The sequence below is a fragment of the Acinetobacter sp. G18 genome (assembly GCF_052660225.1).
Genome location: NZ_CP109658.1, coordinates 3,287,278 through 3,344,948, shown reverse-complemented (window position 1 = coordinate 3,344,948; position 57,671 = coordinate 3,287,278). Strand labels below are relative to the sequence as shown.

Genomic DNA, 57,671 nt, shown 5'->3' with positions numbered 1-57,671 from the left:
ACTACGTTTCATTGGTACTTCTGATATCGCATTGCTTATTGCCGTACTGGTCAGCTTTATTACCTTTGGTACGATGCAGGGCTTTAACCGTGAGCAAATTGAAAAATTCTGTGGCGGCTGTTTAGCTTCTATTGCGGGGATTATGTTGATTGTAGGTGCAGGTGGCGGTTTTGGTGGCATTTTGCGTGACACCGGTATTTCTGATGAGATTGTATCTACAGCCTTAAAGGCAAATTTATCGCCATTATTATTGGGCTGGTTTGTCGCAGCATTGATTCGTTTGGCTACGGGTTCTGCAACGGTTGCTATGGCTACCGCTTGTAGCATTGTTGCTCCAATTGCAGCTACGGCTGGCGTTGCTGTTAGGCCGGAACTCTTAGTCCTTGCGACGGGCTCGGGTTCATTGGTGTTCTCACATGTAAATGACGCAGGATTTTGGCTAATCAAAGAATATTTTGGTATGACAGTAGGGCAGACACTCAAAACTTGGTCAGTATTAGAAACGATCATTTCGGTGTTGGGTTTATCTTTCACGCTACTGCTTAGCACTATTTTATAATTAAAGGTGAGTAATCCATGATTGTGATTGCAATGGGTGTCTGTGGAACAGGTAAAACCCTAATCGGTGAGTTGTTATCAGAGCGTTTGGCTTGTGAGTTCCTCGATGGCGATACGCTTCATTCGGCTGCAAATAAAAGCAAGATGAGCCAAGGCATTCCTTTAACTGATGAAGACCGTTTGCCGTGGTTACAAGCTATTCGTCAGGCAATTGAAGAAAAACAACAAGCAGGTGAAACGGCTGTATTTACTTGTTCTTCACTAAAACGAGTCTATCGCGATATTCTACGTGGTCATGACCAGAACATTAAGTTTGTATACTTAAAAGGTTCTTATGAGTTGTTGCAGCAACGACTTGCTGAGCGATCGGGTCATTTCTTTGATCCTTCATTGTTACAAACTCAGCTAGATACACTAGAAGAACCTGATGTGAATGAAGCAATTGCTATTGATATTGCGCTCACACCAGAACAGATCATTGAACAAGTCATGCAGAAACTAGGGGTAACTGACAGCGTGTGTCGCGGTTAACCTCGGTTAGAAACCCACATTTTAATGGCTCTATAGCCTAAGGCCCAAGCAAGGTGAATACCGGTAACGGTACTGGTATTTACACCAACTAGACCTCTTCATAACGGGCTAGGTTTACATTTATAAATAATTGGAGATAAGAATAATGAACCATTCAAATAATTTACAACATAAATTTCCCCCAGTAGATAGTATTCCTGACAGCGTACGTCTGCCATCTCAGATTCATCAGCGTATCTCGTTAGTGGATGGTGAGTTGAAGTTATGGGCTGGTTCAACCAAGAAGACATTCTCTCCAATCTGGATTCAGCAGCCTGACGGTAGCTTGCAGCAAGTTGAGCTTGGTAGTTATCCAGTCATGGGTGAGAAAGAAAGTGACGAAGCGTTAGAAGCGGCAGTACGCGCCTACAATAATGGTCGTGGTGAATGGCCAATGATGAAAGTGGGTGAGCGCATCGCTTGTATGCAAAATTTCATTCAGCGTATGGTGGAACAGAGAGACCTCATTGTTAAACTAATCATGTGGGAAATTGGTAAGAGCTTGGCAGACTCCGAGAAAGAGTTCGACCGTACTGTCACCTATATGCGTCAAACGATTGATGCCCTGAAAGATCTGGATAATGCCAACTCCCGCTTTGTAATTGCTGAAGGTACGATTGGTCAAATCCGTCGTACTCCACTAGGTGTCGTGTTGTGTATGGGACCATACAACTACCCGCTGAACGAAACCTTTGCTACCTTGATTCCGGCCATGCTGATGGGTAATACCATCATTTTTAAACCACCTCAATTTGGTACCTTATTGTTTGAACCGCTGTTGGAAGCGTTCCGTGATTCATTCCCTAAAGGTGTGATCAATACGATTTATGCACCAGGCTCTCTAGTGGTGCCACATCTGTTGGCATCTGGAAAAATTAATGTATTGGCATTGATTGGTTCTAGTAAAGTGGCCGATCACTTGAAAAAACAACATCCTAAATCTCACCGTCTGCGTGCGATTCTGGGACTGGATGCAAAGAACGCAGCCATTATTTTGCCAGATGCTGATTTGGATTTGACAGTGAAAGAGTGCCTGTTAGGAGCATTGTCGTTTAACGGTCAGCGTTGTACTGCGCTCAAAATGCTGATGGTACATCGGTCAATAGCTGACGAATTTGTTAAGCGTTTAACGGCTGAACTGGCTAAACTAAAAGTGGGTATGCCTTGGGAGAAGGGTGTATTTATTACTCCGTTGCCAGGTATGCACCGTACAACCTATATGACTGAAGTCATTGAAGATGCCGTGGCAAAAGGAGCTAAAGTCGTTAATCCGGAAGGTGGCGAATTCTGCAAAACCATGTTTTATCCAGCCGTAGTTTATCCGGTGACAGAGGGTATGAGACTCTATCGCGAAGAACAGTTTGGTCCAGTGGTGCCTGTCTCTGTTTATGATGACATTGAAACTGTGCTGGAATATGTTACGACTTCTGACCATGGTCAGCAGGTGAGTATTTTTGGTAGCGATGCTGAGCAAATTGGTCATTTAGTCGATACACTGGTACATCAAGTTTGTCGTGTAAATATCAACTGTCAGTGTCAGCGTGGTCCAGATGTATTTCCATTCGGTGGCCGTAAAGATTCTGCCGAAGGTACGCTGTCTGTGCATGATGCGTTACGTGCATTCTCTATCCGCGCTATGATTGCTGCTAAACAGACCGATGATAGTAAAGGCATGCTGGCCTCTATGGTGTCTGAGCACTATTCTAAATTTGTGAATACCGACTTTATTTTCTAATGAACATATGATTAAAAAAACCAGCCTTTGAGCTGGTTTTTTACAGTTGCTAATAATTTGAATAATAAAAAATGCCTGACATTAATCAGGCGTTTTTTGCAAGAATAGATTGATTATTGACGAATTTGACCGTCACCTAACACAATCCATTTTTGAGAAGTTAAGCCTTCTAAACCAACTGGACCACGTGCATGAATTTTATCTGTTGAGATACCAATTTCAGCACCTAAACCATATTCAAAGCCATCAGCGAAACGAGTTGAAGCATTAATCACGACTGAACTTGAATCTACACGAGCCAAGAACTGACGAGCCAAAGTATAGTTTTCAGTCACAATTGCATCGGTGTGATGTGAACCATATTTGTTGATATGGTCAATTGCTTCATCAATACCACTAACCACTTTAACGGCAAGAATTGGTCCTAAATATTCGGTATACCAATCTTCTTCTGTCGCAGGTTTTACAGAGGCACCCAAAATACGACGTGTTTCTGGACAGCCACGGAGTTCGACTTGTTTTTCAGCATACAGTTCAGCAATACGTGGTAAGAAAACGTCTGCAATTTTTTCATCAACAAGCAGTGTTTCCATCGCATTACAAACGCCGTAACGATGTGTTTTGGCATTTAAAGTAATCGGTAATGCTTTTTGCAAGTCTGCTTGAGCTTCTACAAACACATGACAGTTACCATCAAGATGCTTAATGACAGGAATACGAGCTTCATTGGTTACACGTTCAATTAGGCTTTTGCCACCACGTGGAACAATTACATCTACATATTCAGCCATGGTAATGAGGTGACCAACCGCTGCACGGTCAGAGGTTTCAATCACTTGTACTGAATGCTCAGGTAAACCAGCAACTTTTAAACCATGCTTAATCGCTTCTGCGATTGCTTTGTTTGACTCAAGTGCTTCTGAACCACCACGTAAAATAATGGCATTGCCCGATTTAATTGCTAAAGATGCAGCTTCAAGTGTTACGTTTGGGCGTGATTCGTAAATCATACCTACTACGCCTAGAGGCACACGCATTTTTCCAATTTGAATACCTGTGGGGCGATATGCAAGATCCGTAATTTCCCCAATTGGATCGACAAGCGCGATCACATCTTTTAAACCTTGCAACATCCCTTTAAAGCGTGCGGGCGTAAGCTCAAGACGATCAAGTAAGGCACTATCAAGCTTGTTGTTACGGCCTTTTTCCATGTCGAGTTGATTCGCCGCTAAGATTGCTGCCTGATTATTTTCTAAAGCAGTATAAATAGCAGAGAGTGCATGATTTTTAAGCGAAGTTGAAGCACTTGTTAATACACGTGAAGCTTCACGTGCTTGTTGCCCAACTTTTTGCATGTATTGTTCAATTGAATCTTGCATAGCAGTTTTTAATCATTTACCAATGACTACGATAGTAGCAGTCAAATGCGGAACAATGAATGGCTTTTTTTCAAAAATGTGATCGCTATAAAGAAACATTTAAATATTTTGAAAACTATTAGCGGCTTAAACAAGATGAGCGGTCATTTCAGCGATTGCGTATATTTCAGACAATTGTTTAGAATGGAATTGTGCAATACAAACTAATACAAATTTTAAAGATTTGTGCATAAAAGATTACATGTTCAAGAAGGAACTCTTGCAGCATAAAAAAATTACAGCAAGGAGGAAGCAAGGATATGAATTCCATTATTCAAATGGATTCGGAGATAAACCAAGCTTATGCCGGTTTTGGGTTTTTCGATATCTACAATAGAGATAGTTTTAAACAGCCAGCTCGTACTACATGGATTGACGGCTGGAAAATTGAGTACATGGCGATTGCAGATCCAAAAACTATTCACAAAACACCCATCGTGATTGTTGGCGGCGCTTTTCAAAATTTTAACTCTTATAAATATTGTGTTGAGCAACTGTTTGAAAGTGGTCCAGTCATTCTAATTGACTTGCCATCAATGGGCGCAAATCAACAAATTACCAATCGGGATACTGGAATTTCTGCTGGAACGTTAGAACTACCTGATTTATCAGAAATGTTAGGTCGCTGGTTAGATATTGTTGGAATTCAAAAAGTTTCTGTAATGGGAATGTCGTTGGGTTCAGTCGTTGCTTCTTGTTTTGCCTATCACCGTCCAGATTTGATGGATCGTATGATTTTAATGGGTGTCATGCAAAAGACCCGTAAAAGTTGGCGGATGATTTTGGAAGAATCACTCAAACTCATGCAAGAAAATCGCATGGAAGAGTTCGGGCAAGCGGTCATTTTATATTTGGTCAATCATGCCAAGTTAGATAAAACCCGTATGTCTCCGACAGCTAAAAAACTTTTTTTTAGGCAAATGGCTGAGTTCACAGGTACCGAGCGCGAACGTTATGACATTAACTGTAATCGTCTTCTACGGTTAACAGATGTGCCAATTCCAGAATGTAAAACACTGGTTGCAGCGGGGCAGTATGACAGTTTTACTCTGCCTCATGAAAATGCGAACTTTGCTTTGCAATGTCCTGATATGGAGTTTGCACTCATTGCGAATGCCGATCATGTACCACAGCTCCAGCGTCGTAAAGAAACCATGAGTTTATTTACTTCATTCTTAAAAGGTGAATCTATCCAAAATCTGGATGGCATTATTCCAATGACGCGCGAACAAATGCAAAGCATGGAGCGTCGAGGTGAAGAAAGGATTTCAGTCCTCCAACCTAAAACGAAACTGAGCCACCGTGAATGTAAAACAGAAGTGCCAGTAACGATTGCAGATGTCACTTTCTTTGGAATGTACTTAAAGTTAGATGATGTAACACAGCTCGACTTTGTAAATGAACACCCACGGGATCTGGCTCTGCATCTAGAAGATGAAGAAGGCCCTTTCTCGATTGAATGTTTAATCTTTGAAGCTACTGAACAAGGAATACGTGCTTTATTTAAACATGGCAGTTTTGAGCTTGCTGATCGTTTAAGTCGTTTTATTGCTCGCCAAAAGCTAGCCGCATAAATTTTAATTTTTCATAAAATGGAAGTCTCAAAATTATGAGACTTCCATTTTTTTATTTTAATTGAGCATGAATAGTCCAAACTAAATCACCTAAATGCTCTTCATTGCTCTCTTTAGAAATTTCCCCAAAGAATATTTGTGGTTGCTCAATACTCACCTGACTAAATCCTGCATCTTCAAAAAAGTTTTTCACCTCACGTGGCGTTTTAAAGTGAAAACTAAAAGAGCTTCGAGACATGAGTTTAAGTAATTTACTACTGTTCCAGATAATGCTGGCGAGTTTATTTTTAACGGGTTCAGGGTAGAGATCGGTTAAGTAATGGAACTTTTTAAAAGAATTTCCGTAGTGAGCAATCGACTGGATCAGTTGTTTTAATAAGTCTTTATCAAAATAGTTAATCAAACCTTCACTAATCACAACAAGTGGGCGGTTAGGATTAAACACTTCAAAGGCTTGTGCAAAAGTATCTGTAAATAAATCGACTGATAAAACCTCAGGTGCATTTTTTTCAATTTGTTGTAATGCATTTTGTTTGGTTTGTGCCATATCGGGTAAATCAAGCTCTCGATAGGTAATCGAAGGGTAATGCTGTCTAAACCACCAGCCACGTGGAGACAGGCCACATGCTATTTCTAGAACTTGTAAATCAGGACTTTCTTGAATGAGTTGTTCTAAGTGATGATCAAGCATGGTGTGGCGTTGTTTGAGTGTCGTGCGCATGCTACCGCCCACATATTTCTCTGCCCATGATTCTATTGGATGAACCAAATATGCTAGTGATTTGCCTTTACTCGTAGCCAGTGCTTCGTGTGAGATCCCCATTTGATACCAGATATAACCGGTATAGTGGGCTGTAAAAGAGATGTGGCGGTGTTTTGAAAGGTGTTGTGTCATTCGTCCTGAACTCGATTTATTGTTTTTGTGTGATCTTAATTGCCTAGGCGTTTATAGGACCTTGCATTTAAATTATGTCATTTAAGCTGACACACATCACGGCAGAGTTTTACTGTGTAAATGTTTCATTTCGGCAGTAACCTTCGGTTCGACCTACTTTTGTTTTGGCAAAAGTAGGCAAAACCATTGTCATCTACAAAACCTGTTATCTGTATCCATCTATCTTAATATATTGCAAATACAAGACTTATTTAAAACTACGCAGGTTGTAGATGACACTTTCACGTATCCATATTATGGATTAGTGCTTAGTTAATTCCTCATTAAATTTAGAATGAATTTTTAAACTCTTCAATGGCTGTTTTGACATCTTGCCATTCATTTCCAATCGATAAAGTTTCACCAATCTGAATTTGTGGAATTTGGCCACGCATACGTTCAAGGCGTTCTTGATTTGGTAGCTCTAAGTGAGCAATACCTTCAAGAGCTGTACATGCGGCACTACGGTCATTACACACCAGCCCCATATCACAGCCAGCTGCGAGAGCTGCTTGAATACGCGCATCTGCACCACCTGCTACACAAGCAGCCTGCATGCTTAAGTCATCAGAGAAAAGTACGCCATTAAAATTCAAACGATTACGAAGCACTTCTTGAATCCAGAAAGGTGAGAAACCTGCCGGATTTGGGTCAACCTGATCATAAATCACATGTGCAGGCATGAGCGCATCAAGCTCAGGCATAAGCTTAATGAAGCTTTGCATGTCATGGTTATAAATTTCATCATAGCTACGGCTATCAATTGCAGCTGCGACATGAGAGTCTGCTTTGACCGAACCGTGACCTGGAAAGTGTTTGCCGGTATTTGCCATTCCAGCTTTTTTCATACCGCGCATAAATGCGCCAGCAAGCGGAGCGATATCTTCAATATTTTTAGAGAATCCACGGTCACCAATCACATCGCTAATTGCATTAAGGTCTAAAACTGGTGCAAAACTAAAATCGATCCCCACAGCTAAGACTTCTGTTGCCATTAACCAGCCACACTGTTCTGCCAGTTCAAGAGCCTTTTGTGGTTGAGTAATATAGAGTTCGCCAAAGCGACCCATTGCTGGCAATAGAGTAAAGCCAGATTTTAAACGTTGAACTCGACCACCTTCTTGGTCGACAGCAATTAAAATATCTGGGCGAACTTGGCGCATATGGTCGGTTAAAGCACGGACTTGTTGTGGTGATTCAATATTTCGTGCAAATAAAATCATGCCACCGACTTGCGGAGCTTGTAATAGTTCAATATCTTCTTTAGTAAGTTCTGTGCCGGCAATGTCCAGCATCAACGCGCCAATCATATTGGTTCCATTTGAATTTTGATTGAAAAACAATAAGCGAATTTTGCAATGATTTGCTACATTTTGTCAGTACAGAATATGATAAAACTACACGGTATAAACAATTTAGTTGGTTAAGATGTTGAATCTGCTTAGTTCATATCGAAAACAGAGCGTGTAAGATACGAACACCCAAGGAAGTATTAAGAATTTATGAAACTTCAAACTATAGCTTGTGCAGTAGCAATCGCGACTGGCGGTTTATTCTTCTCTCATACGATGAACGAAGCAAGAGCAGCAACGAATACTGCTGCTGTTTCTCAATCGATCCAGCCAACGCAAGAGCAGGCCTTGGTGGCTCGTCAACTGGCAACTTTAGTTGATCGCCAACATTATTTAAATATGCGACTAGATGCGAATACATCTAATCGTATTCTCGATATGTACTTAGACAGTCTTGATCCAGACCACTCATTATTTTTAGACGCTGAAGTTCAAAATTATAAAAAACTCTATGGTTCAAATTTTGGTGCTTCATTAAAAGCGGGGAACTTAACTGGACCGTTTGCAATTCACCAGCAATATCGTGAACGCTTAAAACAATTTTACGAGTTCATGTTGGCTGAGTTGAAACAACAACAGAACTTAAAGCAGCCAAATAGCTATATAGAAGTAGATCGCGAAAAAGCGCCGTATTTTAAAACAACGGCTGAGCAGCAAAATCACTGGCGTAAAATGCTGGTTTCACAGTTAATTAATTTAACCATTAGCCGTGAAGAAGAGCAGGCAAAACAAAAGGCACTTAAAGAAAACCCGTCACTTGCTGATGGTCAAGACTTAAAAGGCCCAGAGGATTTAACGCCAGCTCAGACTTTGACTAAGCGTTATACACGTCAGCTTGAAAGAATTAGTCGTGTGAAAAGCGATGATGTTTTAGATAAAACATTAAATGCAATGTTAGCGACTTATGATCCGCACAGTAACTATTATCCGCCAATTGATGCGATTGAACTGAATCGCCAAACCACTTTGCAGCTTGAAGGGATTGGGGTATCGATTCGTCCAGAGCGTGGCAATGAAGATTACACCAAGATTGAAACCATTGTAGAAGGTGGTCCTGCAAGTAAGTCTGGCCAAGTGAAATCGGGAGATCGAATCGTTGGTGTCGCTCAAGAGGGCGGGAAAATGATCGATGTGGTGGGTTGGACAAGTTCGGAAATTGTTGGGCTTATTCGGGGTAAACGTGGCACTAAAGTCACGCTAAAACTTCTTGGTGCTGGTGCATCAATGAGTCAGGCACGTAATGTGACTTTAGTCCGTGACGTTATTCAAGAAGAAGATGCAGGTGTTCGTTCACGTACAGTTGAAGTGACACGCGATGGTAAAAAGCATGTATTAGGTGTGATTGAAATTCCATCGTTCTATTTTGACTATCGTTCACGTCGCGCTGGTCAGCAATATCGTTCAGTTTCTGAAGATACTGCAAATGCTTTTGAGGCATTAAAAGCGAAGAAAGTAGAAGGTATCATTATTGACTTGCGTAATGACCCAGGCGGTTCATTAGAAGAAGTTGCACGTATGCTTGGACAAGTGATTAAGTCAGGTCCTGTTGTGCAAATTCGTGATGGCAACGGCAATGTAAGTGTATTTGAAGACAACGATGGCGGTCAGCAACTCTATACAGGCCCGCTTGCTGTATTGGTGAACTTGGCATCTGCTTCAGCAAGTGAGATTTACTCTGCGGCAATTCAAGACTATGAACGTGGCATTATCATTGGTAGTACAACCACAGGTAAAGGTACAGCTCAGGTTCAACTTGATACTTTGGCATACGGCCAAGCGACCTTAACTCAGCGTAAATTCTACCGTGTTACAGGTGGTAGTACGCAAAACAAAGGTGTAGTGCCAGATATTAAGCTTGTCGATATCTATAACGAAGAGTTTGGTGAGCGTAAATCGAAGAATGCTTTGAAGTGGGATACGATCCCGACTGCACCATTTAAACGAGAAGGTTCTGTTCAACCATATGTTGCGAAGTTGTCTCAATTCTCTGAACAACGTGTTGCTGCCGATCCTCAGTTTAAATATTTAAATAAGCGTACGGCAATCGCGAAGGTTACGAGTGACCAGAAACAGGTTGTGCTTGATATTGATAAGCGCCGTGCAGAGCTTTTGAGTTTAGAAAAGCAAACGTTAGATGCTGAAAATGAACGTCGTGCAGCAACAGGTCAAAAGCCTTTTGCAAACTGGGAAAGCTACCAAGCTTCATTAGATGCGTTAGCTGAATCTCGTGCCAAAATGAAAGCTAACCAACGTCCTGCGTTGCCAGAAGAAGAAACATTTGTGAATGAAGCGGCAAATGTACTTATGGATTATGCAAAATTGCAAAACCGTTAAGTTCTTTTGTCTGTTTTACGAAAAAGCACGCTGTTCTCAGCGTGCTTTTTTAATTTTTTATGTCAGTAAACTGTCATGCATTTATCATCAAAGTGTCAAGAAAGCTGCTTAATCTTTAAGCATGAAAATAAATACATTGATGGATGGCGCTATGCAAGGCTCATACGCGACAGCACTATTAAAACAACAGCAACTCCCTGAAAGCTTCCAATTCTATTTTAAACAAAAACAGCAGTTGTCTAATACTCAGGAATTGCACCAACTCCACGGGTTGGTTCGTCCTCGTTTGAAAATTGCGATTGTGACAGAGACATGGCCACCAGAGATTAATGGTGTAGCACTCTCGTTATTACAGTTATGTCAAGGTCTACAAAAACAAGGGCATAAAATTTTACTGGTTCGACCAGAACAAAAAGCCAAGTGTCATGATTTTTTGCCAGAGCAAGAATGTCTGGTTATGTCACAAGCCATACCAAAATATCCAACTTTGCAATTTGGCTGGCCTCAATATTTAAAAGTTTCAAAAGCTTTTGAAAAGTTTGTCCCTGATGTTGTACACATTGTGACGGAAGGGCCTTTGGGCTTAACTGCCATGCAAGCTGCCAAGGCAAAAGATATTCCAGTTTCTAGTGGCTTCCATTCACCATTTCAAGATTTTAGTCGATTCTTTGATTTGGCTTTCTTGGTTAAGCCAATCCAAAAATACCTTTGCTGGTTTCATAACAATACTCAAGTGACCTGTGTGCCGAGTAAAGATACAGAGGAAGCCTTACGTGGTTTTGGTATTACCTGCCCACTTATTGTGGTTGGACGAGGGGTTGATACCACGCGCTTTTCACCAAAGCATCGCTTAGAAAGCCTACGCCAGCAATGGGGTGTCGATGCCGATACTCGTGTCATGCTGTATGTGGGACGTTTGTCGCCGGAAAAAGAAGTACAATTGATTGTTGAAAGTTATGCAGCCATGCAAAACATGTCGCAACATAAAACTAAACTGGTGGTAGTAGGAGATGGCCCAGATCTTGCTCGATTAAAAGCACTGTCAGAAGCGAGAAATGTTGTTTTTACCGGTAGTTTGCGTGGGCAAGAGTTGGCGGCTGCCTATGCAAGCGCAGATGTATTTGTGTTTGCGAGTCAAGTTGAAACGTTTGGTAACGTAGTTTTAGAGGCAATGGCAAGCGGTTTGCCTGTTATCGCGTATGATTATGCATGTGCACATCAATATTTAGTCCATAACGTAAGTGGCTGGTTAAGTCCACTTGGACAGAAAGACCATTTTATACAACAAATTTATCAACTCCCTCCAGTACAACAACTTAGAGAAATGGGCATACAAGCCTGTCGTAAAGTACAGCAAAGCGGTTGGCAACTTCCGGTACAGCAATTAGAACAGGCATTTTATCAGGTAGTGAAGGAATCCTCGGTGGACTTCACCTAAGTATCCTAAAATAGGAGAACGACCATGAAATTAAAGAATGCAAAAATAAAAATACTCGATCTAGATTTGAGAGGCTGTTTATATCTCAATCATTTTTCTCACTCACAACGCGTGGCTTTATTCTTCAAAATTATTAGCCGTGCGGGCGATGGGCCATTTTGGTACCTCATGCTAGCAATTGTATGGGGAATGCATGGCATTACCTACAGTTTGCAAATTATCTATTTGTTAATTGGCGGCTCAATAGGAACGGCAATTTATAAATTTCTAAAACATAAAACGACGCGTCCACGTCCTTATCAAGTACATCAGGTGATTGTGCTTGGTGAAAGACCACTTGATCACTTTAGTTTTCCATCAGGTCATACGTTGCATGCAGTGATGGTGACAATTGTGTTGGGGTATATCCAACCTGTGTTGCTAGCCGCTATGTTACCGTTCATGGTACTTGTTGCTTTGTCTCGTATGGTGCTTGGACTTCATTATCCAAGTGATGTGATTGTGGGTGCGCTTATTGGTGCGGCAGTAGCAAGTCTGATTATTTTTGTCGCGCCATTATTGGGCATTGCTTTATAACGAACAGTAATTTTTATCAGCTTAAGCTATCGATTACGTTTGTGGATTTGCTAAAGTACACAGTTCGTGATTTAGCAGATTAAACAGATAGGAGCCGCTATGGGCTTACGTTGGACAGATACGATTGATATTGCCATTGAATTGTCAGAAGCACATCCAGAAGTTGATCCGCAATGGATCCGTTTTACCGATTTACATGCATGGGTATGTGCATTACCAGACTTCAGTGATGACCCAAATAAATCAACCGAAGGATTGCTAGAAGGTATCCAAATGGCCTGGATAGACGAAGTTCGCTAAAAACAGTAGAAAAAATCGCAACTTTTACACATTCAAAGCTGATTATTGCCTATGACATCGGTATAATGCTGCAAATTTTTTAAAGTTTAAATCTTAAAATAAAGGAGCCACTCATGGCTATTGAACGTACTTTGTCTATCGTAAAGCCTGATGCTGTGTCTAAAAACCACATCGGTGAAATTTTTGCTCGTTTCGAAAAAGCGGGTTTAAAAATTGTTGCGACTAAAATGAAACACCTTTCTCAAGCTGATGCTGAAGGTTTCTATGCAGAGCACAAAGAACGCGGTTTCTTTGGTGACTTAGTTGCATTCATGACTTCTGGTCCAGTTGTAGTATCTGTTCTTGAAGGTGAAAACGCAGTTCTTGCTCACCGTGAAATTTTAGGTGCTACAAACCCTAAAGAAGCGGCTCCTGGTACTATCCGTGCTGATTTCGCTGTAAGCATCGACGAAAACGCTGCTCACGGTTCTGACTCAGTTGCTTCTGCAGAGCGTGAAATTGCTTACTTCTTTGCTGACAACGAGATCTGCCCACGCACTCGTTAATCGAAAGCATTCAAACCAGATAAGTGGTATACTACTTATCTGGTTTTTTTATTCTCTCAAGAGCATATTGTCTGATTCTTGAACAATATCTTCTGTTTTTGACATGGTTTAGGTAAATACACATGAGTTCTGCAGTGGTCGTTTCATCTGAAAATCTTGATGGACAGCAGCAATCTTCGTCCACGCCAGCATCGCCTGCTGCCGAAAAAGTGAATTTACTCGGCATGTCACGCGCGCAATTAGAAAAATTCTTCGAAGATATTGGTGAGAAAAAGTTTCGTGCCGGACAGGTTATGAAATGGATTCATCAGTACTTTGTTACTGATTTTGCTGAAATGACCAATATTTCAGGAAAGTTGCGCGCAAAACTGGAACAGATTTGTGAGATTAAAGCTCCTGAGGTTGTTCACCGTCACTATTCAAAAGATGGCACACGTAAATGGGTGTTTCGTGTAGGTGAGGGCGCGGGTTCATTAGTTGAAACTGTATTAATTCCTGCCGAAGATAAAACAGGTTTGCGCAAAACTTTGTGTATTTCATCACAAGTAGGCTGCGCATTGGACTGCTCATTTTGTTCAACAGGTAAGCAAGGTTTCCAGCGTGATTTAACGCCAGATGAAATTATTGGGCAACTTTGGATGGCAAACTATTCTTATATGGAAGAAGTGCCTGTTGCTGAACGTGAGCGTTCAGTGACCAATGTCGTAATGATGGGTATGGGTGAGCCATTGCTCAACTATGACGCCGTATTAAGCTCAATGCACATTATGCTTGATGACTTTGCTTATGGCATGTCAAAACGTCGTGTGACTTTATCAACGTCAGGTGTTGTACCAAAAATTGACCAACTTGCGAAAGATATTGATGTTGCTTTGGCAATTTCTTTACATGCGCCAAACGATGAACTACGTAATGAATTAGTGCCTATTAATAAAAAATATCCATTGGCTCAATTGATTGCAGCATGTCAGCGTTATATTGCCAAAGATGGTAATGAAAGTGCGCGTAAACATGTGACTATCGAATATGTCATGTTGGAAGGTGTGAATGACCAACCTGAACATGCACAGCAAATGATTAAATTATTAAAAAATTTACCAAGTAAAATTAACTTGATTCCGTTTAATCCGTTCCCGCACGCGCCATATGGTCGCTCAAGTCGAAATCGTATTATCTCGTTCCAAAAAACTTTGTCTGATGCCGGATTTGTGTGTACGATTCGTCAAACACGTGGTGATGATATTGACGCTGCATGTGGACAGTTAGTGGGTCAAGTAGCTGATAGAACCCGCCGTGCTGAACAGTGGCAGAAAAAAGTGACACAGCGTCAAGAGATTTTACGTACACAAGGATAAAGTTGAGGGAAGACTTTGAGTACTCCGAAGTTAAAGATCATGTTATGTATGGGGGTTGCAGTTGCATTTCTGGCAAGTGGTTGTCAGACGTCGCCAACACTAAAAAAGGACCCAGAAAAAGCAGTTAAGGTGCGTACGCAGCTTGCTGCAGAATACATTCGTTCTGGTGACTTGGACTCAGCAAAACGTTCCCTCGACCAAGCTCTAAGTATCGAGAGTCGTGACGCAACGGCAAATATGATGATGGGTATTTTATTGCAACAAGAAGGCAGTAAACCCAATTTAGAAAAAGCAGAACATTATTTTAAACGTGCAATTTCTTCTGAGCCAGATAATGCTCAGGCGCGTAATAATTATGGTACGTATTTATACCAAATGGAACGTTATAATGATGCTGTCGAGCAGTTCCGTATTGCTGGTGCAACATTAGGTTATGACCAACGTTACCAAGCCTTAGAAAATCTGGGGCGGATTTATTTAAAATTAGGTGATATTGCGAGTGCTGAAAAAACATTCAAACAAGCGCTCCTTGCTAACCGTGACTCTTATATTTCAATGTTAGAGTTAGCAGAAATTTTTTATTTGCAGCAGCAGATTCCGGCTGCTACACAAATGTATGAGCAATATGTTCGTACAGTGGGGCAGAAAAATCAGGGTGCTCGTGCACTTTGGATTGGTTTAAGAGTGGCTCGAGCCAATGCGGATAAAATGGGAATGCAAGTTTTAGTAAATCAATTACGTGCTTTATTCCCGGAAAGTCCAGAATATCAACGTTATTTGCAATTACAGTATAGTACTGAGGCCGTATGGAAATAAATCCTAATTCACAGCAGCCAACTGGCTCAAGCTTACCGACTTCTGCTTTAGGAAATATTCAACGTCCTGGTGAGTATTTACGTCAAATTCGTGTTTCTCAGAAAAAAGAATTAGAGCAAGTATCTTCAGACTTAAATATGCCGTTGAAAACGCTAAGTGCGTTAGAGCAAGACGATTATAAATCTTTGCCAGAAGCAACTTTTATCAAAGGTTATTATCGTTCTTATGCAAAATATTTAAATGCTGATGCAACTGCAATTATTCAGCGTTTTGATGAGATTTATGCAAATGATACAGGCCTTTTGCCAAATCATGCTTTAAACAACTCACCAATTAAAATCATGGGTAAATTACCGGGTTCTAATAGTGATCGTAATAAAAAATGGTTAAAGCGTGCATTGCTTGCGATTTTGATTATTGCTGTAGTGTCATTGATCGTGATGGGCGTTCAAAAATGGACTTCAAACAAAGGTGAGACTGAGGTGCCAAAAGCAAATCAGTCTAATGTTGAAGTTTTACCTATGAAAGGAAATGGCTCTGCAACAGCGGGCGATCAATTGGTGTTAAACTTTAACCGTCCAACTTCTGTTCATATTGTAGATGCAACAGGTAAGGTTTTAGCGACAGGTCGTCAGGCATCGACTTTAACCTTAAATGGAGAGTCTCCATTCCAGATTCGTCTTGATGATGCAACAGCTGTGTCATTAAGTCTAAACCAAGAACAGATTTCATTGTCTCCATATACGGTAAACGGTAAAGCTGAATTCCGTTTATCCCGCTAATACCATGAGTTGAGCGATACAATGATAGAGAACCCAATTAAACGTCGACCAACACGTAAAATTCGTGTTGGTTCGGTCTATGTCGGTGGCGATGCACCTATTAGTGTGCAAAGTATGACAAATACCGAAACTTGCGATGTCGATGCAACAGTGGCTCAGATTGAGCGTTGTGTTGACGCAGGTGCAGATATTATGCGTGTTTCAGTTCCTTCTATGGAAGCAGCTGAGGCTTTTGGTGCAATCCGTAAACGTGTTTCAGTTCCACTAGTGGCTGATATTCACTTTGACCATAGAATTGCTTTGGCAGTTGCAGACTATGGTGCAGACTGTTTGCGTATTAACCCAGGTAATATCGGTTCAGACCAGAAAGTTCGTGAAGTTGTTGCTGCTGCACGTCATCACGGCATTTCTATGCGTATTGGTGTGAATGCGGGTTCTCTAGAAAAAGATTTACAGAAAAAATATGGCGAACCTACAGGGCAGGCACTGCTTGAGTCAGCTTTACGTCATATTGATATTTTAGACCGTCTAGATTTCCATGAGTTTAAAGTCAGCGTAAAAGCATCAAATGTATTTTTGACCATGGATGCTTATCGTTTGCTTTCTCAACAAATTGATAATCCATTGCACTTAGGTGTAACCGAGGCTGGTATTTACCGTACAGGTACTGTGAAATCAGCGATTGCACTTGGCGGGTTATTGATGGAAGGCATTGGCGATACCATGCGTATTTCGCTTGCTGCTGAACCTGAAGACGAAATCAAGATTGGTTTTGATATCTTAAAATCGCTTGGTCTACGTTCTAACGGGATTAACTTTATTGCTTGTCCAAGTTGTTCTCGTCAAGAATTTAACGTGATTCAGGTGATGCAAGCCTTAGAAGAGCGTTTAGAAGATATCCGTACGCCAATGGATGTGTCAGTGATTGGTTGTAAGGTAAATGGCCCGGGTGAAGCAAAAGAAGCGGATATCGGGGTTGTTGGGGCTGCGCCTCGCTCACTGGTTTATCGTAATGGTGAGAAAAGCCATTTAATCGATACCGATCAATTGGTTGATGAAATCGAAACAATGGTTCGTCAACGTGTTCAAGAGCTTGAAGAAGCTAAATCTAAAGAAATTATTCGTAGTTCATCATGAGTTCAATAGTCGCAATCAAAGGTTTTAATGACGTTTTACCAACGCAAACATCAGCGTGGAGACGTATCGAGCAGCATTTAGCATCGTTAATGGATGCTTATGGTTACCAACAAATTCGTTTGCCGATCGTTGAACAAACGGGACTGTTTAAACGTGCTATTGGTGATGCAACCGATATCGTTGAAAAAGAAATGTACACATTCTTCGATAAAGGAAACCCACCTGAATCATTAACTTTGCGTCCAGAAGGGACAGCGGGTTGTGTACGTGCGTTGGTTGAACATAACTTATTGCGTGGTGCTACGCCGCGTGTGTGGTATATGGGACCTATGTTCCGTTATGAAAAACCACAAAAAGGCCGTTACCGTCAGTTCCACCAGTTCGGTGTTGAAACTTTTGGTGTTGCAACTCCTGATATTGATGCTGAATTGATTCTGTTGACAGCTCGTTTGTGGAAACGCATGGGCGTTGATCACATGGTTCAGCTTGAGTTGAACACGTTAGGTGAAACAGATGAGCGTGCAGAATATCGTAATGCTTTGGTTGCGTTCTTAAATGAGCATAAAGATGCTTTGGATGAAGATTCACAGCGCCGTTTAACGACAAATCCATTACGTATTTTAGATTCTAAAATTGAATCGACTCAGAAAATTCTGGAAAATGCGCCGAAATTACATGATTTCTTAAAAGAAGACAGTCTAAGCCACTTCCAACAATTACAAGACTATTTGACTGCTGCAGGCGTTAAATTTGTAATTAACCAAAAATTGGTACGTGGTTTAGATTACTACAATAAAACTGTTTTTGAATGGACAACAACATCGTTAGGTTCGCAAGGCACAGTATGTGCAGGTGGACGCTATGATGGTTTAGTTGGTCAGTTGAAAGGTAAGGCAGATCAATCTGTACCAGCAGTTGGTTTTGCAATGGGGATGGAGCGTTTATTGCTTCTACTTGAGCAAGTTGAACAAGCTGAAACTGTACGTGATTGTGAAGCGTTCTTGGTTGCAGAGCCTGCTTACCAAGCTAAAGCATTGGTTTTGGCAGAGCAATTACGCGATCAGCTAGAAGCAGCGAATAGCAATATTCGTATTAAAACGGGTTCACAAGGCAGCATGAAGAGTCAGATGAAAAAAGCTGATCAGGCTGGGGCTGTTTACGCCATGATTTTAGGTGAGCGTGAATGGGAAGCACAGCAGCTTGCGATCAAAGAGTTAGCAACAGCTGAGCAGACACAAGTTGCACTAGCTGAACTCGTACCATTCTTAATTGAAAAATTTACAAAATAAACTGAAACATCTGGAAAAGGACAATCACATGAGCTTAAGTGATGAAGAACAATTCGACAGCTTAAAGTCGTTCGCCAAAAAATATGGTTCTGCCATGATTAGCGGGATTCTCATTGCATTGATTGCCTTTTTTGGGTGGGAATATTGGCAAAAAAGAAATCTTGCAACGAGTCAGACTGAAACTGCAAAAGTACAGCAGTTAATGGATGAGGCAAATGCAACAGCCGATAATCCAAATGCTTTAGCTTCAATAACAGCTTCGGCAGATAAACTTGTAAAAGACGATATTGATTCAGTTCAGGCAATACAAACTCAATTTGTATTGGCAAAGCTTGCATATGAAAAACAAGATTATGCGGCTGCTGAAAAAGCTTTGAAAAAAGTTGAAAACTCAAAAGTAAAAGATGAAGGACTGATTCAGGTTGTAAAATTGCGTTTAGCAGATGCACAATTGGCGCAAAACAAATATGATGAAGCTCTAAAAACTTTGTCTGGTAATGTCGATCCGGCATTTAAAGCAACAGTAGAAGAGTTACGTGGTGATATCTTTGTTGCGAAGAAAGATATTGATTCTGCTAAAAAAGCGTATCAAGCTGCATGGGATTCGTTACTGGAACGTAAACAAGAGCGACAAATTTTACAAATTAAACTCGAAAGTGTTGGCGTTTTAGTTGAAGATCCACAGATTGAGCGCCCAATTTTGGAAACACAGGTGGAAGAGTCTTAATGAATCAGAAATTCAAACTGCCTTTGGCAATTGCAATCGCATCAGCTGTATTGGTGGGATGTTCTAGCAACAAAGTAAAAGAAGCAAAACCAAATCCACTACCGAAATTGACTGAGTCGACAAAGGCTCTAGTACCGGTGTTTGCACGCAGTGTTTCTTCTACGAATAAGGCAGATCCATTACGTTTACAACTTGACGCTAATGAAGGCGTTGTCTTTACACTTGATCCTAAAGGTGAAGTTGCAGCATATCGTGGCAAACAACGTCTTTGGGAGAAAAAAGTAAGTAAATTGGGCTTAAGCTCTGGTGTTGAAGCGGCTGAAGGTATTGTTGTTGTGGGTAACAGCAAAGGTCAGTTATTTGCTTTAGATCAAGCAACAGGTGAACAAAAATGGACTGCACAATTATCTGGTGCATTATTAAGTCCTTCTTTAGTTCAGTCTGGACGTGTGATTACAATTGCAAATGACGGTACTGTTTTTGCACATGATGCATCATCAGGACAACAAGTTTGGGCATACAAATTGCCAAACGTTCAGTTTAGTTTGCGTGGTCAGCCATCGCCAGTGAGCCTTGATTCACGCACTGTTTTAATTGCTTCAGCAAATGCTTATGTGTATGCAATTGATATCATTAGCGGTATTCCACGTTTTCAACGTCGTGTTGCGGTGAGTGAAGGTCGTTCTGATATTCAACGCCTGATCGATATTGATGGTGATCCGGTTGTTGCAGGCCAGCTTATGGTGACAACAAGCTTCCAAGGGCAAGTCACAGTGACTGATTTGGCTTCTCAACGTGTAGTTTGGAGTGAAGATTCAAGCAGTACAAAACGTCCAGAAGTTTATGACAATAAGGTATTTGTTTCGTCAACTGATGGCAAGCTGACTGCTTATGATTTAACGACAGGCGAGCAGCTTTGGCAAAATGACAGCTTGTTGAATCGTCATTTAAGTAATCCTGTTGTATTAGGCCAAAATTTAATAGTCGGTGATTTGGATGGTGTTTTACACTTGATCGACCCGGCAACAGGTAAATTGGTAGGACGTTCTAAAACAAGTGGTGAGGTCAATACATTACGTGTTATTGAGAATCAACTCTACGTTTCGACCCAAAAAGGCGATTTAAGTATTTGGCAGAATCGTTAATTTTGTTCGCTTGTGCTAAAATAGCCGCTTAACAAATTACGCTGTTAAAAATATCGGGGTGTTTGAATTAAATCAGTTCAAAGCCCCGTCTTTTATTATGGTCATATCTGACCTTAAAATATATCTCCTGTATTGTTTCTAATGCTCATGCCATGAGATATGGCTGGTCTTGATTAAGGTTATTGTATGAAACCCGTTATTGCGCTCATTGGTCGTCCGAATGTCGGAAAATCAACGTTATTTAACCAGATTACCAAGAGTCGTGATGCACTTGTAGCCGACTTCGCGGGTCTGACTCGTGACCGTAAATATGGTGATGCGACTTATCAAAATAAGTCTTTCATTGTTGTTGATACTGGCGGTATCGGTGAAAGTGAAGGCGGTATCGATAACTACATGGCCGAGCAGTCAAAAACAGCCATCAACGAAGCAGATATTATTATTTTTGTAGTTGATGCGCGTGCTGGTTTGTTAGCTTCTGATGAGCAAATTGCTCGTGAACTTCGTACTTTAGGTAAGAAAATTTATCTTGTTGCGAACAAGGTAGATGGCGTACATGCTGAAGCTGCTTTAGTTGAGTTTTATAAACTTGGTATGGGCGAACCATTACAAGTTGCAGCAAGTCATGGTCGTGGCGTTCAGCAAATGCTTGAAGATGTACTTGCAGAAGTTCCAGAAGATGAAAACCCAGATGAACATGACAAAGATACTGGCTTACGTTTAGCCATTATTGGTCGTCCAAACGTGGGTAAATCAACGTTGGTAAACCGCTTACTTGGTGAAGACCGTGTAGTTGCATTTGACCAACCGGGTACAACTCGTGATTCTATTTATATTCCGTTTGAGCGTGAAGGCCGTAAATACACCTTAATTGATACAGCGGGTGTGCGTCGTAAAGGTAAAGTTGATGAAATGATTGAGAAGTTCTCAATTGTTAAAACTTTACAGGCTATGAAAGATGCACACGTTGTGGTTGTTGTGGTCGATGCACGTGAAGGTATTGTTGAGCAAGACTTACATTTAATTGGCTATGCGCTTGAAGCTGGTCGTGCCATGGTAATCGCCATTAACAAATGGGATAACATGTCTGAATACGATCGCAAGCAATGTAAGCTTGATGTTGAGCGTCGTTTTGACTTTATTCCTTGGGCAAAAATTCATTTAATTTCTGCACTGCATGGAACAGGGGTAGGTGATTTATATCCTTCTATCCATCGTGCCTATGAGTCTGCGAACTTAAAAGTATCACCAGCGAAATTAACTCAAATTTTGAGTGATGCAACAGAAGCTCACCAACCACCGATGATTAGTGGAAAACGTATTAAAATGCGTTATGCGCACATGGGCGGACAAAACCCACCGACTATTGTGATTCATGGTAACAAGGTTGATAAAACACCTGCGGACTACCGCCGTTACTTAGAGAACGTGTTCCGTAAAGTATATAAACTTGAAGGTACGCCAGTTCGTATTGACTTTAAAACTTCTGAAAACCCGTTTGAAGGTCGTAAGAGTCAAGTTGATGAACGTACAGCTGCGCGCCGCCGTCGTTATATTCAGAAATTCAAGAAAGCGGAAAAGAAATTTAATCGTTAATTTGTATGAATGTAAAAAAGCCCAAAGTATTCTTTGGGCTTTTTATTATATGGTTTAATAAGTTATTGTTACTTTTATATTAGTTTTACTCCCAGATAGAATGGATTTAAAAAATGATTGATAGAAATATTGAAGTCTATACAGGGAAGCTAGATACATTTTTAAAACAACAACAAAAAGACTTTCCCGACTTTCGTACATTTAATGATTATAAAAAGCAGCAAATACAGCACATTAAAAATAAGTTATTAGCTCAAAAGTTAAGTGTAAACCCAACAGATTTGCAATTTGCAAAACATGAATATGGCAAACCTTATTTATTGGGTCATACTTTGCATTTTAACCATTCGCATAGTCAGCAATATTATGCTTTGGCGCTAAGTGAACGTGTTAAAGATATTGGTATAGATGTTGAAGAACTGGATCGTAAAGTACGTTTAGATAGTCTGGCACAACATGCCTTTCACGCTGATGAATATGCAACATGGCAAAATCTAGAACAAGATAGAGAGTTTTGGTTTAAAGTTTGGACCACTAAAGAAGCTGTTTTAAAAGCTTCAGGTCTTGGTATACGTTTGGATTTAAATACTTTAAATACTCAAGTGCATCCTACCAATCATGGTGGATTATGCTCGCATGAACTTATTGGAACGTTTGCTTATCAAAACTTTATCTTAGGTAACATGATTTTAACGGTCGCATGGCGTTCCGAGCAGTCTTGCCGTGGGTTTCAGTTTCCTTCTATTCAGCTTCATTCGCTTGATGGCTAACAAACGAAACAGTAGATATAAAAAAACCGCGAATTACGCGGTTTTTTTGTTTAGAGCAAGCTATAAATTAAGCTTGACCTTCAACGGCAGCAGCTTGAGCACGTTCCATATTTGCTTCGAACTCTGCATCAAAATTGATAGGAGTAAGAAGTAATTGAGGGAAGCTACCCTTAGTGACTAAGTCATTTACAGCTTCACGTAAGAACGGGAACAAAATGTTCGGGCAGTATGCACCCAAAATGTAAGGTAAGCGGTCTTCTTCGATGTTATCGATTAAGAAAATACCAGATTGAGTTACATCTACGATGAACGCTGTTTCATTGTCATTATTGGCTTCAACCACAACTTTTAAAGATACTTCAAAGTGAGTTGGGTCAATCTTTTCTGCAGCAGAAGAAAGATTGATGTTAAGTTCAGGTTGCCATTGTTTAGTAAAAACTTGTGCCCCTGGAACCTCAAAAGAAATATCTTTTGTATAAATACGTTCTAAAGCTAATTGTGGTTGAACTTGTTGTTCTTCGCTCATTGTTTTTTCCTTAATATGGATGCGAGGTTAAGCCAATAATTCGTCGAGTTTACCTTCACGCTCTAAAGCATAAAGTTGGTCAAAACCACCGATAAACTGATCATTAATAAAAATTTGTGGAACAGTACGGTGATTGGTACGTTGCATTAATTCAACACGTACTTCTGGTGCTTCAACAGAAAGATTTACTTCTTTGTAAGCAACACCTTTACGCTCAAGTAATTGTTTCGCGCGAACGCAATATGGGCATACAGAAGTTGAGTAAACAATGACATTTGCTGCCATAACAATTCTCCTTAAGCTTTTGGTTTGCTTTTAACGAGAGGTAAGCCTTGAGCTTTCCAGTTACTGATACCACCATCGAGGCGATAGCTGTCATGGTGAGCGACTTTTTGTAAAGCGCTACCAGCAACTTGCCCTAGGTTGCAAATAAATACCAATGGACGGTCACTTGCTTTTAATTCATCAGCATGACTTGCAATTTGGCTATAAGGAATATTGCGGCTACCACTAATGTGACCTTCGCGGAAGTCTTTGCTATCGCGTAAGTCAATTAAAATAGCATTCTTCGCTTTCACTAAAATACCAAGCGACTGTGGAGAAATTTTACGACCGTTACGTTGACCTTCAAAAATGAAGAACAATACGATCAAGACTCCGAGTGTACCAAACAAAATGGGGTGATTCCCCATAAACTCTAACCAGCGTTCCACAAGTCACCTAAAAAAATTAAAAACAAAATTGACCTAGAGTATAGCGTATATAGATGGTGATCAAAATCACCACTTCAAGGGCAAAAGGGATAGAAAATTAGTTTTTTTGCTGCGCTTCTTGAATCTCATCGATTAAACGTAAGAAGCTATCTAAGCGTCGTGGCAAAATTTCACCTGCTTCAACAGCCTGTTTTAAGCCACAGTTCTTTTCATGAGTATGCGTGCAATTACGGAACTGACATGAACCTAAATGCGCTTCAATTTCAGGGAAGCCCATACGAATTTTTTCTAAATCGAGATGCCAAAGCCCAAACTCACGAATTCCCGGCGAATCAATTAAGGCACCATTTTTACCAAAGTTGATTAAGCGCGTAGAGGTTGTTGTGTGTTGGCCAAGTGCAGAGTTTTCAGAAATAATATTGGTTTTCTGCTCGGCATCTGGAATAAGCACATTAATAAGTGAGCTTTTACCAACACCTGATTGACCAACAAAGGCAACGGTTTCACCATCAAGTCGTTGAGATAATGTTGAAATATCGCCTTTAGAATGACAAATCATGCTTTCATAACCTAAATCTTCATACTCTTTGAGCATGTCGAGAATTGGGTCATTTTCAGTGAGTAGATCTGATTTATTCAGCACTAAAAGAGCAGGAATATTTGCATCTGCACATGCCACTAAGTAGCGGTCAATCAAAGTAGGTGCTGGTTCTGGAAGTGGAGCAAAAACAATAACGATTAAACTGATATTGGCTGCCACTGGTTTTACTTTGTGATAGCGATCTGGACGAGTAAGCAGTGAAGTACGTGGGTGAATTGCAGTAATAATCCCTAAGCCTGTGTTAGGGTCTGCTTGCCACTTCACTCGGTCACCCGTTACCAATAATTCAAGATTTGTACGGGTGTGACAACGCCATACGCTTTTGAGCTCAATCGGTTTCCAAAATGGTTCTGGTTCGCCTTCGGCAACTTGAGGTTTTTCTGGGTGATGCTCGGGTACAGAAAGTGCCTGTACTTCAAGTTGACGGCCATAGTGCTGTACAACCAGTCCATCTAGATCTTGTGAAGTATCGACTTCTTCTTGGCGAGTTTTATGCTGTTTTTCAATACGACGTTGCTGTTGCTCAGTTAAACGACGCTTACGAATTAGAGCCATTCATATCCCAAAAAAACCATTGTTTGAAGACCGCAAAAATAGCACGAAGCTGGTATGGAATTACAGCGCAGAAGCAAGAAATTTGCTACTATTGATGTTTTTACGGCATTTTAGAACGTACATACATGAGCAGTACTTTAAATACACGATTAATTTGGATTGATCTGGAAATGACCGGTTTAGATACCGACAACGACCAGATTATTGAAATCGCAACAATTATTACAGATGATCATTTAAATGTACTTGCCGAAGGTCCGGTTTTGGCTATTCATCAACCTGATCGTATTTTAAATGCAATGGATGAGTGGAATACTCGCCAGCATGGCCAGTCAGGTTTAATTGAACGAGTTCGTCGTAGTAAGTTGACGGCCCGTGATGCTGAGTTACAGACTTTAGAATTCCTAAAAAAATGGGTGAATCCAAAAGTTTCACCCATGTGTGGTAACTCGATTTGTCAGGATCGCCGTTTCTTACATCGTCTTATGCCTGAGCTTGAGCAGTATTTCCACTATCGTAATCTTGATGTATCTACAATCAAAGAACTCTCAAAACGCTGGCGCCCTGAAATTATGAGCGGTCTGAAAAAGAATGCATCGCATTTGGCAATGGATGATATTCGTGACTCAATTTCTGAACTTAAATATTACCGTGAATACTTTTTCATTATGAATACTGATGGTAAAGATTAATGACGTTGTTCAAGTAAAAATGAAAAGGGGGCAGTAGCCTCCTTTTTTGTTGCTGCTAGGACCTTGTTACAATAATGCCAATGGCTAATTTGGCTTTCATATTCATTTTGCTTAAAATGATGTTTTAAGTTTATTTATTATAAAAAGAGAGCATTTATGCAAAGTAATAACCCGATACTGACTCGCGTTGAAACGGTCAGTGACTATAGTCAACCGATGACCGTGCAAGGTGCGATTCAAAAATCTGTGATGTTGACCATCATTGCTGCCGCAGTGGGTGTCGCTTTATTTTTCTATGCAGCCTTTACTGCAAATGTTGGTATTGCTTATGCAGCTTCAATTGTGGGTGCAATTGGTGGCTTGGTTTTAGCTTTAATTACAACGTTTAAACCAACAACTGCGCCAACATTGGCAATTCCGTATGCCTTATTTGAAGGGGCGTTTCTAGGTGGTATTTCGTTTACTTTCCAGTTGAAATATCCTGGCGTTCCTCTTCAAGCTTTATTGGCAACCTTCGTAACCACTTTAGTGATGTTTGGCTTATATAAGTTTCAAATTATACGCGCTACTGAAAAGTTCAAATCAGTTGTGATCTCTGCATCTTTAGCGATCTTTATTGTATTTATCGTGCAGATGGTGATGCGCTTAGCGTTTGGCTCAAGCATTCCTTATATTTTTGAAAGTAACTGGTTAGGAATTGGTTTTGCTGCATTCGTTGCAGTTATTGCTTCACTTAACCTAATTTTAGATTTTGATTTAATTGAAACTAACGCAGCATATCGTGCTCCAAAATTCATGGAATGGTTGTGTGGTATTGCGTTGCTTGCAACTTTAGTCTGGATGTATATCTCGTTCTTACGTCTACTTGGCTTATTGTCTGATGACTAAAATTTAGATCATAAAAAGTCGCTCCGCTATAGGGGCGATTTTTTTTCGTGCGATTTTTGAAAAAAGATGCATTATGCAATTTCGAAAACTGATGAATATTGGCATTATGCTGAAAATTGTTTTGAGTGAGATCGGCATGACACAAGGACTTTTAGCAGGTAAGCGCTTTTTGATTGCAGGCGTTGCTAGTAAATTATCAATTGCTTTTGGTATTGCCCAAGCATTACACCGTGAAGGTGCTGAGCTTGCATTTACTTATCCGAACGAAAAATTAAAAAAACGTGTAGATGAGTTTGCTGAGCAATTCGGTTCTAAGCTTGTGTTTCCATGTGATGTTGCAGTTGATGCTGAAATTGATAATGCATTTGCGGAACTTGCAAAACATTGGGATGGCCTAGACGGTGTTGTGCACTCAATCGGCTTTGCACCTGCACACACGCTTGACGGTGATTTCACTGACGTGACTGACCGTGACGGTTTTAAAATTGCTCATGACATTAGTGCATACAGCTTTGTTGCAATGGCACGTGCTGCAAAACCTTTATTACAAGCTCGCCAAGGTTGTTTATTAACTTTGACTTATCAAGGTTCTGAGCGCGTTATGCCTAACTACAACGTAATGGGTATGGCGAAAGCATCTTTAGAAGCCGGTGTTCGTTACTTGGCATCAAGCTTAGGTGTTGATGGTATCCGTGTAAACGCGATTTCTGCAGGTCCAATCCGTACTTTAGCTGCTTCTGGTATTAAATCTTTCCGTAAAATGTTAGATGCTAACGAAAAAGTTGCACCATTAAAGCGTAACGTAACGATTGAAGAAGTAGGTAATGCCGCGTTATTCCTATGCTCACCTTGGGCTTCAGGTATTACTGGTGAAATTCTATATGTAGATGGTGGTTTCAATACTGTAGGTATGAGCCAATCTATGATGGATGATGAATAAGTTTTAAAATTTATTCAGACATAAAAAAAGCCGTAGTTGAATGACTACGGCTTTTTTAGTGGGCGCAAGTTATTGCGGCAACTCTTTTACAGGCGAACCACCTAACGCCTGCATAAGGGTAACATAAGCGTTGTATTGGCTTTGCTTGGTTTCAACAAGACTCAAGCGCGCAGTACGTGTAGTTTGCTGAGCATCGAGAAGTGTTTTCAATGCAACAGCACCATAACGATAACGCACTTCAGTTAAACGTTCGGTTTTTTCTGCAAGTTCAACATTACGTGCTTGAAACTCTACTTGTTTGTCGAGTTCAGTACGACTTGATAATGCATTTTCTACATCAGCAAAAGCTTGATAAAGCGTTTGGCGATATTGAATAATCGCTTTTTCATAGTCTAGGTCACTAATCGCAATATTTTTTTTCATATCGTTATATTGCAAAAACGGTAAGCTTAAACTCGCCCCAAGTGTAAGGGCAGGGTTGCGTAACAACTCCGTTAACGACGTGCTACTTGAACCTAAACTACTGGTTAAGCTAATTGATGGATAGTAGCTTGCTTTTGTTGCATCTTTGGTTGCTAGAGTTTCTCGTAAGCGAAGCTCGGCTGCTTGCAAGTCTGGACGACGTGACAAAATATCCGCTGGTAAACCAGCATCAATAGCAGGGAGTGCAGTACGTGGTAAACGTTGTGGTTCTTGAATGTTGAGCTGCTGTACAGGTTCATGCAATAACACTGCAATCGCTGTACGGGTTTCAACAAGCTGTTGTTCAATTTGACTTAAACTTGCTTTTTGGCTTTGAACAGACTGTTCGGCTTGCGTGAGGTCTAAGCCTGAAACTGCGCCAGCTTTATATTGGGTTTGAACCAACTGATAAAGCTTTTGTGAAGTGGCTAAGCTTTGCTGCGCAGTTGCATAACGTTCATTTAAGTAGCCGAGTTGCCAGTAGAGTTTCGCTGTAGTAGCAATCAGACTTTGCCCTGTAGACTGCAAATCTTGTTCAGTTGCCAAGGCTTCCCATTTGCTCGCTTCGGTTTGACGAGCAAGCTTGCCAAACAAATCAAGCTCATAGCTTACACCCGCACTCATTGATAAGCCTTTAGAGCTGTCATCACCTGAATTTAAATCAAAAGTATGGCCTGTAGAAACATTTGAACTGGTACGTAAGCCTTGTTGATTTGCAGTTAAATCAGCTTTCAAGCGAGCTTGCTTTAAGGTGATTCCTGCAACAGCCAAATCGCTATTGCGTTGTAACACGTTATTTACAAGCTGGTTGAGTTGAGCATCGTTAAAAAGCGTCCACCAACGGTCAGAATATTGCTCGACTGATGCTGTTTTTGTTTTAGTTGCATCGTATTGGAAGCTACCCGGAACCTGTACAGACGGTGCTTGGTAAGGTGTTTTAACCATTGCCGCACATCCCACAAGAGAACTGCTGAGGAGAAGTGCTGCGCTAAGTTTAGTCATTGAAAAAGACATGCAATTTTCCTTATTCTCGTGATAGTGCTGCAACAGGATCGAGTTTTGCGGCATTTTTGGCAGGCAAGAAACCGAATACGACACCAATTAATGTTGAGCAAACAAATGCAGCCACAATCGAAGTCGTGGAATATGCCACTGCGAAATTACCTGCGGCTACTTTGTTAATGAGCTGCCCTAGACCCAGTGAAAGCAATACGCCAAGTACACCACCAATTAAACACACTAAAATTGCTTCGATTAGGAACTGCTGCAAAATATCACTTTGTCGAGCACCGACAGCCATACGTACCCCAATTTCTTGAGTACGTTCAGTCACCGAAACCAACATAATATTCATTACACCGATACCACCAACCACCAAAGAAATGACAGCAATTGCTGAGACCAGAAGCGTCATGGTGCTGGTTGTTTTCTCAATGGTTTGGCGAATACTGTCGCTGTTCATGGTGAAAATATCTTGGGCACCGTGGCGCTGTGTTAATAGGTTAACAATCGCGTTTTCAGCGGCGCTGGTCGAATATTTATCGTTAATACGTACGACAATATTACGAACATGGGCTTGCCCTAACATACGGCTCATGACCGTGGTATAAGGCATATACACATTGAGTGTGTCATCTGAACCCATACCGCTAGTTTGAGGCTCTACAATCCCGATAATACGAGCCGGCACACTACCTAGTAATACCACTTGCCCAATTGGGTTGGTGCCATCACTAAAGAATTGTTTTTGAGTATTGGTATCAATGACTACATCTTGTGAGCGGTCGCGGACACTACGCTGGTCAAAGGTTTGACCATCTTTGAAGACAAGTCCCTTTACGTCAAAGAAGTCGTTACTTACGCCATTAATGGTCGCATTCGCTTCATTTTGTTGATAACGCATAGTCTTGGATGTGCTGACCATTGGACTGACCGCACTCACATAAGGCTGCGTCATTAATGCGTCAGCATCGGCAGGGACCAATGTTTTAAAATTGGCTGTTTTGGAGTTATCACCAAAACCACGACCTTGGAATACCGTAATTGTGTTAGTACCGAGGCCACTAATATTTTCCAAAATCTGCTTTTGTGAACCATTGCCCAGCGCCACCACCGTTACGACAGATGCAATACCAATAATGATCCCTAGCATAGTCAAAAAGGTACGCATGCGATGTGCGTTCATGGACAGCAAAGCCATTTGGAACGCTTCAGATAAGCGGTCTAAGGTTGAACGCCAAGCTGAAATGCTTTTGCCTTTTTTCTGCTTGTTTTGTAGAGCAGGGGCTGCATCTGGGTCAGATTTAACTTCTTCTACAGATTGGTCTGGAACATTAGGACGGTCACTAATAATTTCGCCGTCACTAATTTCGATAATACGCGTTGCATTTTTTGCAACTTGCATATCGTGTGTAACCAAAATAATGGTGTGGCCAGCCGCATTGAGTTCACGCAAAATTCGCATCACCTCAACACCACTATGTGAGTCGAGTGCACCTGTTGGTTCGTCGGCTAAGATTACATCGCCGCCATTCATTAAGGCGCGGGCAATCGAAACACGTTGCTGTTGACCACCGGAAAGTTGGCTTGGTCGGTTTTGAGTTTTAGTGCCCAGACCCAACTCAGTGAGTAGGGCTGTTGCACGTTGTTTACGGTCCGAAGGAGTAACACCCGCATAAACAGCTGGAACTTCAACGTTACCTTCGGCAGATAAGTCCCCGAGTAAATGATAACGCTGGAAAATAAAACCAAAATATTCGCGGCGTAACTGCGCTAACTGGTCGGGTTCTAGCTTACCGGTTTCTTGACCATTAACCTTATAACTCCCACTGGTTGGGCGGTCCAGACAGCCCAAAATATTCATAAGTGTTGATTTACCAGAGCCGGACTGACCGACAATGGCAACCAGTTCACCTTCATAAATGGTCAGGTCAATGCCTTTTAAAATTTGAATCGTGCTTTCGCCAGCAGGGAATTCCCGGACCAGATTGCTGACTTCAAGCAAAGCTTGTTTTGTCATGCTTACATTCCCATTGGACCGCTACGGCGACGGTTATTACCACTATTTGCAGAAGCAGCAGAGTTTTCTGAACTATCAGCAATCACAACTTGGTCACCTTGTTTTAATCCGGCAAGTACTTGTGCATTTACACGGTTGTTAATACCCACCAAAATTTGCGTTGGTTTAGTCGTACCGTCTGCTTGTAAAATACGAACGACACTAAGCGTTGCTTTGCCTTGTTCAATAAGTTGTTTTTGTTCAGGAGTTAAATTTAAGCGTTCTAAACGAGCACCATTACCTTCATGTTTTCGCTCTGCTCTTGGTGTAGAGCTTGCTTTGTCAGCTGACTGACCAGGTTTTCTTTGACCAGAAAACTGTTTACTACTTAAAGCAGAAGATGGAACCAATAAGGCATTTTTTGCTGAATCTAATACGATATAAACTTGAGCAGTCATATCAATACGCAATTTGCCATCTGTATTTGGCACGTCAAATAAAGCGTTGTAGTAAACAGCTGAACTGCTAGTTGAACTTGTTGTGCTGTTTGATTCACTAGAAATTGAATCTGGAGCTGGTTCAATCTGACGTAATGTCGCATAACGCTTGCTGTCATCGCCTAGAGTAGTGAAGTAGACCTGTTGGCCTTTTTCTACTCGCATAATATCGGCTTCACTCACTTGCGCTTTAATCGTCATATTTTGCAGTTTTGCAATTTTAACGATTGTAGGAGCGCTTTGGTTCGCGTTTACGGTTTGGCCTTCTTCAGTCACAATCGCAACAACCGTACCATCAGTTGGCGCAACAATACGTGTATAGCCAATGTTTGTTTGTGCTGTTGAACGAGTAACTTTTGCAGACTCAATTTGTGCATCTAATGCTTTAACTTGTGCCTGAGCGGTTTTATAAGCAGCTTCAGCTGACTCTAAATCTGCACGAGGTGTTGCATCTTGAGCATACATTTGTTGCTGACGACGATACTCAAGTTGTTTTTCATTTAAAGATGCCACTTGTTGAAGGCGCTGTGCTTCTAAGTTTTTAATATTGGCATCGGATGTTTTTAAACTGTTTTCTTGGGTAGTCGAGTCAATTTGTGCAATGAGTTGACCTTGTTTGACCTGATCGCCAAGCTGTACATACATCTTTTTAACCTGACCAGATACCTGAGCACCGACACTAATCAGTTTGGTTGCATCAAGCGTACCAGTTGCAAGTACATTATTCTCAATATCTCCGCGAGTTACCTCAGCTGTAATATATTGAGGCTGCTGTTGTTTAGGCTTTAAAAACTTCCAAGCTAATACAGCAATAACGGCTATACAGACGACAATAATAACGAGTTTAATTGGCTTTATTTTTGGCATGGCGAGAGGTCGAAAAGTCTAAAATTTTAATTAGTATAAGAGTCAATTGAGGATAAAACGTGAATTTTTATGATATTTCAATCAAGCAGGCAAAGGATTTGACTGCTCTATTGTATAAATAATGTTTTCCCACACAACTCGGCAATCGCTTGTTGCATTAAATGTTCGGCATTTTCATTAGACATGCCTTTAATTGCCGCATCGATTTGCAAGAGTAGGGTAGACCAGCCTAAAAACTGCTGTGGATTAAGTCTTCTTAACGCTTGCTGATATAAGCTGACTTTGGTTTTCCAAATACCAAGTTGCAATGCATTATGCGGTTGTTCGAACAACTGCATGAGTAAACGCATTTCTTTACTTAATGTCCATAAGATTAGGCTTTCAGGTTCACCAGAACCAATTAAATACTGGAAAATCTTAATCGACTGGGCGAGATTACCTTCTAATAAAGCATCGCTTAAGTCGTAAGTGGTGTAACGGGACTGATCTTGTAGACATGCATATAACTGTTCAATTTGAATCAGCTTCTGGTCTGGGAAAGTATCACGTACACGCATCAAGCTATTTTTAGCAGCGAGTAAATTGTGTTCGTGATGCTGCATGAGCCACTGCCACGCGTCATTGTCGAGTTGAATTTCGAGCTTCTCTGCTTCAGCAGTTAAAATTCTTTGACGGTCTTGCGGATAGTTGGCAGTCAAAGCAACAACAACGCCGTTTGCTTCGACAACTTGGAAAAAAGCAGACTTTAAACTGCTACTGTCTTGTTTAGGTAAAACAATTAATAGCAGGTTAGTTTCATTATGCTGAATATAGCTTTTAAGCTGTTTTAGACCATTTGCATCGGGCTTGATATTGCCGTGAACTTCAATCGCAAGTTGCTGCGAAAATAAAGACAAGCTGTTCAGTGCATTAAAAACATTTTTCCAGTCACTCACGCTACTAATGTCATAGCGCTGTCTTTCAATGTCTTGCTGCTGCCAGCTTTTGCGGAAAGTATCTAATAAGTTTTGTTCAAGTAATGGTTCCTGTCCATGCAGGATCCACGCACCCCGAGCTTCCGGAATGCGTTTAAGAGCTTGTAAATAGTCAAGTTTCATTACTTAAGAACAATTAAATCTTATGGTTGAGCTTTTGGTAAGCGGTTTGCTGAAATTTGACGAGTAATTTGCTGTGCAATGTCATCAATCACAATACGTTGTAAGTAACCTTCTTGCTGGTTCTCAGTGTTAACCGTTGCCAAGTCGTATTGATAACTACGAGATGCAGTTAAAGTACGTGGCTCGGTAATTTTATTACCTTGACGGTCTTCAATCTGGAAAGTCACAGTTAAGCGTAATAACACTTCTGTAAGCTTACCATTTAGAAGTTGACGACGCGGTGTGTACTCTAAAACATGAAGAACATACGCATCATTGTCATTGCTGAACTGAACGCCATTTGCAGCTAAATACACTTTTAATTGTGTTTCTAGGTCATCGGTTTTTGCCGGTAACTCAAGGCTTAACTTTTTATAAACAAGTGGAGTCGCAGTCGGGTTAGTTCCTTTTAAATGGAAACCACACCCGACTAAGCCTGCACTAAGGCCTAAGGTTAAAACAACAGCGGCTAAACGTTTGGCTAAGTGCATGCTTGATCCTCTCATTAATACCTGTAATTAAACCACGAGGTTAACCAATTTGTTTGGAACCACAATTTCTTTTTTGGTTGGTCCTGTTAAGAACTGTTGAACTTCTGGTAATGCTTTAGCCTGAGCTAATAAGTCATCTTTAGAAATATCGACAGAAACTTCAAGTTTACCGCGAAGTTTACCATTTACTTGTACAACAATCGTTTGGGTATTACGTGTTAATGCAGAAGCATCAACCTCAGGGAAGATTGCTGCTGTTAAGTCCGTACCAAACTGAGTCAATAAAGTTTGACTTAAATGCGGTGCAAATGGAGCAAGTAACGTTAACAATGTTGTGATTGCTTCACGTTCTACAGCAACATCATTGTCATCTTTTGCTTCAAACTTGTTGCTTGCGTTTAACAATTCCATCAAAGCAGCAATTGCAGTATTGAATGCATGACGACGTTCAATATCATCACTTACTTTTTGAATCGTTTCGTGAGTCTTACGACGTAAATCTTGAGCATCTTTAGACAAGTTTGCTGTATCGATTGCAGTTGCAGCGTTTCCTTTTTCAAGGAAACTTGCTACAAGACGCCATACACGTTTCAAGAAACGGTTAGCACCTTCAACACCTGCATCAGACCATTCTAAAGATTGATCTGGTGGAGCAGCAAACATCATGAATACACGTGCGGTATCTGCGCCGTATTGGTCAATAATTGCTTGTGGGTCAATACCGTTATTTTTCGACTTAGACATTTTTTCTTGTCCGCCGATAATCACTTCTTGACCGTCACCTGAATATTTTGCAGAAAGAATACGACCTTTCTCATCACGTTCTAATTCGATGTCAGCAGGGTTGAACCAAGTTTTCTTACCATTTTCTGCTTCACGATAGAATGTATCTGCAAGCACCATGCCTTGAGTTAACAAGTTAGTAAATGGCTCATTACCTTGTACAACGCCTTCATCACGCATTAATTTGTGGAAGAAACGTGCATAAAGTAAGTGAAGAATCGCGTGTTCAACACCACCAATATATTGGTTTACAGGAAGCCAGTTTTGAGCAGCTTCAGGTTTCACCATACCGCCAGTGAAGTCAGGAGACGCATAACGTGCGTAGTACCAAGATGACTCTACGAATGTATCCAATGTATCTGTTTCACGACGTGCATCGCCACCACAGCAAGGACATTTCGTTTCATAGAATTCAGGCATTTTATTAAGCGGGTTACCTGAACCATCTGGAACAACGTCAGTTGGTAATACAACTGGAAGTTGGTCTTCTGGAACTGTGACTTGACCACAAGTATCACAGTTAATCATTGGAATTGGACAACCCCAGTAACGTTGACGAGAAACACCCCAGTCACGTAAACGGAATTGAACTTTAGAGTTTGCTAAACCTTGTGGTTCTAATTTCGCAAGGAATGCGTCAAACGCAGCTTGGAATTCTAAACCATCAAACTCGCCAGAGTTAACAAGTTTACCTTCTTTAGAACCGTACCATTCTTGCCACTCAGTTGCAGAGTAGTCTGCATCGTCAGCGCCTTTGGCATCAATCACTTGCTTAATTGGTAAGCTGAACTTATTCGCAAATTCAAAGTCACGTTCGTCATGTGCTGGTACAGCCATCACTGCGCCAGAACCATAAGACATTAATACGTAGTTTGCGATCCAGACAGGAAGCTGTTCACCAGTTACAGGGTGTTTTACAAACAAGCCTGTTGCCATGCCTTTTTTCTCGGCTGTTGCCAAGTCAGCTTCTGCAACTGAACCCATGCGGCATTCTTCAATAAATGCAGCCAATTCAGGGTTGTTTTCAGCAGCTTTAAGCGCAAGAGGGTGTTCTGCTGCAACAGCAACATATGTCACGCCCATCAGCGTGTCAGCACGTGTTGTATAAACAGTTAAGCCGTCAGCATAAATTTCGGTATTGGCAGATGGGAAAGTAATTTCCATACCAGTAGAGCGACCAATCCAGTTACGTTGCATGGTCAACACTTGTTGAGGCCAGCCGTCTTGTAAAGTGTCTAGGTCGTCTAATAATTCTTGTGCATAGTCTGTAATACGGAAGTAGTACATTGGAATATCGCGTTTTTCAACCAATGCACCAGAACGCCAACCGCGACCATTTTCAACTTGTTCGTTAGCTAAAACTGTTTGGTCAACCGGGTCCCAGTTTACTGTTGAAAGTTTACGGTAGATTAAGCCTTTTTTATAAAGTTGAACGAACAACCATTGTTCCCAGTGATAGTATTCTGGTGTACAAGTTGCAAATTCACGGTCCCAATCTACAGATAGACCTAATTTTTTTAATTGGTCACGCATGTAAGCGATGTTTTCAAATGTCCATTTTGCCGGAGCAACTTTATGGGCAATTGCAGCGTTTTCCGCAGGTAAACCAAATGCGTCCCAACCCATTGGTTGTAGCACGGTTTCGCCTTTTAGACGATAAAAACGGCTAATTACGTCGCCAATTGTATAGTTACGCACATGACCCATGTGCAGTTTGCCACTTGGGTAAGGGAACATTGACAGGATGTAACGATGTTTACCTTCGACAGTGTCGGCAACTTTAAAGACTTTACGATTTTCCCAATCTTGTTGGACTGATGGTTCAATCGTGTTTGCTTGATATTCTGGGTCAATGTGAGAAATAGTCATAGACGTAAGCTATACAACGAAAATTGAAATGAAAGATTGCTGCACAGCATAGCGCAAAATACAGGAAAATGTCAGTTTTTAGATCACGATTTTATCTTTTAATATGAGCTATAAAAATTTCCCAACTCATTCTTCTTTATTTTAAATCATGGAAGAGTGGTGAAAGCATTCACCACTCTTCTTTTACTTAACGTGGTGCTGTAGCAGATGGAGCCGGTGCCGCAGGTGGAGCTGCTGCTACGGTTGTATTTTTTTCCTGTACTGCGTTAGCTGCTGGTACTGCTTTATCTGTTTTATCTTGAGTTTGTTGTTCTGGGGCTGGTGTCGAATTCTTTACAGGTGGCTGGGTGCCATAAGTCGAAACTGTGTTCAAATGTTTCGCGCCTTTAGGCGGTGGTGTCGTGGTGTAGTGTGTCGAGCCACTTTTATCTACCCATTTGTAATATTGCTCTGCCTGACTCTGACTTGAGCAAACTAAAATCGCTGTTGCGACTGCTGTATATAAGCTTGTTTTTAAATAAGATAAGTTCATATTAGATGTTCCCCAAAAAATACTGACTATATTTAAATAAAGTTCATAAATAAGCAATTTAGAATGAGTGGTTTTATATCAAAAAGAGTGTTTTTTATATAAATAATGGGGCAGGGTGATCAAATTTACGATTCGATATTAGATTAAAAAAACGTCAGCTAGTTTTTTTTATGGAAAAACCTTTCCTTTAATCTTGACTTTAGTGAATTAAACAACAAAAATGCTTTCTTTAGTTTTATATGCGATTATTTGATCACCCTTCGAATAACCGTCATGTTTTGTAATAGACATTCTCTCTAGCCGAGAGATTGATTTTACTAAAGTATGTATATCCAGACATGCTTTATTAATGTTAAAAAAGCTTATACGGCTGAAAAACAGAAATTTTTCTATTGCAACGAAAACTAGACAATATGTGTGCTATAACAGTGCAGACAATTCAATGAATGAAACACTATTTGTGCCTTCCATAAATAGTGATAAAGAATTTAGGGTGAATCACGTTGGAACTTTTATCTGGTGGTGAAATGCTCGTTCGTGCTCTTGCGGACGAAGGCGTTGAACATGTTTTTGGTTATCCAGGCGGCGCTGTATTACATATTTATGATGCGCTATTTCAACAAGACAAAATCAATCATTACCTCGTACGTCATGAACAAGCTGCTGGTCATATGGCAGATGCTTACTCACGTGCTACAGGTAAGACTGGCGTAGTACTGGTCACTTCAGGACCTGGCGCAACCAATACAGTAACTCCAATTGCAACAGCTTATATGGACTCAATCCCAATGGTGATTTTGTCTGGCCAAGTTGCATCACATCTTATTGGTGAAGACGCTTTCCAAGAAACTGATATGGTCGGTATTTCACGTCCTATCGTGAAGCACAGTTTCCAAGTTCGTCACGCAAGTGAAATTCCTGCAATTATCAAAAAAGCATTTTATATCGCATCAAGTGGTCGCCCTGGCCCAGTTGTAGTCGATATTCCTAAAGATGCGACGAATCCAGCAGAAAAGTTTGCATACGAATATCCTGAAAAAGTGAAGATGCGTTCTTATCAACCACCTTCACGTGGTCACTCTGGTCAAATTCGTAAAGCGATTGATGAACTTTTAAGTGCAAAGCGCCCTATCATTTATACGGGTGGTGGTGTTGTTCAAGGTAATGCATCAGCATTATTAACTGAACTCGCTCATTTATTAGGTTATCCAGTAACTAACACGCTTATGGGCCTTGGTGGCTTCCCGGGCGACGATCCACAGTTCGTGGGTATGTTAGGTATGCATGGTACTTATGAAGCAAATATGACAATGCATAATGCTGATGTCATTCTTGCGGTAGGTGCTCGTTTTGATGACCGAGTAACTAATAATCCTGCAAAATTCTGTTTAAATGCCAAAGTTATTCATATTGATATTGACCCGGCAAGCATTTCAAAAACAATTATGGCGCACATTCCAATTGTAGGGGCAGTTGAGCCTGTACTTCAGGAAATGTTGACCCAGTTGAAACAATTGAATGTGTCTAAGCCAAACCCTGAAGCGATTGCTGCATGGTGGGATCAAATTAATGAATGGCGTAAAGTTCATGGCTTGAAGTTTGAAACACCGACTGATGGCACAATGAAGCCTCAGCAAGTTGTTGAAGCTTTATATAAAGTAACGAATGGTGATGCCATCATTACTTCAGACGTTGGTCAGCATCAAATGTTTGGTGCGTTGTACTACAAGTACAAACGTCCACGTCAATGGATCAACTCTGGTGGTCTTGGCACCATGGGTGTTGGTTTACCTTATGCCATGGCTGCGAAGCTTGCTTTCCCAGATCAACAAGTTGTTTGTATTACGGGTGAAGCTTCAATTCAAATGTGTATTCAAGAGCTTTCAACTTGTAAGCAATACGGCATGAATGTGAAAATCTTATGCTTGAATAACCGTGCTTTAGGTATGGTTAAACAGTGGCAAGATATGAACTACGAAGGCCGTCACTCAAGCTCATATGTTGAATCATTGCCTGATTTTGGCAAGTTAATGGAAGCTTATGGCCATGTTGGTATTCAAATTGATCATGCTGATGAATTAGAGTCAAAGCTAGCTGAAGCAATGGCGATTAATGATAAATGTGTATTCATCAACGTTATGGTTGATCGCACAGAACATGTATATCCAATGTTGATCGCAGGTCAGTCCATGAAGGATATGTGGTTAGGTAAAGGGGAGCGTACATAATGAGACATATTATTTCTGTACTCGTTGAAAACGAAGCTGGTGCGCTTTCTCGTTTGGTGGGTTTATTCAGTCAACGTAACTACAACATTGAGACGTTGAATGTTGCTCCAACCGAAGATCCTACGTTATCACGTTTAACGTTAACCACTTATGGTGATGACCATAAAATTGAACAGATTACGAAGCAACTCAACAAACTTGTTGAAGTTGTAAAAGTAGTAGATTTATCAGAAGGTTCACACATTGAGCGTGAACTGATGTTGATTAAAGTAAAAGCGTTAGGTGCTTCACGTGCTGAAATTAAGCGTACAGCGGATATTTTCCGCGCGCAAATTGTAGACGTGACATCAACAACCTATACCATTCAAATAGCAGGGACAACTGAAAAATTAGATGGTTTTATTGATGCGCTTTCAGAAAACACCATTCTAGAAGTCGTTCGTTCAGGGGTATCTGGTATCGCCCGTGGCGAAAAAGTTTTAGCCATTTAATTTTTTAAAAAGTATTTTAGCGGAGAACACAAATGCAAATTTTTTACGACAAAGACTGTGACTTATCAATCATCCAAGGCAAGAAAGTAGCGATTATTGGTTACGGTTCTCAAGGTCATGCACATGCACTTAACCTTAAAGACTCAGGCGTAGACGTAACTGTAGGTTTACGTGCTGGTTCAGCTTCTTGGAAGAAAGCTGAAAATGCGGGTCTTAAAGTTGCTGAAGTTCCAGCAGCGGTTAAGCAAGCTGACCTCGTAATGATTTTGACTCCAGATGAATTCCAATCTCAACTTTACCGTGACGTGATTGAGCCAAACATCAAAGAAGGCGCGACTTTAGCATTTGCTCATGGTTTCTCTGTTCTATATAACCAAGTTGTTCCACGTAAAGACTTAGACGTAATCATGGTTGCGCCTAAAGCTCCTGGTCACACAGTACGTTCAGAATTCCAACGTGGTTCAGGTGTTCCTGACTTAATCGCAATTCACCAAGACGCTTCTGGTAATGCGCGTAACGTTGCACTTTCTTATGCTTCTGGCGTAGGTGGTGGTCGTACAGGTATTATCGAAACTTCATTCCGTGAAGAAACTGAAACTGACTTATTCGGTGAGCAAGCAGTTCTTTGTGGTGGTGCAGTTGAACTTGTTAAAATGGGCTTCGAAACTTTAGTTGAAGCTGGTTATGCTCCTGAAATGGCTTACTTCGAGTGCTTACACGAACTTAAGTTAATTGTTGACTTGATGTTCGAAGGCGGTATCGCTGACATGAACTACTCAGTGTCTAACAACGCTGAATATGGTGAATACGTAACTGGCGTTGAAGTAATTAACGAACAATCTCGTGAAGCAATGCGTAATGCATTAAAACGTATTCAATCTGGTGAATACGCGAAGATGTTCATTCAAGAAGGTGCGTTGAACTACCCATCTATGACAGCTCGTCGTCGTCAAAATGCTGCACACGGCATTGAAGTAACTGGTAATAAGTTACGTGCGATGATGCCTTGGATTCAAGCAAACAAAATCGTAGATAAAGAGAAAAACTAAGTCTCTTTTCTAGTGTTTCTAAAAACCCTGCTTAATGCAGGGTTTTTTATTTTAATTCAGCTAAAAACCAAGCTTAAAAAATCATCATCAAGGTCAGCTGACCTAGACTCAAGAAATCCTATATTTTTCATATAATTGGATGCTTAATTTTTGTTTAGTTTATTGATTTCTAAAGTAAAAAATACTTGACCAAATGTTAGATAATGTTATTGTTTATAACTGACTAAAAAAGTCAAATTTACTAATATTTCTTTAACGTGTTTAATTGTATTTTGTGCAATGAATTGAACAAAATAAAAAAAAGTATTGAATAATCATGGAAGTCCAGTATGGGTCATGTTGATTACGATAGCACATTGATCGTCGGCTCTTTTATTGCGGCTGGCGTTATTTGCTATATTGTGATTTCCATGGAGCAGTTAATATTTAAGCAAGCTTATAGAAAAGTTGAGCCTCTTATTTTAATACTGAATGGTTTATTGCTCGGAGCAGCCATTAGTATTATTCATATTGTTGGTATGAATGCTTACCACATATTTGAAACTTCAGCCTCGAATGTTCCATTAATTACACTTTCTTACGGTATTAGTGCCTTACTTTCGTGTATCTCAATTTGGCTGACTTCTCGTTATACCTTACCTTTAGTGAGACTGATTTTAAGCTCAGTCATTATGGGAATTGGTATTTCCGCTTCGTACTATGTGAGTATGTTGGGTTGGAATATCGATCTTTATAAGAAAGATTACACCTCATTCTTAATTCTATTTTCTGTATTAATTGCCATGAGTGGCTCGGGCTTGGCTTTCTTACTAGCCTATAAGTTAAAAGAAAGTGACCGTAATCGCGTAAGTTTAAAACTAGCTTTTGCAGTCATGATGACTTTAAGCATTATGGGAATGCACTATACGGCACTTATTGCGACAAATATTACCGATAAATTTGTAAGCCAGTATCAGGCTGAACATGATTTGCTGCTGTTTACCATTATTTTAGTCACCTGTTTGGTGCTGGTCGCGAGTTTTATTGTTGCTGTACTGGAACAACGACTCAATCAGCGCAATTTAGAACTCCGAAAAGCCAATAAAGAACTCGCCAATCTTTCCATTCAAGACAATCTAACTAAGCTACCAAACAGACTATATTTAGTTGACTACGCCGAAGTTCTCCTTTCAGACCATCGTTATAAAGACCAAAAAATTGCTTTTCTTTATATAGACTTAGATCGTTTTAAATCGGTGAATGATGCATTTGGACATCATATTGGAGATCAACTCCTTATTCAGATGGCGAACCGTTTACATTGGCAGCTTAGTGAAAAATGCAAGTTGCTGAGAATTGGTGGTGATGAGTTTTTATTAATAGCTGAAAATACTGATACTGATGGAGCTGTGTATTTAGCTGAAAAAGTATTGCAGCTCATTCAAGAAAGCTATCAAATTTCCGGTAAAGAAATTAACATTTCAGCGAGTCTTGGTATCGCACTGTTTCCTGAACATGGGCAAAATGTTCAAGACTTACTTATGAATGCCGATGCAGCAATGCTGATGTCTAAAGAGCAAGGCCGCAACACTTATACCGTCTTTAGTTATTCTACTCATCAACAAGAAACAAGAAGTCAGTCAAAACTGATCAACGATTTATATAAAGCAGTCGACGAAAAGCAATTTGTTCTTTATTACCAGCCGAAGTTTAATACCAATCTTGAAATTTGTGGGGTAGAGGCGCTTATTCGCTGGAATCACCCAACGTTGGGTATGCTTACACCACACATGTTTATTGGCGGTGCAGAAAAGACAGGTTTAATTATTCCAATGGGATATTGGGCGCTTGAACAAGCTTGCCAGCAAATTCAGGAATGGGAACGCAATAATACTCATTTTTATCCAGTTGCAGTCAATTTATCTGCCTTACAGTTTGAAAATAAAAAGCTCTTTAGTACCCTCGAAAGTCTGTTAAAAAAATACCAAATTAAGCCTCATCACCTTACTGTTGAAATTACCGAATCAACAGCAATGCGACATATCGACTTAAGCATTCGTGCTTGTGAGCGACTACGTGATATGGGTATTCGAGTGGCCATTGATGACTTTGGAACAGGGCACTCAAGCTTCTTATATTTAAAAGATTTACCAGTCGATGAGCTTAAAATTGACCGTGGTTTTATTGTCGATTTAAAACCGGGTTCAAAAGAAGAAGTTATTTTAGAAAGTATTATTCACTTGGCGAAAAAGTTAGGTTTAACCGTAACAGCCGAAGGGGTAGAAACTCAGCAGCAAGTTGAAATTTTAACGCGTTTAGGCTGTCAGCAGTTCCAAGGTTATTTGTTGGGTATGCCTGTAAATGTAGGGCAACTGATCCAGTCACAAGGCGCTCATTTTGTTTAATCTCGACATTAGCTTAAAATTAAAAAATACTTGTATATATAATATCTAAAATAATAATTTAGTTAATCTAATGAAAAACAATAAGAAATTTAAAATCTTGGCATAAATTCCACATTGACACTTCTAAACTCTCAGATTATCCTTTGCCTGCTGGCCTACATTGCCAGCCGGTTGTCGCAGACCGATTAGTAAAGGCATCAGATTATTCCCTCTGAGGAGTAGTCTTGTGTGTAAATCGTCCCTCGCTCGTTGCGGTAGGACGAGTGAGGGACACCTTCGGGTGTGCTGATTCTTTACTATCAGTCTGCGAACCCTTGCTCGTTCTGCTACCATAATTCTAAATTCATGCTTTGGCAGAACTCCAAATATAAGGAGTTGGCTATGCATACTTTTTTTATACCACCAGATTAGTCTTTAACAAGGTTTGATTACTTTTGAGTTTTCAGACTCTAGTTCGTCACGACTAAAAAATCATATGAACAATAAAACTTGAGATGCGTTAGGGCCATCTTTGGGGCCTTTGCATGCTTTTTTTGCCTAAAGCAAAAGTTGCAGCCGTTTCTCTCATTTAGACACAACAACAAATTAATTTATAACGGTACATATATGCCATATTCAGATCTCTCATTTCGCGCGTTGAGTGCCCTGCATAAATGTCGCTACCTTTTTAGTCAACATGGTTTTCACAATGTTGGTGTCGATCGTCTTGCGAGAGAGGCAGAGGTCCCGAAAGCCTCATTTTATAACTATTTCCACTCTAAACAGCGGCTAGTTGAAATGTGCCTAAACTTTCAAAAAGATGCCTTAAAAGAGCAAGTACACTCAATCATTTACATACAAAAAGATTTAGCATTACGTGAAAAGCTCAAGAAGATTTTCTTTTTACATACCAATTTAAATGGCAACTATTACTTATTATTTAGAGCTATTTTTGAAATTGAAAAAATCTACCCAACAGCTTATCAAGTGGTGGTGCAGTATAGATATTGGCTCATTAAGGAAATCTGTAATTTGCTTTTAACCCTAAAGAAAGAAGCCACCCAACAAGATGCTTATATGTTTTTGTTTGTAATGGATGGGGCGATTATGCAATTACTCGATGCAAACAGGGGAGATACGCGAGATATGTTACTGGTGTATATTTTAAAGAGTATTTTTATGAGTGATTAATTAATTAAAATAAATAAGCTTACCTAACACTATATTTTTATTAAGGAATATTTAAAGGATTAAAGTTAAGGCCGTTATGTAGCAAGTACATATTGGCCTAATTTATATTGATTAAGAGAAGAAGCAAGTCTGCTTATATAAATAAACTAAATTATTAAGTTTATTTAAGCAGCTGCACATCTCAGAGTTGTTTCGAGTTCAATTAGTTTGTTTATATAAGACCATGTTTCTTCAGGGTTAATTTCTGGTTTATTAATGGTGGCATCAATAATAAGTCCATCTATAATATTAAGAAAAAGGCTACTTAGAACTTTTGGATCTTCAATTTCTAAATCTGAAAATATTTCAAAAACTACATTGTAAATCCAGTTTCGGTATTTATTAACTTGAACTTTAACAGATGGATACATTTGTAGTACTTCAATGGTCGCTTTTTTAAATAAGCATCCATTAAAATCTTCAGTATTAATCCAGTCGATATACCAATTAAAAACACTTTTAAGTTTATTTAATGGGTTGTTTACACTGTTAACTTTGTCTAATAAAGACGCCTGAACCTCTAAAATCCGTCGTTGAAGACATTCTTCAATTAAAATCTCTTTAGAAGAGAAGTACTTATAGAACGTCATTTTTGCAACATTGGATTCAGCAATAATTTTGTCAATACCAATAGAGGTATAACTTTTTTGATTAAAAAGGGTCATTGCTGTTGTTATAATCGTTTCTCTTTTTGACATTGGTTGCCCCGTCATAGATATTTTTTGATTAACTTTGCTATTGTAAAGTATGAAAGCTTAAATAAAACTTATTTTATGATATTTAAAAAATCATATTTATTCAATAGTTTGGTTTATTTTAAAAATTATGAATTTTTATATTTTATTGGCAATAGTTTACTTTTTTAAATAATATTAATTAATCCATTGATTTGTTGAGATAATGAACATAATATCGGATCGTTAAGTATGGGTATACGGAATTTATCCTTTTAGCAAATGAGTGCAAAATGGAAATAGAGGGATGACCCACAGCTTAACTATAAGAAAAACTTTTTATTGAGAATGATTATGTCAAAAAAATTTGAAGACTTTGATAATCCAAGACAAAAAGCATTACAAGGTATGAAAAACAGTATTTCTGCCCAGCAGTGGGAAGAAAACTTACAATTTCTCAAACAGTTAAGGAATAGAATTGCACATTTACCAGTAAGTCATCATCCAGCCATTGAAATATTAAATAACGGTTATCTTGATAAACAAACCCTGACACGTATTCATTTAGAATATCGTCATGCCATCGTACAAATTTTTACTGATGCTTTATTACAGGCGCAGTTTCTCACGAAGCAATTGGAACCAAAGCTTCACTCTGGCGCTAAAATGTTTCCTAGGGTGTTATTAAGCTTAAATATATTGGATGAATTCGGTTTTAGACCGGGTTTAGGTAAAGATAATTATTATTTAGGGAATCCTGAATATGCACATTATCCTTTATATGAAGATTTATTGAATGATTATGGTTTGACTGAGGCAGACCGCCGTAATTATAAACCTTCTAAAATTTCAGATCAGGTAAGAACATTCTTAGAAGATTCTTATGATAGCTATATGAAAGTTGTGGCTTTATTGGCCGTAGCAGAAGAAGAAGTCATTCTTTTTAGCCCACCATTAAGACAAGCAACCAAGTTTGTAAATATTGATGTTGAGGGTGGGGGATATTATCACGTACATGGTGTTTCAACAGATGAAACGGCTGAAGCTGCTGATGATGACCATCAAGATGACTTGTGGTTTGCATTAGCACAAGCGATTGCTCCAAGTGACTATGAAAGTTTAACAAAACTATGTCTTGATTATTGTGCATTGTGGACTGAATTTTGGGATGCCCAAATTGCCGATGTTCAATTTATTGAGGAAAAGAAATTGGCATAAGTTTCTAAGTTTATTCATAAAAAGCCTGTTTATATTGAACAGGCTTTTTTAATGGTGAATGCTATGAGTTCTTTAGGACTTCACGAAAAATATTCCCGACATGAAAACACGGGTAGACAACTCAACAATCTCTAAACAGTACCTATAAATCTGCTACAATTACGCCAATTTTTATTTTGATCGACTTTAGATCTTTGGCACTGCAATCTCCGCAGTAGGTGTATTTCATGAGTTTTAAAGATGAGTTAGCGGCACAGGTCGCTCAACGACGCACATTTGCTATTATTTCCCACCCCGATGCCGGTAAAACCACTATGACAGAAAAACTGTTGTTATGGGGTAAAGCGATTCAGGTTGCAGGGATGGTAAAAAGCCGTAAATCTGACCGTGCAGCTACATCTGACTGGATGGAAATGGAAAAAGAACGTGGTATTTCGATTACCACGTCTGTTATGCAGTTCCCATATAAAGGTCACACGATTAACTTACTCGATACACCAGGGCACGAAGACTTCTCGGAAGATACTTATCGTACGCTTACCGCGGTTGACTCTGCACTCATGGTAATTGACGGTGCAAAAGGTGTCGAAGAGCGTACCATCAAATTGATGGAAGTGTGTCGTATGCGTGACACACCAATTATTTCTTTCGTCAACAAAATGGACCGCGAAATTCGTGAGCCACTTGAGTTGTTAGACGAAATCGAAAACGTTTTAAACATTCGTTGTGTACCAATTACATGGCCACTTGGTATGGGTCGTGACTTTGCTGGTGTATACAATATTCTTGAAAATAAATTGTATGTGTATAAAGCAGGTTTTGGTTCAACGATTACAGATATTGAAGTGCGTGATGGTTATGACCATGCCGATATTCGTGAAAAAGTAGGTGAGTTAGCTTGGGCTTCATTTGAAGAGTCGCTTGAGCTTGTACAAATGGCAAATGAGCCATTAGACCGCGAGCTTTTCTTACAAGGTAAACAAACACCTGTTCTATTTGGTACAGCATTAGGTAACTTTGGTGTTGACCACGTTCTAGATGCATTTATGCACTGGGCACCTGAACCTAAAGCTCACCCAACGCAAGAGCGTGTGGTTGAAGCGAAAGAAGAAGGTTTCTCTGGTTTTGTATTTAAAATCCAAGCCAACATGGACCCTAAACACCGTGACCGTATTGCGTTCATGCGTATTTGTTCAGGTAAATACGAGAAAGGCCTGAAAATGAACCACGTGCGTATTGGTAAAGAAGTTCGCATTAGTGATGCGTTGACTTTCTTGGCTGGTGAGCGTGAGCATTTAGAAGAAGCATGGCCGGGGGATATTATTGGTTTACATAACCACGGTACAATCCAGATTGGTGATACTTTCACTAGTGGCGAAAACTTGCACTTCACTGGTATTCCACACTTCGCGCCAGAAATGTTCCGCCGTGTACGTTTGAAAGACCCATTAAAGTCAAAACAGTTGCAAAAAGGTTTGAAAGAGTTGTCTGAAGAAGGTGCAACTCAGGTGTTTATGCCGCAAATTAGCAATGATTTGATTGTGGGTGCAGTTGGTGTGCTTCAGTTCGACGTCGTTGCTTACCGCTTGAAAGAAGAATATAAAGTTGACTGTGTTTACGAGCCAGTAAGTGTAAATACTGTGCGTTGGATTCATTGTGATGATGACAAGATTCTTAATGAGTTCAAGAAAAAAGCACACGACCAGCTTTCAATTGATGGTGGCGGTCACTTAACGTATCTTGCTCCAAGCCGAGTGAATTTGCAGATTATGCAAGAGCGTTGGCCTGACATTCAGTTCCGTAACACTCGTGAACACTAATCATGTAAACATAACAAACAGCTTCGAATAGAAGCTGTTTTGTTTTGAAAAATAAGAAAGGATGATGAAATGAATTTGAGTAAAAAAGCAATTATTGTACTTGTAGTTGCAGCCATAGCATTAATTTCTGCTATTTCTGCATTTGTCTGGAAGGGTACTCAGTCCTCATCATCCTCTCAAAAAAATGTAGCTTCTGCTAAAGATCACTCTGCTGAGAAAGCAGAGGTACTACCTTATTTAAATTTGACCGAAACCAAGGCAAATTATGCAGTGCCTTTTTGTGAAAAGAAAAACTGTATTGATGTCGATATTCAAACGATAAAAACTCAAGATACTTGGTTAAATAGCTGGATTGAAAAAAATCAGGCGAAAGTCATTCAGACTCAAATTGATTTGAAAAAAGATTTGAGCTTGCAACAAGCAGTAGATGCTTACGTCAAAAAGTCTGATGAATGGCAAGATAAATATTCTAAAAACCGTGCCTATGAGTTACACATTCATACGCGCATTGCTTCGCAGCGTAATCAGTATGTTTTATTGCAATTAGGTTTGGATAGTAAACAGGAAGAAGTCACGATAAAAGATCGTTATTATTTTTTTGTGGCTGACCGTAAATTACATAAAAGTTTAACTTTGCTTGATGTACTTCAAAAAGACCAACAAACCACTGTGCATCAAATTGTGCAAACTGCTTATCAAGACTGGCTCAAAAAGCAAAGCGCTGACGTCAAAAAAGACGCTCCAAAAACCTTATATTGGGGACAAGCAGACTGGTTCTTTGATGGTGAAGGTGTAGGTTTGCATTATCAGGCAAATCAGATTACCAAAGATGCTCCTCAGTTCGATATTTATTTAACGACAGAGCAAACTAAAAAAATATTACAACCTGAGGTTTATGAACAAATGTTCTAAGTTGGTAGCAGAATTTGCAACCTACTTATAGATGCGCTAACTTCATATCAGTTATGCATAATCTTCTCAGAATAAAGGCAAAATATGATGTTAACTTCTAAGGCCTCGTTCCGTTTAACGCTACTTGCTTCTGCGTTATTTTTAGTGGCATGTCAGCCTAAAAGTGATCCTAAAGAATCGGAAGATCAGCAAAAACCCGCAGTGGTTGAGCAAAAGCCAGTAGAGCTGACTTTAAAAGGGGAAACAGTTCCTAGTAAGGTGATTTTGCCAGACTGTAGTGGTAAAACTTGCCCAGACTTTAGAGTAGAGCGCCTGCAAAGTAACTATCCTTTCATTGATAAGATTATTGACCAACAAGTTTTAAAAGCACTTGGTCAGATTCTTGAAATTGCGAAGCCAGATCAAAAAGCAGAAAAAACTGATAAAAATACAGAGGCCTCTGCAGTTGCTGCTGCTAACCAACAAGATAGTTTTGATGTTGAAGTTCAGCGCTATGCAAATTCATTTGTTGGCTTAGACAACGAATTAAAAGCGCTAAGTAATAATCATCAAATTAACCTTTTAGTGAAACCTAAAATTATACAGTCACAAGGTAAAGTGGTAACCGTTGTCGTCAATAGCAGTAGCTATTTAGGTGGTGCACATGGTTCGGCAGCACAGCAATATTATAATTTTGATTTAAAAGAACAAAAGCACATCAAACTTGAAGACTTATTACGCCCGCAGAAAAAAGCAGCTTTAGAAAAGTTAGCACATGAAGTATTTAAAGCTTGGGTGACCGACTCAAAGCTTGCCAATAGTGTGAGTGAATATGAACAAGCTTGGCCATTTAAACTTACCGAGAACTTCTTGTTAGGTGATCAGGGCTTGATTCTTCAATATGGTGAGTACGAAATTGGGCCTTACGTAGTTGGGTTGCCTCGTTTAGTCATTCCATATGACCAATTACAAGATGTGTTGAAAGAAGAATATTTGCCACAGCCTAAAGCCAAACCAGCTTCGGCTCCCGTTGCAAAAAGTGCTAACTAATGCGTTTGTTTGATACCCATACCCATTTTGATGTTGCCGATTTTGATGAAGATCGGCAACAGTTAGCACTCGATGCTAAAAAAGTGGGTGTAGATGCTTTGGTGTTAATTGGCTTTTTGCAGTCACGCTTTGATGAATTATTGCAAACCCATCACCAGCTTAAGCAGTGGGATAATGTACCGACTTCTTATTTAGCACCGGGGTTGCATCCATTTTATATCGAGCAGCACAGGTCAGAGCATCTTTCTCATCTTGAACAAATTTTACAGCAAGAAGAGTGTGTAGCCGTAGGTGAAATTGGCTTAGATACTTTCTTGAAAGAACATAAGCAGCCCGATATATATGCTAAGCAAAAGCAGTATTTTGCTGACCAGTTAGAACTGGCAACGCAATACCAAAAACCAGTGCTGCTTCATATTCGAAAAGCACATGGCGATGTGCTTGCATTATTAAAAGCGCATAAGTTTAAATTGGGCGGAATTGCACATGCCTTTAGTGGTGGTGTAGAAGAGGCAAAAGGGCTAATTAAACTCGGTTTTAAAATTGGTGTAACGGGGCAAGTGACTAACCCAAATGCGAAAAAGCTTCATACCGTTGTGCAAGCTATAGGTGCCGAGCATTTGGTAATAGAAACGGACTGTCCGGATATGACACCACTTTGCTGTCAAACCTCTGCTGAGCAGCGTACTCGCAATACTCCTGTAAACTTACCGTTTGTACTCAAAAGTTTGGCCGAAAATTTAAATATGGCTGAGTCAGATTTAGCCGAAAAACTGTGGAAAAACTCTCTATCTGCTTTGAAATTATCGTAATAAAAATCAAAGATTAAAAATATTAACTAAAACAAAACACAGCGATTAGAAAAGAAGCTTAAAGTAAGAAAACAACATGTAAAAACGTGAAAAATAACATTGCCAGACATGGGAGGATAACCCAATGGCTAAGTATAGCAATATCAATAGTTTTAATGCTCTACAGACGCTAACAGTAGGTTCCAGCAATTATCAGATTTTTAGCTTAAGCCAAGCCGAGAAAAAGCTAGGTGACATTGCCAAACTGCCGAAATCATTAAAAGTACTGTTGGAAAACTTATTACGGTTTGAAGATCAGCATAGCGTTAAAACAGAACACATTCATGCTTTAGCAGAGTGGTTAAAAACCCGTAGTTCAGATCAAGAAATTCAGTACCGACCTGCACGGGTTTTAATGCAGGATTTTACTGGTGTTCCGGCTGTGGTTGACTTGGCTGCCATGCGTGCAGCAATGGCACAAGCGGGTGGAGACCCTGAAAAAATTAATCCGTTATCCCCTGTAGACTTAGTCATTGACCACTCTGTGATGGTTGACCATTTTGCTGATGATCAGGCTTTTGAAGAAAACGTTCAAATTGAAATGCAACGTAATGGTGAGCGATATCAATTTTTGCGTTGGGGACAATCTGCATTTAATAACTTTAGTGTCGTGCCTCCGGGTACAGGTATTTGTCATCAGGTCAATTTAGAATATTTAGCTCAAGCGGTATGGCTCGGTGAAGATAACGGCCAAACTTTTGCTTTCCCTGACACCTTGGTCGGTACAGATTCGCATACCACGATGATTAATGGTTTAGGTGTATTGGGTTGGGGTGTTGGTGGTATTGAAGCAGAAGCTGCCATGCTCGGCCAACCTATTTCTATGCTTATTCCTGAGGTGATTGGTTTTAAACTCACAGGCAAATTACAAGAAGGGATTACAGCGACTGACTTGGTGCTCACTATTACTCAAATGCTTCGCCAAAAAGGTGTAGTGGGTAAATTTGTAGAATTTTATGGAGACGGTTTAGCCGACTTACCACTTGCTGACCGCGCAACTATTGCCAATATGGCACCTGAATATGGTGCGACTTGTGGTTTCTTCCCAATCGATGAAGTGACTTTGGGGTATTTGAAGCTTACTGGTCGTCAAAGTGACCGTATTGAATTGGTTGAAGCGTACAGCAAAGCTCAAGGCTTATGGCGTAATGCTGGCGATGAACCAGTTTTCACCGATACGTTAAGTTTAGATATGAGTACGGTTCAGGCAAGTCTAGCTGGTCCAAAACGCCCACAAGACCGTGTACTGTTGTCAGAAGTGCCTAAAACGTTTAATGCCTTAATGGAGTTAAATCTAAAGCCTGTAAAAGAAGCTAAAGAGCGTTTGGAAAATGAAGGCGGCGGTGGTACTGCTGTACAAGCGACCAAATCCAATATTCAGCATGAAAGCCCATCCTGTGTAATTGATGGAGAAAAGTATCCTTTAAATCATGGCGATGTCGTCATTTCAGCAATTACTTCATGTACCAATACTTCTAATCCAAGTGTCATGCTGGCAGCAGGTCTACTTGCTAAAAAAGCCATTGAAAAAGGCTTGCAGCGTAAACCATGGGTAAAAAGTTCACTTGCACCTGGCTCTAAAGTCGTGACGGACTATTTGTTGGCTGCTGGGCTCACGCCGTATTTAGATGAGTTGGGCTATAACTTGGTAGGATATGGTTGTACAACCTGTATTGGTAACTCAGGTCCACTACCCGAACCAGTTGAAGAAGCAATTCAATGCCATGATTTGAATGTTGCATCAGTACTTTCGGGTAACCGTAACTTTGAAGGGCGTGTACACCCATTAGTTAAAACAAACTGGCTTGCTTCGCCACCTTTGGTAGTTGCTTACGGTTTAGTTGGGAATATTCGTACTGACTTAACGACGCAACCCATCGGGGAAGGTAAAGATGGACAACCTGTTTACTTAAAAGATATCTGGCCAAGTCAGGCAGAAATTGATGAAGTGCTGCAAAAAGTAAATACCGACATGTTCCACAAAGAATATGCTGCAGTATTTGATGGTGATGAAAGTTGGCAAGCGATTCAGATTCCAAAAAGTAAAACTTACGAATGGGCTGATGACTCGACTTATATTCGCCATCCGCCGTTCTTTGAAGGAATTGGTGAACCGCCAAAACCGATTAAAAATATTGAACAGGCACGTATTTTGGCAGTGCTAGGTGACTCGGTAACGACCGACCATATTTCGCCAGCAGGTAATATCAAAAAAGACAGTCCGGCAGGCCGATATTTACAAGAACAAGGTGTTGAGCCAAAAGACTTCAACTCTTATGGTTCGCGACGTGGTAATCATGAAGTCATGATGCGAGGTACCTTTGCCAACATTCGTATTAAAAACGAAATGCTCGGCGGTGAAGAAGGCGGTAATACTATTCATGTACCAAGTGGTGAGAAGCTTGCCATTTATGATGCAGCAATGCGTTATCAACAAGAGCATACGCCGCTTGTGATTATTGCTGGTAAAGAATATGGAACGGGTTCTTCACGTGACTGGGCTGCCAAAGGAACGAACTTGTTAGGTGTAAAAGCCGTGATTGCCGAAAGCTTCGAGCGTATTCACCGTTCAAACTTGGTGGGTATGGGGGTGTTGCCACTCCAGTTTGTTGATGGACAAACCAGACAGTCCCTCAATTTAACTGGTCATGAGGTTATTTCAATTCGTGGTTTATCGGATGGTATTCAGCCCCATGAAATTCTTGAAGTTGATGTGAAAGGGCCAAATGGAGTAGCCAGCCATTTTAATGTGTTATGTCGAATTGATACGTTAAATGAGGTGGAGTACTTTAAGGCTGGTGGTATTTTGCATTATGTACTGCGGAATTTAATTGCTGGTTAATGTTGTCTTGAGATTAATACCAATCAATATTTTTATTGGTTGGTATTGGAAGAATTATCACGACGGGGTCCTCCCGTAAAAAAATTCTAATAGCAGTAGCTCATAACCCTACTTTTGTTTCGGCAAAAGTAGGCAAAACCATTGCCATTCACAGAACCTGTTCAATATTAATTAGCATCTTACGTTTTGCAAAAACAGTATCTTGTCGATGCTCGACAGGCTGTGAATGGCTTTGGCACCAATCAGATAGCTGGCTAGTGCCAAGTAGCAATTTGGTTTTGAAAAGCAGTAAAATACTCCTCGTGTTTTATATCCCCTCAAAGAGTAGCAATGACCGATCTCCAACAAGATGAATATGACCGCCGTTTTGCAGGTGTAGCCAAAATTTATGGTGATTCATCGTTCCAGCACTATGAGAAAAGTCATGTGATGGTGATTGGTATTGGTGGAGTTGGCAGTTGGGCGGTAGAGGCTTTAGCACGTACAGGTATTGGCGAGATCACGCTGGTAGATATGGACGTGGTTGCAGCATCAAATGTAAACCGTCAGCTACCTGCAATGTCATCTACGCTGGGCTGTGAAAAAGTTGAAATTATGGCGGAGCGTTGTCGTCAAATTAACCCGCGTATTAAAGTTAATATTATTGATGATTTCTTAACACCTGAAAATGTCACAGAGCTTTTAAACCCTGTACCAGACATTGTTTTGGACTGCATCGATGACGTTAAAGCAAAACTGGCTTTAATGCTTCATTGCCGTTTTAACAAAATACCTTTGATTGTGTCGGGCGGAGCGGGTGGTAAGCTTGATCCACTTAAAATTCGTGTGGCTGATTTATCAAAAACAGAACAAGACCCAATGTTAGCAAAGCTACGTAGTCAACTTCGTGCTCGCGGCATCTGCAAAAAGCCAAAAGAGAAATTTGGTATTACTTGTGTTTATTCAACTGATAATCCATTTTCTAGTGCAGACGTCTGCCCATCAGCTGGCCTGCGCTGTGGTGGTTATGGTTCAGCGGTAGTGGTGACTTCAAGTTTTGCCATGATTGCTGTGGCTGAAGTTTTGAAAAAGCTCGATTTAAAGAAAGCTTAATTTAAATATTGAAAAGGCATGCGCTTATATGAGTGCATGCCTTTTGTTTTGGGAAAAACTATTTAATCATATAACTCTATAGTGTCGTGTTTGGGCTGTGTTGGAAGCTGCTGATCGTAAAATTTAAAACACCATAAAAGTAGAACAACGACAGTAAAGATGGTGAAACCTTTAAAATACTTCATGAATAATTCAATCAAGTGAGTGGTCTTGATAAAATTCTAGCGAAGGCAATCTATCTAATCTAATATAGAAACTAGACCTAATAATCTAATTTTGAGATGGTAATGCTCACATTAAAACAATTCCAATATTTTATAAAAATTGTAGAAGAAGGGAGTTTTACTGCTGCTTCAGAAAAGCTCTTTATTGCTCAGTCTGCTTTAAGTCGACAAATGAAGCTATTAGAAGAAGAAATTGATTTTCAGTTATTTGATCGCACTGATAAGAAAGTAAAGCTTACAACGGCAGGAGAGGTCTTCTATAAAAAAATAAAAAATAATATGCACTATTTAAATGAAATTATTGGAGTTTCTAAGAATATTGCTGAAGGAAAAAATCGCCAGATTAAAATTGCTCACTCGAGCAGTATTATTATGGATGAGAGAAAGATTCATATATTAAAAGAAATTAGCTTAGCCAATCATATAAATTTTGAGATAAATACTTTGTCGTCTGAGCATCAAATTCTAGCGTTAATGAGTGGAGAAATTGATATTGGTTTGATCAGGCCACCAGTTCGGCACACTTTAGATGAGCTTAGTATTATTAAGCTATATGAAGAACCTTTAATGGTGGCTGTGCATGTTGATCATGCTAAATTTGCAAGTAAACAAGAGATTCAAGTCAAAGACCTAAAAGATGAGTATTTTGTTTCTACACCACATTCTAAACGAGGCGGTTTAAGTTATTTGGTTTCAAACTTGTGTGTAGGGGCTGGCTTCTGGCCTAAAGCAGCAATGATCCAATCACGTAAGTTAAGCCAATTACAGTTAGTCGCTGAAAATTTGGGTATTAGCATTGTTCCCAAAGAGTTTGGGGAAATACTGCCCAAAAATGTAAAATTGATTCCTCTAGAAAATAAGAATCTTTTATCTGAAGTGGTTTTAGCTTACAGAACAAACCAAAGCGATCTGATTCAACCTTATGTTGAGCAGATCTACCATCTGCTGCAAGTATGAGAGGAGATGGGTTTAACTTTATGCTGAAACAATTATTGTGCTCCAGTGTGCTCACTAATAGAAAATGTATATTCGGTATCACCTTCTAATTGACGCTCCTGAGATAGGATGTCCATTTTGGGGCGGTTATGCTGGTAAAATTCCAAATTGATACAACCACTATTGTTAACCTCATAGCGAATATAGTAACGATCGGGTTCTAGAAAAAATGTTGCTTCTTCAAATGAGTGCAAAGATAGAATTTTTTTCTTGTCGTGATAAATAACGGAGGGGCAATCTAGTAGTCCATTTAAATATTGTTTTCGTATCACATTGATCCGAGCTTTAGGAGTTGTGTCTTTTAATAAATATTGGGGCTGATAAATTCGTTTTTCAGGTACTTTTTTTAAAACCTCGTCAACGTTTGTATCTGAGGTAGCATGCGTCATAGTAAATGACGTGAGTAAGTAAAAGCTCAGCAGTATTTTTTTCATAAAGTTCTATCATTATTTTTGACGAGTACAATATGAAAATAAAGCAAAAATTAAGCCAAGCTGGATTTAAAGCATTTGTTTGATAAGATACTTAAAATGATTCAAGTGATTGAACATCTAGCTCTTAGGTAGCTTGCCCTAATCGGTAATAAGTATATGTAACGCTATCATCTTTATAGACGTCATAACTGCTTTGTTTAAAGTCAGAAACCCATTCACTGCCTGTGTAACCAGCAATATGCCCATAAACGTGATTGCGGGTTCTATGAATGATGTAAATGTCGCCTTCTTGTGGCTCATCAAAAGCTGGATCAATTTCTCTATAGCCGATCTTTTTCAGGGTATCACCCCAATCAGATGCTGCAATTGGATGGTTTTCAACATCGGCACCAGCAGACTCAAGTGCAAGACGAATGCTACGTGCACAACGAGCTTTACTGCGTCTAGAGGTAACACTTTCTAATTTTGCTACGAATTTTTCTACATCTATGGCTGGAGGGGTGTTGCTTTCAGTGCGGTGATTATTGGGTTTCATGGTGAAGGGATAAGGAAGGCTTGGTGTGCTGTGTGATACAACAATCGCTGCCTGATTTGAATCCTGATACATATAGTTATCAGCTACTTGTCCGTCATAAATAATCATCGTGAAATCTCTACCCGTACTACCTATATCCGTATTTAGAAAATCACCACCTACCTGTGGCGTTCAGAGATACT

52 protein-coding genes (1 of these 52 running past the window's edge) are annotated in these 57,671 nt (G+C 40.0%); 34 read left to right on the top strand and 18 right to left on the bottom strand.

Annotation, left to right across the window (positions count from 1 at the left end; genetic code table 11):
• From NE363_RS15810 to NE363_RS15800, 3 genes are all read left to right on the top strand, one after another.
• On the top strand, nucleotides 1-559 hold the 3' end of the coding sequence (locus NE363_RS15810) for a GntT/GntP/DsdX family permease (RefSeq protein ID WP_445535428.1). It extends 800 nt beyond the left edge of the window; only the last 559 of its 1,359 coding nucleotides appear in the window; its start codon lies beyond the left edge, outside the window; it ends in the stop codon at nucleotides 557-559.
• Between the two features lie 17 nt (nucleotides 560-576).
• Nucleotides 577-1,089 (top strand): gluconokinase, encoded by a 513-nt coding sequence (locus NE363_RS15805; RefSeq protein ID WP_445535427.1) that lies wholly within the window; start codon nucleotides 577-579, stop codon nucleotides 1,087-1,089.
• A 145-nt stretch (nucleotides 1,090-1,234) separates the two neighbouring features.
• Nucleotides 1,235-2,863, top strand: a complete 1,629-nt coding sequence (locus NE363_RS15800) for an NADP-dependent glyceraldehyde-3-phosphate dehydrogenase (protein ID WP_445535426.1) — start codon at nucleotides 1,235-1,237, stop codon at nucleotides 2,861-2,863.
• 113 nt (nucleotides 2,864-2,976) lie between these two features.
• Here NE363_RS15800 and NE363_RS15795 read toward each other — a convergent pair whose 3' ends face one another.
• Nucleotides 2,977-4,242 (bottom strand): glutamate-5-semialdehyde dehydrogenase, encoded by a 1,266-nt coding sequence (locus NE363_RS15795; RefSeq protein WP_039250396.1) that lies wholly within the window; start codon nucleotides 4,240-4,242, stop codon nucleotides 2,977-2,979.
• A gap of 299 nt (nucleotides 4,243-4,541) precedes the next feature.
• Between NE363_RS15795 and NE363_RS15790 the strand changes: the two genes are divergently transcribed.
• Nucleotides 4,542-5,855, top strand: a complete 1,314-nt coding sequence (locus NE363_RS15790) for an alpha/beta fold hydrolase (protein ID WP_445535425.1) — start codon at nucleotides 4,542-4,544, stop codon at nucleotides 5,853-5,855.
• A gap of 52 nt (nucleotides 5,856-5,907) precedes the next feature.
• Here NE363_RS15790 and NE363_RS15785 read toward each other — a convergent pair whose 3' ends face one another.
• On the bottom strand, nucleotides 5,908-6,750 hold the full coding sequence (locus NE363_RS15785) for a class I SAM-dependent methyltransferase (RefSeq protein ID WP_445535424.1): 843 nt from the start codon (nucleotides 6,748-6,750) through the stop codon (nucleotides 5,908-5,910).
• A 329-nt stretch (nucleotides 6,751-7,079) separates the two neighbouring features.
• Nucleotides 7,080-8,099: a beta-N-acetylhexosaminidase gene (nagZ, locus tag NE363_RS15780; RefSeq protein ID WP_445535423.1), complete on the bottom strand. Its 1,020-nt coding sequence runs from the start codon at nucleotides 8,097-8,099 to the stop codon at nucleotides 7,080-7,082.
• A gap of 192 nt (nucleotides 8,100-8,291) precedes the next feature.
• On the opposite strand from nagZ, the gene NE363_RS15775 reads away from it, so the two are divergent.
• The 14 genes from NE363_RS15775 (at nucleotide 8,292) to NE363_RS15710 (ending at nucleotide 22,951) form a co-directional block, all read left to right on the top strand.
• On the top strand, nucleotides 8,292-10,475 hold the full coding sequence (locus tag NE363_RS15775; RefSeq protein WP_445535422.1) for a carboxy terminal-processing peptidase: 2,184 nt from the start codon (nucleotides 8,292-8,294) through the stop codon (nucleotides 10,473-10,475).
• A gap of 139 nt (nucleotides 10,476-10,614) precedes the next feature.
• Complete coding sequence (locus tag NE363_RS15770) at nucleotides 10,615-11,913, top strand: glycosyltransferase family 4 protein (RefSeq protein WP_445536395.1); 1,299 nt, start codon at nucleotides 10,615-10,617, stop codon at nucleotides 11,911-11,913.
• Between the two features lie 24 nt (nucleotides 11,914-11,937).
• Entirely contained in the window at nucleotides 11,938-12,489 is a 552-nt protein-coding gene (locus NE363_RS15765) for a phosphatase PAP2 family protein (RefSeq protein ID WP_151682917.1), read from the top strand.
• 99 nt (nucleotides 12,490-12,588) lie between these two features.
• A complete protein-coding gene (iscX, locus tag NE363_RS15760) occupies nucleotides 12,589-12,789 on the top strand; it encodes a Fe-S cluster assembly protein IscX (protein WP_004698764.1) in 201 nt (66 codons plus the stop codon).
• A gap of 113 nt (nucleotides 12,790-12,902) precedes the next feature.
• The gene (gene ndk / locus NE363_RS15755) at nucleotides 12,903-13,334 is read left to right on the top strand and encodes a nucleoside-diphosphate kinase (protein ID WP_000963851.1); all 432 of its coding nucleotides are present in this window, start codon (nucleotides 12,903-12,905) and stop codon (nucleotides 13,332-13,334) included.
• Between the two features lie 122 nt (nucleotides 13,335-13,456).
• Nucleotides 13,457-14,689 (top strand): 23S rRNA (adenine(2503)-C(2))-methyltransferase RlmN, encoded by a 1,233-nt coding sequence (gene rlmN / locus NE363_RS15750; RefSeq protein WP_151682915.1) that lies wholly within the window; start codon nucleotides 13,457-13,459, stop codon nucleotides 14,687-14,689.
• A 15-nt stretch (nucleotides 14,690-14,704) separates the two neighbouring features.
• A complete protein-coding gene (gene pilW, locus NE363_RS15745; protein ID WP_004698762.1) occupies nucleotides 14,705-15,505 on the top strand; it encodes a type IV pilus biogenesis/stability protein PilW in 801 nt (266 codons plus the stop codon).
• On the top strand, nucleotides 15,496-16,287 hold the full coding sequence (locus tag NE363_RS15740; protein ID WP_004698761.1) for a helix-turn-helix domain-containing protein: 792 nt from the start codon (nucleotides 15,496-15,498) through the stop codon (nucleotides 16,285-16,287). Before pilW ends, NE363_RS15740 begins: the two co-directional genes overlap by 10 nt.
• A gap of 21 nt (nucleotides 16,288-16,308) precedes the next feature.
• Nucleotides 16,309-17,424 (top strand): flavodoxin-dependent (E)-4-hydroxy-3-methylbut-2-enyl-diphosphate synthase, encoded by a 1,116-nt coding sequence (gene ispG / locus NE363_RS15735; RefSeq protein WP_004698760.1) that lies wholly within the window; start codon nucleotides 16,309-16,311, stop codon nucleotides 17,422-17,424.
• Entirely contained in the window at nucleotides 17,421-18,713 is a 1,293-nt protein-coding gene (hisS, locus tag NE363_RS15730; protein ID WP_445535421.1) for a histidine--tRNA ligase, read from the top strand. Before ispG ends, hisS begins: the two co-directional genes overlap by 4 nt.
• Nucleotides 18,714-18,741: 28 nt before the next feature.
• On the top strand, nucleotides 18,742-19,440 hold the full coding sequence (locus NE363_RS15725) for a YfgM family protein (protein ID WP_002053293.1): 699 nt from the start codon (nucleotides 18,742-18,744) through the stop codon (nucleotides 19,438-19,440).
• On the top strand, nucleotides 19,440-20,585 hold the full coding sequence (bamB, locus tag NE363_RS15720; protein WP_445535420.1) for an outer membrane protein assembly factor BamB: 1,146 nt from the start codon (nucleotides 19,440-19,442) through the stop codon (nucleotides 20,583-20,585). The genes NE363_RS15725 and bamB overlap by 1 nt, the downstream gene beginning before the upstream one ends.
• Nucleotides 20,586-20,771: 186 nt before the next feature.
• Nucleotides 20,772-22,181, top strand: coding sequence for a ribosome biogenesis GTPase Der (gene der, locus NE363_RS15715; RefSeq protein ID WP_019458083.1), 1,410 nt, complete (start codon nucleotides 20,772-20,774; stop codon nucleotides 22,179-22,181).
• Between the two features lie 113 nt (nucleotides 22,182-22,294).
• On the top strand, nucleotides 22,295-22,951 hold the full coding sequence (locus NE363_RS15710) for a 4'-phosphopantetheinyl transferase family protein (RefSeq protein WP_019458084.1): 657 nt from the start codon (nucleotides 22,295-22,297) through the stop codon (nucleotides 22,949-22,951).
• A 67-nt stretch (nucleotides 22,952-23,018) separates the two neighbouring features.
• Here the strand turns inward: NE363_RS15710 and secB are convergent, their stop codons facing one another.
• The 4 genes from secB to rsgA all read right to left on the bottom strand — a co-directional run bounded on the left by secB (nucleotide 23,019) and on the right by rsgA (nucleotide 25,346).
• Nucleotides 23,019-23,477: a protein-export chaperone SecB gene (gene secB, locus NE363_RS15705; RefSeq protein ID WP_004698753.1), complete on the bottom strand. Its 459-nt coding sequence runs from the start codon at nucleotides 23,475-23,477 to the stop codon at nucleotides 23,019-23,021.
• A 27-nt stretch (nucleotides 23,478-23,504) separates the two neighbouring features.
• A complete protein-coding gene (gene grxC, locus NE363_RS15700; protein ID WP_002114715.1) occupies nucleotides 23,505-23,762 on the bottom strand; it encodes a glutaredoxin 3 in 258 nt (85 codons plus the stop codon).
• Between the two features lie 11 nt (nucleotides 23,763-23,773).
• A complete protein-coding gene (locus tag NE363_RS15695) occupies nucleotides 23,774-24,190 on the bottom strand; it encodes a rhodanese-like domain-containing protein (RefSeq protein ID WP_004698745.1) in 417 nt (138 codons plus the stop codon).
• Nucleotides 24,191-24,287: 97 nt separating this feature from the next.
• Nucleotides 24,288-25,346, bottom strand: a complete 1,059-nt coding sequence (gene rsgA, locus NE363_RS15690; protein ID WP_004698743.1) for a ribosome small subunit-dependent GTPase A — start codon at nucleotides 25,344-25,346, stop codon at nucleotides 24,288-24,290.
• A 125-nt stretch (nucleotides 25,347-25,471) separates the two neighbouring features.
• Here rsgA and orn point away from each other — a divergent pair, with 125 nt between their 5' ends.
• The 3 genes from orn to NE363_RS15675 all read left to right on the top strand — a co-directional run bounded on the left by orn (nucleotide 25,472) and on the right by NE363_RS15675 (nucleotide 27,866).
• Nucleotides 25,472-26,038: an oligoribonuclease gene (gene orn / locus NE363_RS15685; RefSeq protein WP_002053300.1), complete on the top strand. Its 567-nt coding sequence runs from the start codon at nucleotides 25,472-25,474 to the stop codon at nucleotides 26,036-26,038.
• A gap of 156 nt (nucleotides 26,039-26,194) precedes the next feature.
• Nucleotides 26,195-26,926 carry a Bax inhibitor-1/YccA family protein gene (locus NE363_RS15680; protein WP_001191562.1) on the top strand — a complete coding sequence of 244 codons (732 nt, stop codon included), beginning with the start codon at nucleotides 26,195-26,197 and terminating at the stop codon, nucleotides 26,924-26,926.
• 136 nt (nucleotides 26,927-27,062) lie between these two features.
• A complete protein-coding gene (locus NE363_RS15675; RefSeq protein ID WP_004698737.1) occupies nucleotides 27,063-27,866 on the top strand; it encodes an enoyl-ACP reductase FabI in 804 nt (267 codons plus the stop codon).
• A gap of 69 nt (nucleotides 27,867-27,935) precedes the next feature.
• Here the strand turns inward: NE363_RS15675 and NE363_RS15670 are convergent, their stop codons facing one another.
• The 7 genes from NE363_RS15670 to NE363_RS15640 all read right to left on the bottom strand — a co-directional run bounded on the left by NE363_RS15670 (nucleotide 27,936) and on the right by NE363_RS15640 (nucleotide 37,501).
• Nucleotides 27,936-29,330: an efflux transporter outer membrane subunit gene (locus NE363_RS15670; protein ID WP_445536394.1), complete on the bottom strand. Its 1,395-nt coding sequence runs from the start codon at nucleotides 29,328-29,330 to the stop codon at nucleotides 27,936-27,938.
• A gap of 22 nt (nucleotides 29,331-29,352) precedes the next feature.
• Nucleotides 29,353-31,347 (bottom strand): MacB family efflux pump subunit, encoded by a 1,995-nt coding sequence (locus tag NE363_RS15665; RefSeq protein ID WP_263612918.1) that lies wholly within the window; start codon nucleotides 31,345-31,347, stop codon nucleotides 29,353-29,355.
• Nucleotides 31,348-31,349: 2 nt separating this feature from the next.
• Nucleotides 31,350-32,690: a MacA family efflux pump subunit gene (locus NE363_RS15660; protein WP_311069577.1), complete on the bottom strand. Its 1,341-nt coding sequence runs from the start codon at nucleotides 32,688-32,690 to the stop codon at nucleotides 31,350-31,352.
• Nucleotides 32,691-32,797: 107 nt separating this feature from the next.
• Nucleotides 32,798-33,787, bottom strand: a complete 990-nt coding sequence (holA, locus tag NE363_RS15655) for a DNA polymerase III subunit delta (protein WP_019458091.1) — start codon at nucleotides 33,785-33,787, stop codon at nucleotides 32,798-32,800.
• A gap of 20 nt (nucleotides 33,788-33,807) precedes the next feature.
• Nucleotides 33,808-34,317 carry an LPS-assembly lipoprotein LptE gene (locus NE363_RS15650; RefSeq protein ID WP_004698727.1) on the bottom strand — a complete coding sequence of 170 codons (510 nt, stop codon included), beginning with the start codon at nucleotides 34,315-34,317 and terminating at the stop codon, nucleotides 33,808-33,810.
• 27 nt (nucleotides 34,318-34,344) lie between these two features.
• Nucleotides 34,345-36,969, bottom strand: coding sequence for a leucine--tRNA ligase (gene leuS / locus NE363_RS15645; RefSeq protein ID WP_019458092.1), 2,625 nt, complete (start codon nucleotides 36,967-36,969; stop codon nucleotides 34,345-34,347).
• 187 nt (nucleotides 36,970-37,156) lie between these two features.
• The gene (locus tag NE363_RS15640) at nucleotides 37,157-37,501 is read right to left on the bottom strand and encodes a DUF4124 domain-containing protein (RefSeq protein WP_445535419.1); all 345 of its coding nucleotides are present in this window, start codon (nucleotides 37,499-37,501) and stop codon (nucleotides 37,157-37,159) included.
• 503 nt (nucleotides 37,502-38,004) lie between these two features.
• On the opposite strand from NE363_RS15640, the gene NE363_RS15635 reads away from it, so the two are divergent.
• From NE363_RS15635 to NE363_RS15615, 5 genes are all read left to right on the top strand, one after another.
• Complete coding sequence (locus NE363_RS15635) at nucleotides 38,005-39,729, top strand: acetolactate synthase 3 large subunit (RefSeq protein WP_004698721.1); 1,725 nt, start codon at nucleotides 38,005-38,007, stop codon at nucleotides 39,727-39,729.
• On the top strand, nucleotides 39,729-40,220 hold the full coding sequence (gene ilvN, locus NE363_RS15630) for an acetolactate synthase small subunit (protein ID WP_004698718.1): 492 nt from the start codon (nucleotides 39,729-39,731) through the stop codon (nucleotides 40,218-40,220). Before NE363_RS15635 ends, ilvN begins: the two co-directional genes overlap by 1 nt.
• Nucleotides 40,221-40,252: 32 nt before the next feature.
• Entirely contained in the window at nucleotides 40,253-41,269 is a 1,017-nt protein-coding gene (gene ilvC, locus NE363_RS15625; protein ID WP_004698717.1) for a ketol-acid reductoisomerase, read from the top strand.
• A gap of 329 nt (nucleotides 41,270-41,598) precedes the next feature.
• Entirely contained in the window at nucleotides 41,599-43,653 is a 2,055-nt protein-coding gene (locus NE363_RS15620; RefSeq protein WP_049065979.1) for a bifunctional diguanylate cyclase/phosphodiesterase, read from the top strand.
• A 606-nt stretch (nucleotides 43,654-44,259) separates the two neighbouring features.
• On the top strand, nucleotides 44,260-44,823 hold the full coding sequence (locus tag NE363_RS15615) for a TetR/AcrR family transcriptional regulator (protein WP_445535418.1): 564 nt from the start codon (nucleotides 44,260-44,262) through the stop codon (nucleotides 44,821-44,823).
• A 164-nt stretch (nucleotides 44,824-44,987) separates the two neighbouring features.
• On the opposite strand, the gene NE363_RS15610 is transcribed toward NE363_RS15615, so the two are convergent.
• Nucleotides 44,988-45,560, bottom strand: a complete 573-nt coding sequence (locus tag NE363_RS15610; protein ID WP_025469055.1) for a TetR/AcrR family transcriptional regulator — start codon at nucleotides 45,558-45,560, stop codon at nucleotides 44,988-44,990.
• Between the two features lie 330 nt (nucleotides 45,561-45,890).
• Between NE363_RS15610 and NE363_RS15605 the strand changes: the two genes are divergently transcribed.
• From NE363_RS15605 to NE363_RS15575, 7 genes are all read left to right on the top strand, one after another.
• Nucleotides 45,891-46,754, top strand: a complete 864-nt coding sequence (locus tag NE363_RS15605; protein WP_445535417.1) for a hypothetical protein — start codon at nucleotides 45,891-45,893, stop codon at nucleotides 46,752-46,754.
• A 227-nt stretch (nucleotides 46,755-46,981) separates the two neighbouring features.
• On the top strand, nucleotides 46,982-48,574 hold the full coding sequence (locus NE363_RS15600; RefSeq protein ID WP_004698705.1) for a peptide chain release factor 3: 1,593 nt from the start codon (nucleotides 46,982-46,984) through the stop codon (nucleotides 48,572-48,574).
• A 69-nt stretch (nucleotides 48,575-48,643) separates the two neighbouring features.
• Nucleotides 48,644-49,486, top strand: coding sequence for a hypothetical protein (locus NE363_RS15595; protein ID WP_445535416.1), 843 nt, complete (start codon nucleotides 48,644-48,646; stop codon nucleotides 49,484-49,486).
• An 87-nt stretch (nucleotides 49,487-49,573) separates the two neighbouring features.
• Nucleotides 49,574-50,515 carry an RsiV family protein gene (locus tag NE363_RS15590; protein ID WP_151761230.1) on the top strand — a complete coding sequence of 314 codons (942 nt, stop codon included), beginning with the start codon at nucleotides 49,574-49,576 and terminating at the stop codon, nucleotides 50,513-50,515.
• Nucleotides 50,515-51,327, top strand: coding sequence for a TatD family hydrolase (locus NE363_RS15585; protein WP_445535415.1), 813 nt, complete (start codon nucleotides 50,515-50,517; stop codon nucleotides 51,325-51,327). The genes NE363_RS15590 and NE363_RS15585 overlap by 1 nt, the downstream gene beginning before the upstream one ends.
• Before the next feature lie 124 nt (nucleotides 51,328-51,451).
• Nucleotides 51,452-54,208 (top strand): aconitate hydratase AcnA, encoded by a 2,757-nt coding sequence (gene acnA, locus NE363_RS15580; RefSeq protein ID WP_191000724.1) that lies wholly within the window; start codon nucleotides 51,452-51,454, stop codon nucleotides 54,206-54,208.
• A gap of 330 nt (nucleotides 54,209-54,538) precedes the next feature.
• Nucleotides 54,539-55,300, top strand: a complete 762-nt coding sequence (locus NE363_RS15575) for a tRNA threonylcarbamoyladenosine dehydratase (RefSeq protein WP_077164465.1) — start codon at nucleotides 54,539-54,541, stop codon at nucleotides 55,298-55,300.
• A gap of 76 nt (nucleotides 55,301-55,376) precedes the next feature.
• Here the strand turns inward: NE363_RS15575 and NE363_RS15570 are convergent, their stop codons facing one another.
• Entirely contained in the window at nucleotides 55,377-55,448 is a 72-nt protein-coding gene (locus NE363_RS15570) for a hypothetical protein (RefSeq protein ID WP_223848716.1), read from the bottom strand.
• 133 nt (nucleotides 55,449-55,581) lie between these two features.
• On the opposite strand from NE363_RS15570, the gene NE363_RS15565 reads away from it, so the two are divergent.
• Nucleotides 55,582-56,481, top strand: a complete 900-nt coding sequence (locus tag NE363_RS15565) for a LysR family transcriptional regulator (RefSeq protein WP_100191997.1) — start codon at nucleotides 55,582-55,584, stop codon at nucleotides 56,479-56,481.
• A 32-nt stretch (nucleotides 56,482-56,513) separates the two neighbouring features.
• Here the strand turns inward: NE363_RS15565 and NE363_RS15560 are convergent, their stop codons facing one another.
• On the bottom strand, nucleotides 56,514-56,909 hold the full coding sequence (locus NE363_RS15560) for a hypothetical protein (RefSeq protein ID WP_081409801.1): 396 nt from the start codon (nucleotides 56,907-56,909) through the stop codon (nucleotides 56,514-56,516).
• A 169-nt stretch (nucleotides 56,910-57,078) separates the two neighbouring features.
• A complete protein-coding gene (locus NE363_RS15555) occupies nucleotides 57,079-57,597 on the bottom strand; it encodes a hypothetical protein (protein ID WP_100191996.1) in 519 nt (172 codons plus the stop codon).
• Nucleotides 57,598-57,671 lie beyond the last annotated feature (74 nt).

Bases quoted from the DNA above. Each gene is read 5' to 3' on its own strand.
- NE363_RS15805 (WP_445535427.1), top strand. From the start codon at position 577: ATGATTGTGATTGCAATGGGTGTCTGTGGAACAGGTAAAACCCTAATC.
- NE363_RS15800 (WP_445535426.1), top strand. From the start codon at position 1,235: ATGAACCATTCAAATAATTTACAACATAAATTTCCCCCAGTAGATAGT.
- NE363_RS15795 (WP_039250396.1), bottom strand. From the start codon at position 4,242: ATGCAAGATTCAATTGAACAATACATGCAAAAAGTTGGGCAACAAGCA.
- NE363_RS15790 (WP_445535425.1), top strand. From the start codon at position 4,542: ATGAATTCCATTATTCAAATGGATTCGGAGATAAACCAAGCTTATGCC.
- NE363_RS15785 (WP_445535424.1), bottom strand. From the start codon at position 6,750: ATGACACAACACCTTTCAAAACACCGCCACATCTCTTTTACAGCCCAC.
- nagZ (WP_445535423.1), bottom strand. From the start codon at position 8,099: ATGATTGGCGCGTTGATGCTGGACATTGCCGGCACAGAACTTACTAAA.
- NE363_RS15775 (WP_445535422.1), top strand. From the start codon at position 8,292: ATGAAACTTCAAACTATAGCTTGTGCAGTAGCAATCGCGACTGGCGGT.
- NE363_RS15770 (WP_445536395.1), top strand. From the start codon at position 10,615: ATGGATGGCGCTATGCAAGGCTCATACGCGACAGCACTATTAAAACAA.
- NE363_RS15765 (WP_151682917.1), top strand. From the start codon at position 11,938: ATGAAATTAAAGAATGCAAAAATAAAAATACTCGATCTAGATTTGAGA.
- iscX (WP_004698764.1), top strand. From the start codon at position 12,589: ATGGGCTTACGTTGGACAGATACGATTGATATTGCCATTGAATTGTCA.
- ndk (WP_000963851.1), top strand. From the start codon at position 12,903: ATGGCTATTGAACGTACTTTGTCTATCGTAAAGCCTGATGCTGTGTCT.
- rlmN (WP_151682915.1), top strand. From the start codon at position 13,457: ATGAGTTCTGCAGTGGTCGTTTCATCTGAAAATCTTGATGGACAGCAG.
- NE363_RS15740 (WP_004698761.1), top strand. From the start codon at position 15,496: ATGGAAATAAATCCTAATTCACAGCAGCCAACTGGCTCAAGCTTACCG.
- ispG (WP_004698760.1), top strand. From the start codon at position 16,309: ATGATAGAGAACCCAATTAAACGTCGACCAACACGTAAAATTCGTGTT.
- hisS (WP_445535421.1), top strand. From the start codon at position 17,421: ATGAGTTCAATAGTCGCAATCAAAGGTTTTAATGACGTTTTACCAACG.
- NE363_RS15725 (WP_002053293.1), top strand. From the start codon at position 18,742: ATGAGCTTAAGTGATGAAGAACAATTCGACAGCTTAAAGTCGTTCGCC.
- bamB (WP_445535420.1), top strand. From the start codon at position 19,440: ATGAATCAGAAATTCAAACTGCCTTTGGCAATTGCAATCGCATCAGCT.
- der (WP_019458083.1), top strand. From the start codon at position 20,772: ATGAAACCCGTTATTGCGCTCATTGGTCGTCCGAATGTCGGAAAATCA.
- NE363_RS15710 (WP_019458084.1), top strand. From the start codon at position 22,295: ATGATTGATAGAAATATTGAAGTCTATACAGGGAAGCTAGATACATTT.
- secB (WP_004698753.1), bottom strand. From the start codon at position 23,477: ATGAGCGAAGAACAACAAGTTCAACCACAATTAGCTTTAGAACGTATT.
- grxC (WP_002114715.1), bottom strand. From the start codon at position 23,762: ATGGCAGCAAATGTCATTGTTTACTCAACTTCTGTATGCCCATATTGC.
- rsgA (WP_004698743.1), bottom strand. From the start codon at position 25,346: ATGGCTCTAATTCGTAAGCGTCGTTTAACTGAGCAACAGCAACGTCGT.
- orn (WP_002053300.1), top strand. From the start codon at position 25,472: ATGAGCAGTACTTTAAATACACGATTAATTTGGATTGATCTGGAAATG.
- NE363_RS15680 (WP_001191562.1), top strand. From the start codon at position 26,195: ATGCAAAGTAATAACCCGATACTGACTCGCGTTGAAACGGTCAGTGAC.
- NE363_RS15675 (WP_004698737.1), top strand. From the start codon at position 27,063: ATGACACAAGGACTTTTAGCAGGTAAGCGCTTTTTGATTGCAGGCGTT.
- NE363_RS15670 (WP_445536394.1), bottom strand. From the start codon at position 29,330: ATGACTAAACTTAGCGCAGCACTTCTCCTCAGCAGTTCTCTTGTGGGA.
- NE363_RS15665 (WP_263612918.1), bottom strand. From the start codon at position 31,347: ATGACAAAACAAGCTTTGCTTGAAGTCAGCAATCTGGTCCGGGAATTC.
- NE363_RS15660 (WP_311069577.1), bottom strand. From the start codon at position 32,690: ATGCCAAAAATAAAGCCAATTAAACTCGTTATTATTGTCGTCTGTATA.
- holA (WP_019458091.1), bottom strand. From the start codon at position 33,787: ATGAAACTTGACTATTTACAAGCTCTTAAACGCATTCCGGAAGCTCGG.
- NE363_RS15650 (WP_004698727.1), bottom strand. From the start codon at position 34,317: ATGCACTTAGCCAAACGTTTAGCCGCTGTTGTTTTAACCTTAGGCCTT.
- leuS (WP_019458092.1), bottom strand. From the start codon at position 36,969: ATGACTATTTCTCACATTGACCCAGAATATCAAGCAAACACGATTGAA.
- NE363_RS15640 (WP_445535419.1), bottom strand. From the start codon at position 37,501: ATGAACTTATCTTATTTAAAAACAAGCTTATATACAGCAGTCGCAACA.
- ilvN (WP_004698718.1), top strand. From the start codon at position 39,729: ATGAGACATATTATTTCTGTACTCGTTGAAAACGAAGCTGGTGCGCTT.
- ilvC (WP_004698717.1), top strand. From the start codon at position 40,253: ATGCAAATTTTTTACGACAAAGACTGTGACTTATCAATCATCCAAGGC.
- NE363_RS15620 (WP_049065979.1), top strand. From the start codon at position 41,599: ATGGGTCATGTTGATTACGATAGCACATTGATCGTCGGCTCTTTTATT.
- NE363_RS15615 (WP_445535418.1), top strand. From the start codon at position 44,260: ATGCCATATTCAGATCTCTCATTTCGCGCGTTGAGTGCCCTGCATAAA.
- NE363_RS15610 (WP_025469055.1), bottom strand. From the start codon at position 45,560: ATGTCAAAAAGAGAAACGATTATAACAACAGCAATGACCCTTTTTAAT.
- NE363_RS15605 (WP_445535417.1), top strand. From the start codon at position 45,891: ATGTCAAAAAAATTTGAAGACTTTGATAATCCAAGACAAAAAGCATTA.
- NE363_RS15600 (WP_004698705.1), top strand. From the start codon at position 46,982: ATGAGTTTTAAAGATGAGTTAGCGGCACAGGTCGCTCAACGACGCACA.
- NE363_RS15595 (WP_445535416.1), top strand. From the start codon at position 48,644: ATGAATTTGAGTAAAAAAGCAATTATTGTACTTGTAGTTGCAGCCATA.
- NE363_RS15590 (WP_151761230.1), top strand. From the start codon at position 49,574: ATGTTAACTTCTAAGGCCTCGTTCCGTTTAACGCTACTTGCTTCTGCG.
- NE363_RS15585 (WP_445535415.1), top strand. From the start codon at position 50,515: ATGCGTTTGTTTGATACCCATACCCATTTTGATGTTGCCGATTTTGAT.
- acnA (WP_191000724.1), top strand. From the start codon at position 51,452: ATGGCTAAGTATAGCAATATCAATAGTTTTAATGCTCTACAGACGCTA.
- NE363_RS15575 (WP_077164465.1), top strand. From the start codon at position 54,539: ATGACCGATCTCCAACAAGATGAATATGACCGCCGTTTTGCAGGTGTA.
- NE363_RS15565 (WP_100191997.1), top strand. From the start codon at position 55,582: ATGGTAATGCTCACATTAAAACAATTCCAATATTTTATAAAAATTGTA.
- NE363_RS15560 (WP_081409801.1), bottom strand. From the start codon at position 56,909: ATGACGCATGCTACCTCAGATACAAACGTTGACGAGGTTTTAAAAAAA.
- NE363_RS15555 (WP_100191996.1), bottom strand. From the start codon at position 57,597: ATGATTATTTATGACGGACAAGTAGCTGATAACTATATGTATCAGGAT.